The organism is Methanosarcina sp. (genome assembly GCF_028693135.1).
GTDB lineage: Archaea > Halobacteriota > Methanosarcinia > Methanosarcinales > Methanosarcinaceae > Methanosarcina.
In genome coordinates this window covers 1-57,671 of record NZ_JAQUVZ010000013.1, presented here as the reverse complement: position 1 = coordinate 57,671, position 57,671 = coordinate 1, and the positions used below count along the sequence as shown (strand labels likewise).

The window sequence follows — 57,671 nt, the reverse complement described above, 5'->3', positions numbered from 1 at the left end:
ATATCTAGGAGTTTTTGGCGAAGCTGCTTTCCTTTCTCATCTATTGCTGGATGATGCTTGTGGCGCCAATTGTACTTACTTCTATCCAATCTATAATGAAAAAATAAGCCTATTCCCATTGATGAAAGTAAATTTTCAGGAAACCGGATTTCTTCATAATCTTGTAATATCTTTTGTATCTGTTTCTTTCATTTGCTTTTTTATAATGATGGCATTATTCTTCTTGAATAAATTTGGCTTTGAGTTCAAATACAGATTCTAAGAATAATCTTTATATAAGGAAGCGTAAAACCCTTGAATCTTTGGCTCAGGGGCAGTTCACACCGATTCTACAAATCAATGTGGATAATTCCCCAAATATACAAATATCAGGTACATATGTAAATGAGTAAAAAATATATACTGAAATAAATTTTTATTGTGTTATAATTATTAAAGCTTCTTATGAACTCAAAAGCCTGAAAATAAAGTTTCAATTGACTGGAAAATTAATCTATAAGGAAAAATTATAAGAGCAGTCAAAAGTAAAGGGACACATACAAAATGATTCATAAGAGAGGTGCCTGAAAATATCTCATAGAAAATGGATTAAAAGGCACTATCTCTTGTATGTTCTTTCTCTTTTAACGAGAAGGCGGGAAGTCCCCTTCCTCGGAGCGAAGCGACAGGTGGGGGATGAAAGCCGTCAACTTCCCCATTAATATTCATCGTGATTAGTTAAATACATATATTCATAGTTTCATCTTTTTATTGATATTATATTCTATGCCAGTTGACTCTTTGAAAAAATATATGGAAAGTCGGGGTAACCATGCAGCTAACAAAAAAGATTAAGATATATCCTACAGATGAACAGGTTAATGTTCTCTGGGAATTATCCAATAAATGTAGATGTATCTATAATCTTGCTCTGGCTGATAGAAAAAACGCATGGCGTAATGAACAACGTAGTGTAGGGTATATAGAACAGCAGAACAAATTGCCTGAATTCAAGGAAAATAATCCTGAATATAAGGTGGTTTATTCAAAAGTTCTCCAGGGTGTACTTAAAAAACTTGATGCTAATTACAAGTCCTTTTTTGCACTCAGGAAAAACGGAGACCTGAAGGCAAGACCTCCTAAGTTCCGAAGTAGCAAATATTTCATGACGTTATGTTATAATCAGAGTGGATATAAAATTAACAATGAAAACATTAAATTTGCTCACTCTGTCAATAAAACGTCTCTTGAGTTTGAAATTGACCTCAAATTAGAAAATGTAAGACAGGTAGAGATCTACAATGATGATCCTTACAAAGGCAGAGGAGACTTTTACCTTTCCGTAATATATGATGTTTTTCCCAAAGTGTATACTGACAACGGATGTTATCAGGCGATTGATGCAGGCATAACCAAAATAGTAACCTGTATCAATCTCAAAGGAAAAATCCACGAAGTCAAAACTCCCAGACCTGATAAATATTGGCAAAAGAAAATGGATAGTATAAAATCAAAAAAAGATCACTGTATAAAAAACAGCAGGAAATACCTTAAACTACATAAAAATTATCGGGTGATGGAAACTAAAAAATCCAATCAGCTGAAGGATTTCCAGCATAAACTATCCAGGAAAATGATAGAAAATACCAGAGCCAATACAATTATTGTGGGAGATCTTAAAGTTAAGAAAATGGCTCAACCCAAAATAATCAATGGGGAAAAGCAGAAGAAAACTAAGAGGATAAGATCCAGAAATAGATCAACTCAAAATCAGGGTTATTTATCTCGCTTCATCGAATTCCTGACCTATAAAGCAGAGCTCAGAGGTAAAAGAGTAATAAGAATTGATGAAAGCTATACTTCCAAAGAATGCTACCTATGTGGAAAACGGCACGATATGCCTTTATGGAAGCGAACTATGGAATGCGATTGTGGAAATGTAATTGATAGGGATAGAAATAGTGCTATCAACATCATGGTACGTTTCCTATCACAGAATGCCTTGTGGATAGGCTATCTACAATTTGTAGATAATCTTCGACAAACAGGTTTACCGATGAGAATTAGATTCTTAGAATCTGATTTTCAAATGAAGTAAATACTCGAAGGAAGCCCCTTCCTCAGCAGGCGCTAGCCTGACAGGGAGGGGTAGTTCACGTTTATACATACAGATGGGTTGGGTCCTGAGCAAAATCTTTCCTTCCCAATCTTGCAAGGGCTTTTTCAAAGTCTTTACCGCTGACAATTTCCCTATCTTCGATGATTGCTTGATGAAGGGCGGTCTTAAGGATTTTTTCTACAATATCCCTGCCTGAAAGCCCTTTAGCTTTCTTTGCAAGTGTCTGGAAATCAAATTCCTCTGCCTTCAGAGGGAAAGTCTTCACATTTGATTCCAGTATATGAACAATTTCGTCTTCCTCAGGAAGGACAAACTCAATCTCTTCTTCGAACCTGCTTCTCACAGCAGAGTCCAGAGAATTGACACGGTTTGTTGAACAGATGGTACAGACTCCGTCGCGTTCAACTATCCCGTCCATTTCTGTAAGAAGGGCATTTACGATCTCGCTTACGTCTCCTCTGAGCTCCTGAAATCGCCTGTCCAGGGCAATGGCATCAAGTTCGTCAATGAAAATTATACAGGGGGACATCTCTTCTGCCTTGTCATAGAGCTGGTGGATCTGACGGGCTCCGTCCCCGACATATTCTCCTATTAGCTGGGTAGCCTTGACTGGAATGATCGGCACATCTGTCTTGCTTGCAAGGGCTTTTGCAAGCATGGTTTTTCCAGTTCCTGAGGGGCCAAAGAACAGAATGTTTCTTGGTGCCCATTTCCCGAAACGTTCGGGCTCTTCCAGAAAGCGCTCGATCAGCCTGCACTTCTGTTTTGCAAGTTCCTGCCCTATCACATCTTCAAATTTAACATCACTTTTTATCTCTTCAGAGGGAGATATTCCATTTTCCTCTTCAGTTACGATAATGGATGTTGAGTTTCCTATTATGGATTCTGCAGGTTCCACATCGATAATGCGGTATGCAAAGTCAGGGAACATTCTCTTGTCAAAGAGATAATCTCCTTTGCGGGCAACATTCCCGTTCCACTGTTCCCGTGCATAGAATTCAAAAACATCCCTGTTTTCAATAACAGGATATTCTTCCATCATGCCGCTCAGGGGATATCCTTCGGCCTTCAGGATAAGAAGTTCGGATGTGGATTTCCCGAGCTCGGTATTTTTCTCGTGAATTTTCTTAGCGTTCACTCTTTGTGAGATCGGTCGCACTTTGTTATCAACTCGAATACTTTTCTATACCTAATATCTTTCTATGTCTTATAGTAACCTGAAGAGCTAATAAAATTAACCCCCTGAACCAGTATGGATATTCGATTGCGAAAGCCTTATCCTGACTCCGCAAAACAGAAACCCGTTTACTGAAAATTATTCATGAAGGATATTATTTCCCTACCGTTTATCTGTATAATACTGCCTATGTACTTCAGGTAATCATTATATATTCATATATTTAATCTAATGTATAGATGTGCATGTCCTGAAGGAGATTCTATATATGTAAAATATTTATAGGAGTAAGAACTAAAAAGCTTATTGTTTAAAATTTACTTGAACAACTATTTATGCAGGCTTTGAGAAATTATTTCTTTGAATAAAGAGGCTTTTATAATGGATCATTTGGCAAACCCTCAGGTCTATTCATTTGAAATACAAATAAAAGTCATAAAAGGGAAATTTAATATATTAGAGTAATAATATAAATATATTATTCATTGAATTAAAACCACTTTCAAAAATAGTTCCGAGCTGGCAATTAATTACCAGCATGTTACCTGATTAATCAATTTTTATGATGATTAATCTATTTGTATGGTAATACTGTATATGTAATATAAAAATTTAAATAATGCAAAAAATCTTAAGCATTTAACAAAGTTAGTTCCAGAGTATGATTTATATGTTTACTATGGAGAATACGGAAGGTTTCGACCAGAAAACTCTTGATAAGATGAATGCTGAAGTCAAAAAGACTATGAGCAAGCACGACCCAAAGTCGAAAGATTATAAAAAAATCTACGAACAGGTTGAAGACCAGGTCTTCGACATGTACTGTACTGAGGTGTTCAGACCCTCTCTTAAACTTTAACTCTTGCCGCTGGATAAAACATATCCCGGTAAGTTTTTTATTTTTGGTTTTTTTGAGTTTAATTTTTTGCTTTTGACTTATTTTGAGCTTTTTTAGTTTTGATTTTTAGTTTTGATTTTTAGTTTTGATTTTTAGTTTTGATTTTTGGTTTAATCCTTTTCTTTATTTTTTTAATAATTTATCCGGAACTTGAAAATTGTTGGTTTATATTATTAGATAGATATATTAATTTCAAGGGGATAAAATCTCTCTACTAGATAATAAAAGGCTTATATAGCTCATTTCATGAAATCTACTGAACCATTATTTTTATTTAATATAAGTGCCGATATGCAACTATGGCTTTAAATAATTCAATAAAGTTTTTGATTTTATCTGTTATTTTTTCTTTGTTTTTGATGCCATTAGCGGCAGTTGCTGAAGATTCGACATATGGAAATAGCACTTCTCCTCAAGGAACTGGAGACCCGGGATCAGAACTGTTCGACCTGATAAATTATAATATTGGGATTTACAACCAGAACCTCAACCTTACCCCCGGTATTTTGAAAAGTCTCGTAGGGGACGAACAGATCCTTTTCGTCATAACCCTTGAGAATGGGGGAGAACTGTACGCCTGGGGTATCACGGAAGCTGCGGAATTTGTCGAATTTGAAAAACTTGAGGCATTATCTGATAAGGAGCCCTCAGTAACAGTCCGGAGCGATGAATCAACAGTTCGCTCAATTATTGACTCTTCTTCCCCGATGCAGGAATTCAATGAAGCCCTGAAATCCGGGAAAGTGACAGTTGAAGATGCAGGTTTACTGCAAAGGCTCATGCTATGGGCAATGAAAATAGGGCTTGCTGACCTGCTTATATAAGTCATGCAGTATTATATACTGCTAATTTTTATTAATTTATAATAATACCAGAGGGATTCAGTCCCTGGATATTTCAATTAACCGACTTCTCTCCCCTTTTTGGAGAATTTTACTTTCTATTGATAACTTTTTATATCTCTACTTCTTATTTTCAACTATGGTTTATAGCAAAAATAGGGTTATGGTTTCCTTTCTTGTTTTGCTTTTGCTTGCTTCGATAGCAGGGCCGGCTTCTGGTGTGGGTGACATTACAGCAGCTGAACTCTTTACAACCCCTATTAATTCCAGTCCGGAAAACGATCTTTTTTCTGAATTAAGTGCCCAGATGGAGTTTTATAACGATAACTTTGATAACGTGCCTTTACTTGTTAAAAGGCTGGTGGCAAGTGAAGAGGTTGCGGGGAAAATTGAACTCGAAAATGGTGAGATGCTCTACGTAACTGTACTTATGAGGGGTGGGGAAGTAGGAGATTTTTATAGGTATGACACCCCCAATGATCCTAATTCAAAGTTAGGCCCCTCCATCATTGTGAAATCCGACGAAAAGACTATAAGAGAGATACTTGACTCGGAAGACCCTTTAAGGAAAGCTGTAGAGAACATGAATGAAGGATCTCTCAATGTGGAAGTAAAAGGTTTCTTCCGAAACACAGTGTTCTGGAGCATAAAGCAGCTGTATTCCTGAACCCTTTAAAATAGATTCAAATAAAAAATAAGGATTCAAACAAAATATTCAGGGATTCCCCCTTCCGTCTCCCCGCATAAAGGAAAGGATCCCTGCTTCTTTTTATGACTTTATTGCCGGGTTCAGCGCCTGACCGGCTCAGTGCTTGACAACTTCTCCGGGAAGTGTGACTTTTCCTTTTTCCATTATCACGCCTATATTTATACTGGTATTGATGCCGGTATGCACATCATCCCCCATGATCACGCCGAGTTTTCTTCTGCCTGAGTCAAGAATCCTGCCTTTCAGTATTACCTTTATATTTTTCCCATCGTGGCGGAGATTTGCAACCTTCGTACCGGCTCCGAAATTACAACGGCGCCCGATGATGCTGTCTCCTACATAACTCAGGTGCCCTACATGAGTGCCTTCCATGACAATTGTGTTTTTTAACTCCACAGCGTTTCCTATCCTTACACGGTTGCCTATTGCAGTTGAAGGGCGGATAAAGCAGTTAGGCCCTATATCGCAGTTCTCACCTATTACTACAGGCCCTTCAATATAGGAACCGTTTCTGATGAGAGTACCTTTTCCGATTGCAACTTCCCCTTTTATGGTTGCATTTGGCTCCACGGTACCTTCGCAGCTGCCCTTGAGATCTTTTAAAAGGTGTTCGTTTGCTTTCAGGAGGTCCCAGGGATATCCTATGTCAATCCACCGGCCTGTGAGGGGGTGGTAGCCCACAGGCGCTCCGCTGTCGATCAGCATCTGAATGGAGTCTGTTATCTCAAGTTCTCTTCTTACGGAAAGCTGGGTTTTGTCAATGAAGTCAAACAGGGACTCTCTGAAAAGGTAAATCCCGGCATTTGCAAGGTTGGTTGGGGGGTTTTTTGGCTTTTCAATTATCCTGACCACTTTATTATTATCGGTCTCAAGCACCCCGAAATCCGAGGGGTTTTCCACCTCTTTTACGCAGATAACTGCTTCTTCTTTCCTTGAAACCAGAGATTTTAAGTCCTCCTGCCCGATTAGCATGTCCCCGTTAAGTACAAGGAATGCCCCTTCAACGTGTCCCCTGGCATAGCCAATAGCATTTGCAGTCCCTAGCTGTTCTTTTTGCTGCACATACTCAATGCTCACTCCCCATTTACTTCCGTCCCCGAAGTAATCTTTTATTTGCTCTTCCAGGTATCCCGTAATGAAGACAAAACCCTCAATACCAGCTTCTACGGCTGCGTTCAGGATATGTTCAAGTATAGGTCTGTTTGCAACCTCAAGCATTACTTTAGGGCAGTCGGAGGTGAGAGGTTCCATCCTTGTGCCTTTGCCTGCCACAAGGACAACTGCTTTCATTTAAGCGCCTCCTTCACTATTTTTTCTGCCATATCGTATATCTCATCTACGTTTTTCCGGGCTTCTGCCGTAATCCTTACCTTTGCTTCCGTGCCCGAGGGGCGGACAAGCACCCAGCCGTTTTCAAGTTCCACGCGGATGCCGTCAATATCAAGGACTTTTCCAAGGGGTTCAAGTTTTGTTTTTACCTTTTCCATGAACTCGGCTTTCTTTTCGTTTGCACATGGAAGAGCACCCCTTTTTGTGGCATAAACAGGAAGTTCCGCCCTGAGCTCGCTTAACTTCTTTTCCCTGACAATCTCAACAAGCTTAGCAGCTGCATAAATCCCATCAGGGCAGTAGGAAATCTTCGGGAAAATCCAGCTGCCTGAAGGCTCTCCACCGTAGACGGCTCCGTACTGCTTTATGCCCTCTGCAACATAGACGTCCCCTACTTTTGTCCTTATGATTTCAGAACCTTCAAGATAATCACCCACCATCATGGAGGTGTCCACAGGCACGACAACAGCTCCCTTCTGGTCCCCGCATTCAAAACGCCCGAATATTGCAAGCAGGTCGTCTCCGGATACGAAGTTGCCTTTTTCGTCGACTGCCATCATCCTGTCCGCATCTCCGTCATGGGCTATTCCGAGGTCGGCTTCGAAAGCCACAACTGCTTTTTTAAGCATTGAAAGGTTCTGGTCGTTAGGCTCAGGGTTCCTTGCCGGGAAGTGTCCATCAGGCTGGGAATTCAGGGTTATTACCTGACAGCCAAGTTCCTGCAGGAGATAAGGAGTGATTGTGCTTCCCGCTCCGCATCCACAGTCGAGAACCACGCGTAGCTTTGACTTCCCTACAAGCCCCTCGATCATATCCATGTGGTCCCGAATGGCGTTTCCGTCTTCAGCAATTTTCCCCATAAGGTCCCAGGTAGCCCGCGAAAAGTTTTCTTTCTCTATAGCTTCTTCAACCTCTTCCTGCTGGGCTGAGTCAAAAGCCATGCCGTCAGGGTTCCACAGCTTTATCCCCACATACTCTGAGGGGTTATGGGAGGCTGTAACCATTACTCCGCACTCATATTTTCTGGCCGCATATGCCAGGGTCGGGGTAGTTACCATGCCCACCTTTGTAACATCACAGCCCGCTGCAGTCAGCCCGGCGACCAGGGCGTGCTCTATCATAGGCGCAGAAGTTCTGGGGTCTCTCCCGATAACTGCGGTCTTTTTCCGGCTTCCCAGCACAAGCCCTACCTGCAGTGCAAGTTCGGGTGTAACTTCTTTATTAACTATGCCTCTAATTCCTGAAGATCCGAAGAGTTTCATAAATTCCACCCCATATTTCATGAAGTTCAGTTCAGTTCTGAATTCTCATATTCTGTTGTTAGATTGAAATTCTCAGCCATTATTCTGAGATTCTCAGCCATTATTCTGAGATTCTCAGCCTTTACAATCATTCGACAGTTACACTCTTTGCAAGGTTGCGGGGTTTGTCAATAGAGCATTTCCTGGCAAGAGCAGTGTAATAAGCAAGCAGCTGAAGCACGACAACATTAAGAAGGGGAGCCAGCAGTTCGCCGCTCTGGGGGACTCTGAGGACAATGTCTGCATACTTTCCTATTTCCGTGTCCTTAATGTCGGCAACTGCTATCACAATAGCGTCCCTGGCTTTCACTTCTTTAATATTGCTGAGCATCTTTTCATATGTCTGCCCTCTGGTGGCAATTGCAACTACAGGAGATCCCTCTTCAAGAAGGGCAATAGGTCCGTGTTTCAGTTCTCCTGCAGCAAAGCCTTCGGCGTGCACGTATGAGATCTCTTTGAGCTTAAGGGCTCCTTCAAGAGCTATAGGGTAGTTAAGGTGCCTGCCAAGGAAGAAGTAGCTCTTTGAACGGGCAAAGTTCTCAGCACATTCCTTTATCGCTTCCTTCTGGTTAAGGATCTGCTGGATCTCTCCCGGGACTTTCCGGATTTCCGTGATGAACCCCTTTACGTAATCAGGGCTGAGCTTGCCCCTTACAAGAGCAAACTTTACGGCGAGGAGATAAAGAAGGGTAAGTTGGGTACTGAAGGTCTTTGTGGCAGCAACTCCTATTTCGGGCCCTGCCCGTGTATAGAGCACACTGTTTGCCTCCCTTGTAATGGTGCTTCCAACAACATTCGTAATTGCAAGCGTGGGACAGTTGTAAGACATAATCTCCCGCACGGCTGCAAGGGTATCTGCAGTTTCTCCTGATTGAGTAATCGCAATGGCAAGGGTCCCTTCATTCATAACAGGATTTCTGTACCTGTATTCCGAACATATGTCAATGTCGCAGTGGATTCCTGCCAGCTGTTCAAACAGGTATTTTCCAAGCAAGCCTGCATGCCAGGAAGTTCCGCATGCCAGGATCTGAACCCTTGAAAGTTTCTTTATTTCATCCTCACTGAGGTTCAGTTCGTTTAAGTATATAGCTCCATCAAGTTCAGAGACTTTGCCTGCCAGGGTATTGTGGATTGCACTGACCTGTTCATGAATCTCTTTCAGCATGAAATGTTCATAACCTGCTTTTTCTGCAGCCTCAAAGTCCCACTCTATCTTTTCTATCTTCTTTTCCGTGAGATTTCCTTCCCTGTCAAATATCTCCACGCTTGTTGGAGTCAGCACTGCTGTCTCAAAGTCGTTTACAAAGATAACATCCCTGGTATAGTTCAGAAAAGCAGTTACATCAGATCCAGCAAAATTTTCCCCTTTCCCGAGCCCTATGACGAGAGGGCTGTCCTTGCGGGCAAGCACGAGTTTTCCGGGTTCGTCAGCAGAGATGATTCCAAGAGCATAGGACCCTTCAATCTCTTTTAAGGCCTCTCTGAGTCCCACAAGAAGTTCGCATTGAGCTTCTTTTCCATCCGGTTTCCCATAGATGTGTTTGTGCAGAAGATGTGCGATCACTTCGGTATCGGTTTCGGATTTGAATTCGTAACCCTCTCCAATAAGCCTCTCTTTCAATGACATGTAATTTTCGACAATCCCATTATGCACTATAGAGATTTTTTCCGGGTTTCTCCCCGAGTTATGAGGGTGGGCATTTACCGTATTTGGACGTCCATGGGTTGCCCAGCGGGTGTGTCCTATTCCGACAGCCCCTCCGAGGTTCTTCGGGAGTTCGGATTCGAGATTTACAATTTTTCCTACTGCCTTATATGTCTCAATTCCACTGCCAAGAACGGTGACCCCTGCGGAGTCATATCCTCTATATTCAAGTTTTTTAAGAGATTCTATAATAACTGGTGCAGCAGCACGTTGCCCTGCATATCCGACAATTCCACACATTTTTTATCTCCTTCTTAAGAGGTCAGAGTACCACCGAATCACGGGGAAGGTCTCTGTAAATGGTGTTTCCAGACTCTACCTGACAGTTGACAGCAATCATTACTCCGGCTTTCACGAGTACCCTGCTTCCTATCCGGTTATCGTCCCCAATTATAGTTCCGAGCTTTGGGGCTTTGTGGATCCTGCAGTTAATGTTTATCTCAAGGTTTTCTTTTTCCTCTGCAGTAAAACCCGGGCCAAGGGTATTGTTGCTTCCAATTATGCAATTGGAGATCTGCCCGTGGGAAGAAATCCTGCAATCATTCATTATGATGCTGTTCTGGATTTCGGTAAAGGACCTTATGGACACATTGTCTCCTATAGTAGTGGAGGGCAGAATTACTACATTAGGTCCTATATCACAGTTTTCCCCTATTACCACCGGACCTACAATATAGGTTCCGGCACGGATTCTTGTATTTTTCCCGATTGCAACCTTCCCGCGAATTATTACTCCTTCTTCAAGTTCTCCTTCTTGCTTCAGGTTTCTGGAGGAGTTTAATACAATTGAGTTTGCTTTCAGGAGATCCCAGGCATGGACTGCATCCAGCCACTTGGATTCAGTTGAGATTGGAGTGACTACTTTCCCTTCGTCAATCATAAGCTGTAGAGTATCGGTTATCGCATATTCTCCGTTTTCGGATATAGGAGTTTTTTCAATGGTTTCAAAGACCTGCGGCGTAAAAATATAAATTCCCGTGTTTACAATATGGCTTAAATCTCCGGGTCTTTTTTCCAGAATTTGGATAACTCTCTTCTTTTCTTTCAGTACCACTCCATAACCTGCTGTGTCCTCCATTCTTACGGTTAAAAGGCTCGCATCTCCCTCATAGTTGTTAAGAAGATCGGCTATGGTTTTTGGTTCTACCAGGTTGTCTCCGTTCAGGACAAGGAATTCGGAATCCTCGGGACTTATTAGTTTTTTTGCCTGTTCAATCGCATGCGCTGTCCCTAGCTGGGCTTTTTGCTCGACATATTTTATATTGACCCCGAAATTCAGCCCGTCTTCAAAATAGTTCATTATGCGTTCTTTTTCATACCCGACAACCAGGATGATCTCATTGATTCCATTTATTTCAAGTGAAGATATGACATGTTCCAGAATGGGCCTGTTGGCTACAGGAAGCATTACTTTGGAACGGGTAAGAGTAAGAGGTCTGCAGCGCAGTCCTTCTCCTGCTGCGAGGATAATAGCTTTCATAGAGTTAAAGAATATTTTTTTAGAATTTATACATTGCCTTCAGAAGAGATTCAATGAATATATAAAAACAATTCTATAAAAACTGAAGATTTACAAACATCCTATAAAATATAATAGTGAATGTAAGGTATATAACAAGAGAAAAATATATATATTAAGTAAAAAACTGGAATTTGGGGAATGAAAAAGTTTTAACTTTTTAGAAGTTGGGGTGCAGGTTTATCCATAGAGGATAAAAAGCCCTGCCACATAAACCAGATATGCCCCTAGAATTACGCCTCCTTCCCACCTTTCCAGCTTTTTTCCAGTGATCCCGAAGACTATAAGCGCGAGAGATATAAGGAACATAAATGGAAAATCGTATCCTGCAAGCTGTTCCGAAACAGGGAGCACGCGAATCTGGGATGATGCCCCGAGGATCATGGCAATGTCCATTGTGTTTGCCCCGAGGATGTTTCCTATGGAGAGGTCCTGGTGCCCTTTCTTGAGGGAGGTAATTGCAGTTGCAAGTTCGGGCAGGGATGTTCCTATTGCAACTGCTGTCAGGGCTATTATTACTTCAGGGATGCCCATCCATTCGGCTATTTTTATCCCTGAATCTACCAGGATCCTGCTTCCTATGACTACGGAAAGGGAGCCAAGGACAAAATAAGCTATATCTTTCCGGATATCTTTGATTTTCAGTTTTTGTCTACCTGTTTCATTATCTCCAAACAATACGCGTTGGGTCTTTGAAGCGTGGAAGAGGAAAGCAAAAAACACAAGCAGAAGTATAAGCCCATCAAGCCGGTTAACATTTCCGTCGCGGCTGAGTATGATAAGGACAATTCCTGAAAGGAGCATAAGCCCGCTTTTAATGGGAAACGTATCATCCTTCATAGGGATCGCTTTTACAGCTATAATCGAACCCAGTACAAGCCCGGTGTTGCATATGACTGAGCCCACTGCATTTCCTATTGTTACGTCTGTATGCCCGATATAAGCCGCTGTTGCAGAAACTGCAAACTCCGGAGCTGTGGTTGCAAAACTCACAATCGTAGCCCCTATAAGCATTTTCGGGATCCCGCTTTTGTTTGATATTGCAATCGCAGCTTCAATGAACCAGTCCGAACCCTTGCTTATCATAGCAAGGCTGAGCAGAAAAAGAAAGATCAAAAGCAAGTCCATGGGGTCCTTTAAAGAAGACAAAGAATATAACTCAAACGCTCTTTTTTTGCAGTACTTTATAACTTTTTTGGTCCTCCGAAGTTATAACTACTATTGACAGTAAATTTACAAAACAAATCCGTTTATTTATTAAAATGAATAATTTATTAAAGTGGATAAGGGTGCCTAACAAACTATAGGGTGTTGGGGGGAACTGAAATGAAATTTCGCTTTATTACAGTCTTGCTGCTCGTAGCCTCGCTTCTGGTCAGCGGCTGCACGGAGAATAGTTCGAATGAAGGGAATGGTACACAACCTGCCGAAAAAATTGTAATTGGGACAAAGCTTTTCCAGGAATCCTATATTACCGCTGAGATGGTCTCACTTTTGCTCGAAGAGCAGGGTTATGAAACCGAGGTCAAAAAAAATCTCGGGGGCACGCTTGTAAATTATGAGGCTCTGAAGAAAGGGGATATCCAGTCCTATACCGAATATACAGGGACAATTTATAGCCAGATTCTAAAAAAACCGCCTCTTGAGGAATGGGATCCAGCAGTAATATATGAGGAGTCCGAACAGGGCATGCTTGAAAGTGATGGGGTAGTTATTGCAGCCCGTCTGGGGTTTGAGGATGCCTATGCTATAGCTGTTAACAGGGAATGGGCTGAAAGCCGGAATGTGTCCACAATCAGTGAGCTTGAACCGTATGCCTCAGAAATGTCGATAGGTACGGACCCGGAATTTGCCACAAGGGAAGACGGGCTTCCGCAGATTGCCCGTATTTACAGGTTCTCATTCAAAAACTACAATTCAATGGCTCCGGGTATCATGTATGAGGCCATAAAGAACGATGAAGTCGATGCCATAAGTGCATATACCACGGATACCCGAAACGACGTCTACGGGCTAAAAGTGCTTGAAGATGATAAGGATGCTCTCCCTCCCTATGACGCAGTGATTCTTGTTACTGAGACCTTTTCACAGGAAAACCCTGGTGCAATGGAGGCAATTGCACAGCTTAATGGCAGAATTGACCAGGACACTATGAGAAGACTTAATGGAGAATATGATGTAGAGGGTAGGGAAGCGAGAGATATTGCCAGGGATTTCCTGAAAGAGGAAGGTTTGATTTCTGCCTGAATATGGTTGCCCATGACAATCAAAAAGCTTTTTGACCGGGTAGATTCAGTCCGGCTTGAAAATATTACTAAAAAGTACGGGGAGCAATTTGCCATCAAAAACCTGAACCTGGAGATTCAGGGCGGAGAACTCCTTATCCTTATAGGGAGAAGTGGCTCAGGGAAGACCACTGCTCTGCGGACTATAAATCGCCTGATAGAGCCTGATTCGGGCACGGTGTCCATAAACGGGGCTGATGTAAGGGAGTTTGACTCTGTCCGCCTCAGGCGGAATATTGGCTACGTGATCCAGAATATCGGGCTGCTCCCTCATCTCCGCATTTCGGAAAATGTCGGGCTGCTCCTTAAACTTGAGGGCTGGAACGAAGAGGAAATCAGGAAGAGGGTGAGGGATCTGCTAACCCTTGTCTCTCTCCCCCCCGAGCGTTTTATGGACCGGTACCCTCATGAACTGAGCGGAGGCCAGCAGCAGAGGGTCGGGCTTGCCAGAGCAATGGCAATGGACCCACCTCTTTTCCTTATGGATGAACCCTTCGGGGCGCTTGACCCTCTCCTTCGGACTCAGCTGCAGGACGAGTTTTTCAAGATTAAAAAAGAGCTTGGAAGAACCATTGTTTTCATTACGCACGACATCAATGAAGCTTTCCGACTTGGGGACCGGATTGCAATTATGAACAATGCTGAACTCATCCAGGTCGGAACCCCTGAAGAGTTAATTTTCTCGCCAGTCAGTGACCTTGTCTCCGAGATTGTGGACTCTAAAAGGAAGTACAGGCACATCGATACCCTGAAGGTCGGGGATATGATGCAGCCTCTTGCCAGAGAGGACACTCTGGACCCTGGCATGTCCGCAGAAAGCGCCCTTGACCTGATGGTAAGGAAAGGGCTTGAGTTTGCTTTTGTGATGGGAAAATCCGAAGTTTCAGGGCGCGTCTGCTTAAACGATGTACTGAAAGCCAGAACCAGAGGAATAGAACTTAAAGAAGTCACCAGGGCCCTGCCCCTTTTCTCCTCTGACACCACACTTATTGAAGCCCTTGCAAAGCTCAAGTCAGAGGGTGAATCTATGGGGCTCGTACTCGAAGATAACGAACCTGCCGGAGTCCTGTTTTCCGACAGGGTGCTCCAGAACCTGATTTAAGTTTACATTAGTTTACATTAGTTTTCATTAGTTTTCATTAGTTTACATTAGTTTACATTAAGTCTGGTCCGGAATCTGTTCAGGTTTAGCGAAAGGTGATTGTCTGATAATTGAGAGTCTTAATGAGCTCACTGTAGAAATTCTAAGAGTCTGGAACACTCAGCTGCTCTCTCTGCGCACATTTGAGCACCTCTACATGTTTTTAGTTGCTCTCTTCTTTTCTATTCTTATAGGTGTGTTTATTGGAATCTTTACCTACCGGAACCCGAAATTTGCAGCTCCTGTCCTGAATGGCTTAAACGTAGTAGAATCAGTTCCCGATGTGGCCCTGCTGGTCCTTCTGCTTCCCATATTCGGGATAGGCACAGAGCCAACAATCGTAGCTTCTATCCTTTATTCCCTCCTTCCGATTGCCAGAAATACCTACACCGGCCTTTCAAACGTGCCTAGGGTATACATAGAGATTGCCGAGGCACTGGGCCTGACACAGCGAGAAGTTCTCTTCCAGGTTCGTTTTCCCCTGTCCCTTCCCCTGATCGCAGGAGGCATCAGGATTGCAGTAGTGTTTACAATGGGAGTCGTAACCCTCGGGGGGCTGATCGCCGCAGGCGGGCTTGGGGCAGCTCTTCAGAACGGGATTCAGCTCTATGATATGGGCACGATTCTTGTCACCGGAGCCTGGGTAGGGTTTCTTGCTGTGCTCCTGGACGGAATTGCAGGTATAATAGAAAGCACTCTTAAAGCGAGGTATGGGACATGGTCATAACTGTGGAAATCCTGGAGGCTACGCTTGAGCACCTTTTTCTTGCTTATACCGCTCTGCTTATCGGGGCTCTTGTTTCCATCCCTCTGATACTCCTTTCCCTGTACAATGCAAAGCTGGCCTCCCTTATCATGAGGTTTTCCAACCTTGTTCAGGCAGTCCCCAGTTTTGCGGTTGTGGCTGTGGTTGTGCCCCTGATAGGAATTGGCTTTACACCTGCGGTTATAGCCATAATGTTGAGGGTACTGCTTCCGCTTATTAAAAACACCTATATAGGACTTTTTAATGTGGACCCTTCGCTGATCGAGTCCGCAAAAGGAATTGGATTGACAGAATTTCAGGTTATCAGGTATGTGAGGCTCCCGAATGCATACCCTGCCATATTTGCCGGAATAAAGTTTGCCGCCATCCTCGCCAACAGCATTGCAGTCCTGACGGCTCTTATAGGGGGAGGAGGCCTGGGGTCTATGATTTTTGAAGGGCTTACAAATTTCAATACTACTAAAATTCTGGCAGGAACCCTGCCGGTCATAGCCATAGCTCTTTTCCTGGATTTTTCTTTTTCGAAAATAGAACACTGGCTTACTCCGGTGTACCTTCAAAAGTAAGAAACCGTTCTTTATTTGGGAATTACCTCTCTCATTTATATATGATGAGAGCAATCGTGCAGAATGTAGCCAGAGGGTTGAAATTACAGCCCCAATTTGTATAAAGTATATTATATAATCAGAGTTCCCGAGAGGGACGTTTTCAGAGGGTAATGCTTTTTTGGCAATACAACCTTGACATATCTTTCAATTCAATTTATCTGGAATGGGTACTAATAATTTTTAGTAAGATTACGCATCATTACAGGGAATCTCATGCTTGATCCGATACTTCTACTTGGGCTGGTAGTTGCCGTACTTATCATGTCCCTTGTTGCGCAGGCACTCAGTTGCTATTTCCGGATTCCTTTTATCATTTTCCTGTTGATCGAAGGAGTCATCGTAGGGCCCGAGGTCCTTAACCTGCTGGATCCTGCTCTCTATATCGAGGGGTTAAGCGCTATAGTGGCAATCTCTATATCCGTGATTGTTTTTGACGGTGGGCTTCACATTGACCTGAAGCATATAAGGATGGTTCAGGATAGTGTTCTGAAGCTGACAACAATAGGGGTCTTTGTAACCTTCCTGGGGACCACGGTTCTGACCAACCTCTTGATAGGGGTCCCTCTCGAACTAGCCGCCCTTTTCGGAGCCCTTGTCACGGCAACAGGTCCGACAGTGATAACTCCTATTGTAAGGAATATCCAGATTAGCCACAGGCTTGGCAAGATCCTGGAACTTGAGGGGGTCCTGAATGACGCTGCCAGTGTGATCCTTGCAGCCATGGTCTTCGAATGGGTCGCAGCAGAACTTTCCGGGATTGATGCTGTGATCTTTATCCTTTACAGATTGGGGATCGGAATTGTACTGGGTTCTTTGAGCGGGTTTTCTCTCCGCTGGTTTTATACACGGGGGATAGCGATCAGCAATCGGACCGCAAGGCTGGTTTCCCTGACTGCAGTATTTGCCTGCTTCGTCCTTTCAGAATCCCTGGGCAACGAGTCTGGGATTCTGGCGGTAGCCGTTTTCGGGATCATCCTTGGGACTTCGGAATTCCCTTACAAGGATACTATCAAGGAATTCAAGAGCGACATTGTGATTGTGATGCTCTCTTTGCTTTTCATCCTGCTTGCGGCAATGCTTAAATTCGAAGATATCCAGAGAATAGGGGTAAGCGGGATAGTCCTTGTACTGCTTCTCATATTCCTTATCCGCCCGGTGGCGGTCTTTGTTTCTATGTGGAACTCGCAGATCAGCAGGAATGAGAAACTTTTCATTTCCTTTGTTGGGCCCAGGGGCGTTGTGCCGACGTCGGTTGCGACCTATTTTGCAATCAAGCTCGATTCGATGGGCATTCCGGGAGGGCAGACCCTTGTGGGGCTTGTCTTCCTTACGGTTATCATCACGGTCTTCATGAGTGGCAGCTTGTCAAAAAAAGTGGCAGAGGTGCTGGAGGTAATCCCTATGGAAATCCTTATTATTGGTGGAGGAAAGGTAGGCAGGATTCTTGCCGAACGTTTTGACAAAAGAGGAGAAAATGTAGTTGTTGTGGACATTTCCGAGGACAACTGCAAGAAATGCATGGAACTCGGGATACGGATTGTCCAGGGGGATGGAGGGGATGTAAATGTCCTGAAAAAGGCAGGAATAGAGAATGCCAAATATGTGGTTGCAACAACCAATCAGGATAACACGAACCTTCTCTTCTGTCAGATTGCTAAAGCTTCTTTCGGATTCAGGGGTGACCAGCTGGTAGCCAGGGTAAACGAGATAGAAAACCTTCAGGCTTTCTGGAATATGGGCATCCGTGCCATGAGCCCGGCCACGACCACTGCCGTGGTGCTTGACAACATGATCGGAAGGCCTCATCTATTTTCTATGTGCGAGGTAGGAGGCGAGGGGGACATGATGGAAGTCAAGGTCACGAACCCCAGGGTAATCGGGAAAGCCATTAAGGATATCCAGTTCCCTGAAAAGAGCCTTCTGGTTATGGTCCAGCGGGGAAGTGATTCGATTATCGCCAATGGGAGCCTTGTGCTTGAATATGAAGATATCGTAACCGTTATTGGGGAAGGAGACGCCGCCAAGCGGACCGCGAGTATACTCCACAAATAATTACAATGGGTAACTGCCGAACAAACTTTGCACAGGTTTCGATTGGATGCCTTGATTTTCAAGATCATTTTCACCAATTGAATATAAAATTTATAAAAAATCGGCCTGATTTATTTTGGGACAGTTACTAAGTACTTAAGTACTTTGTGGATGACATTTCCTGATAAGGTTGTACAGCCTATGCGGAAAGGGAAAAAGCTGAAGATGCCAGTTTCGGACATTCTGAATACCGCCCGATTGATCAGGAGCCGTCGTATAGACAGCCGTACAATATGCTTCCTTCCACTTCCGGGAAAAACTCGAATAAATATAAAACATTTAATTTTGAAGGTTCAAACATTGAATATGATAAAATCCTTTTTATATGTTTTTTCAGTTATTAGAAGATGTTCGACATCCCAAAATATATCAATATTAAAAAACAATCTATTCTAAAGTTACTAAGAAAAATTTTATAGGGAGTTTCTGGTGTTATGAATAGTTCGATCAACACTACAAAAACTTCTTATTACAAAGTGCCTTGTGGACAGATTATTGGATGGTTATTGGTAATCTAAAATAACAGGTCTACTGATGAATAATTGTATAATTAAAACAACTATCCGGTTACATAACCAATTAACAAACAAGATATAATAAAATTTGAGGCTAATCCGAAACAGAGATGAGGGGAATACAAGTGAATTTTCTTTGAGGAGAAGTGGGACTGTCTTAAAAAGGATAGATCCGTTCCTCAAAATTGGGTTGAGGGTGTGAAGCAAGTATTTTTTCGGGCTTTGCAATTCACCAGGGAAGAGCTCTTTCAGGGGCAGCCGCTTCCTGCTTGTTTAATACTTTCACCCCGCTTCACTTAGCTTTATATTCTCTGTCGTTGTACTTTAGAATGCCTCTCAATAAGATAACTAACCATGAGGCTTGAGGTAGAATTAAGATGAAACAGATTGCAGAATCCATTAGAGACCGGTTTATGAAACTTGGCATCGATGTGCCTGTTGAGGACGTCGAAAGCAGACTTGACGAGTTGATTACGAAGTTCAAAGTGCCTTCAAACGAGGCGCAACGCAGCGTAACAAACTATTTTTTGAAGAAATATTCCATTCCTAAAAATGAGTTTTATGTCAGGCAGGCCGAACCCCAGCTCACCAAAATTATGGATATTACGGAGAATGGGCAGTGGGCAAACCTTAAGGCAAAGGTTATTCAGCTCTGGGAAAATACTCATGAATCCATATCTCAGGTTGGACTCCTTGGAGATGAGACTGGAATCATAAAGTTCACCATCTGGAAAAATGCCGAACTTCCTCCCCTCGAGCAGGGTGAGAGCTACCTTCTCCGGAGCGTCGTTGTCGGAGAATACAATGAAAGGTTTCAGGTCCAGGTTAACAAAAACAGTTCCATAGAGAAGCTCTCCGAGCCCGTTGAAGTAGGTGGCGGCGATTTCGTTCCTTCAGCAAGAGAAGCTGAGCTCCGAAACATTGTTGACCTTGTGGGGGGCCAGTGGGCTACGGTAAGAGGGAAAGTGGTCCAGCTTTGGGAAAACTCCCATGAGTCGATAGAACAGGCAGGGCTTATAGGAGATGAAACCGGTGTTATTAAATTCACTAACTGGGCAAGCTCCGAACTTCCTGATATGGAGGAAGGAAAAAGTTACATGCTGAAAAATGTGGTCGTTAACGAGTGGAACGGCAAGTTCCAGATTCAGCTTAACAGGTCAAGCTCCATAGAAACACTCGATGAAGATATCGAAGTGGGGACTTCTGCTTTTACATATTTCGGGGCAATGATTGACATTCAGACAGGCTCCGGACTTATAAAGCGGTGCCCTGAGTGCAAACGGGCCCTGGTTAAAGGCGCCTGTGCAGAGCACGGGAAAGTGAAAGGAGAATATGACCTCAGGATAAAGGCAGTCCTTGACTCGGGAACTTCCACCCAGGACGCCCTGATTAACCGGGGGCTTACCGAAGAGCTTTCCGGAGTATCTCTTGACAGCGCCATTGCAATGGCTGCAGATGCCCTTGATCCCGGAGTTGTACTTGATAAATTAAAACACGAGCTTGTCGGCAGGTATTATACTATTAGCGGACACAGGCTTGACCGCTATATCCTTGTGGATTCAATTATTCCAAGGACTTTCCTGGATAGGGAACTCCTTGATGAAGTGCTTGCTGAACTGGAGGTGGAGTAAATGACAGGCTTCTTTAGAGAAGTATCGCGCAGGGTTTTTTCCCAGGAACTGAGAGACTCAAACCTCACATCCAGGGACGAAAGTGACCAGTATGCCCCTCAGTATCTCCTTACTCCAACAGGGGCGAAGGTGAACCGTATCTTCATTGTTGGGACTCTTATAGAAAAGGAGGATATCGGTACTGACTCCGAATACTGGAGAGGCAGGGTTTCCGACCCAACAGGTTCCTTCCTTGTCTATGCAGGGCAGTACCAGCCCGAAGCCGCTCAGTTCCTTGAAGAGTGCGAACTGCCTGCTTTCGTAGCGGTCGTCGGCAAAACCAGCACCTATACCACAGACGATGGAAATGTCCTGACCTCTATCCGCCCTGAATCTATCCAGCAGGTAGACGAACTGACAAGAAATCTGTGGGTACTCGATACTGCAAAGCAGACTCTTGAGAGAATAAGGGCAGTTGAGGCACAGGAAGACCCAAACTCAAAGCTTGCAAAGGAGCACTATTCCACTGATACTGAGATTTACCGTGAAATGGTTAAAAAAGCCCTTGAGTCTCTTAAAGATAATGCCTGATAATTGTAAAAAGTATCCGTAATCAAATTAGGAAGCTCTTTGCTTCTTAATTATTTCTCTTTTTGTTTGTTCTCTTTATTTCTTTTCTCTTTTTGTTTGTTCTCTTTATTTCTTTTCTCTTTTTGTCTGTTCTTATTTCTTATTTTTTACCAGATCGTTCACTCTAAACTTTCATTCACTGACTACGTTTTTTCGTTTTTTCCTGGAATTCGGGCAATAAGAGGCAAAATATAGATAAATAAACGAAACATGATATAAAATGAGCAATGAGTAATTGAATAAGAGTCAACGCTAAAATAAGTTAATTAATTGGTATATGGGATGATCCTGTGAAAACCTATCTTGTGGTCTGGTTCAGTAGTGAAGGAGTTCGCCCGTCTGAAGTCAACCGGAGGCTTTTGTCTCTGGGTTTCGAACCCATGCAAGGCAGTTACGATTTTATATATAACTGGAACAGCAATGTTGGTGTCGAGAAGATTCTCGAGTTTGGAGACAAAGTCTACCTGAGCCTTCAGGGAACAGGTGTAATGTTCAAACTGGAGACTACGTGAACTGACGGGGATTTGCCAAATACATAGTTCCAGAGACCTCGCTTAGCGAGGCATTTGCCTGAATTCTGGCAATAAAACCCCTGGCAGGTTCCTGTTTATAACTTTTTCAGGATTTGTGAGTCGGTTTCAGGCACTCAGGCTCCTTTTATTTTTGATTCTCTTCCTGTTTTTGTTTTTTCAGGGTATCCCGGAATTTGATATACTCACAACTATCTCCTTCAAGAGTAAGTATCCTGCCTTTAATACTTCCTTTTTCAATTATTAGTTCCACAACACTTGGATTTGACATCCTGGGTTTTGTCGGAGAACCCGGACAGACAAGCATAACATCTTTCTGTTCAATCAAAGGGCGGTGAAGGTGCCCGAAAATCAGGACATCTACTCCCATTTCTTTTGCGAGGTAACCCTGGGCAGTTGTATCCATTACTGAAAGCCCTCCTTCATGTATCACCCCGATTTTCACTCCTTCAACTTCAAATTTTAGCCTTTCGGGAAGGAGCTTCCTGAGCTCGAAGGTATCGTCATTTCCGGAAACGGCTTTTAGCTTGCCGCTGGCATTGAATGCCTTATAAGCTTCTACAGTACTGAAGTCCCCTGCATGGACAATCAGGTCACAGTCTTCGAGAATGCTTTGAAGTTTCGGGGGGATTTCTCCTGTTTTAAGATGGGTATCGGAAAGTACGATCAGTTTCATGGAAAAACACCATATTATCAGATGGTTCTGTAGTATTAATATATTAAGGTATTAAAATAAAAGTGTGCAGCATAATTATAGATGGTTATTGCAGTTAAACCTGAAAAATTACAGTTAACCTGAATAACAAAAAAACCGATACTAGTGTCGCATCAGCAGTAAAATGTCTTATAAACTCGATTGCAATTATTCAGAATCTTTCAATCATTGAGGATTGACGCGACACTAGTGTATCGATTCCAGATTACATCCATAAACCTAAAATTCAAAATCCATCTCGTGATCAACAAATCCCTCACCAAATAATGGATTTATTTGGGAATCGAAGCACTAGTTATGGAAAAACAAAAGGTTCGAATTCCAAACCTGTGAGTAAGGAATGCCTCGAACCGGAAGCTAAATTTCAGGAAAGTTACTCGGTTGTCAGGTCAACAAGTTCGTACTCAAGGTTCTCGGTTTCTAACCTGTTCAGGAGAGCAGCGACCTGTTCATCCACTGAAACTACCAGGGATGAAAGTCCGTGGTATGCAGCCTCGATAACGGATTCGTTTGTCCCGAACATGACATTGGGGCTTATGCCGATCTTGCGAAGAGCAATTAACGACTCCACACCGATTGCTGCTATATAGGGTTTTGAGTTTGCCAGCGTCTTCAGACGCTCGAGATCCACTTTTCTTGAACCTCCGCGCTCAACCCTGGGAACCTTGCAGACCGTGATGGTTGCGTTTTCCAGGTCTATAAGGCCCCTGAGGTTGGTTACTCCCACCTCGTCCCCCAGGGCGGCATCGGATATGGCAGTGCCTGATGCACCTGTCATTTCCGTGCTGCTTACATAGAGGAGCCCATGATCCATTTTCAGGTAAACCTGCTGGCCTTCTTTGACTTCTTCTTTTGTGATGGCTGTCCAGGTCGAGACATGGCTGATTATGTCCTCCATGACAAAGCGGGCATACCGCTTCATTTCGGCTGCGTTTTCAAGGACCCACTCTACGCCTTCTTTTGTTATCCTGTACCTGACGCGGCCCTCTGTTATAATAAGCCCATCATTTACAAGCTCCTTGATGTATTCGGAAACAGCCTGGGGGGTTATTCCTATCTTTCCGGCAATCTCTTTTTGCCTGACATTGGGCTGATGGGCAGCAACCTCAATAAGGACCTGAAATTTGGTGACTCCACTCTTTGTCTGGAGTATCTTAATCATCAATCGTAATTCTCCTCAACATCTTCAATTATTTTTAACCTCTGCCCCATTACTGAAAGCCTTTCGGACCTGCGGGCAACGGCGCAAATATAAAATGGGTTCCTGTTAAGAGTCCGTGTAAGGTTGCTCATTGATGTATTGCCCTCTTCAACCAGTTTTTCCAGTTCCTCCATGGCATCCTTCACCTCTTCATATGGCTTGAAGGTAAGCATAATAATGTCACTGAGGTCTTCAAAGGAACACTGAAAGTTTACCTGAACCTTTGAATAAGAACTGTGGTATTCTTTAGAGGGTTTTTGTCCTGATTCAGGGATTCTCCACTGACTTTCAAGGAGTCCTGCCTTTTTCAATATATGAAGGTTTTTTGATGAGTCTGTGCCTATGAACTCATCGATTTCTGTTCTGGTCATCCATTTGTTAGAAAGTGCATCGAATATTTTTTTATGGGTTCTTGATCCAAAAGTCCTGAGTAATGGTACTAAATAGGAAGGATCGTTAATTATTCGAGTTCGTTTGCCCATTTATGTCTTCTCCATCTCGCCTTATGTTATCGGCTTTCAATATAATAAAGATTTGTTATTTGATCATTCGCTATAAACGATATCAAGCCCTTCGGGCTCATTCCAGTTAAAAACAGGAGCTGCACGCTTCATATCACGTGTTTTTTCACGCAGAGCATGGATAACAATTGGAAGGGCGATAGTAGCATCCACAAAAACCTGTACTTTTTTTGCCTGAGGTGCGATCTTTCCCCATGAAACTGCTTCGTCAAAAGTGCATCCTGAGAGTCCTCCCCAGTGAGGAGAATCGGAAGTATACTGGATTGCATAGTCATGCCCGCCAATATCCATTCCAAGAATCGAAGCTATTACCTCGGTCTGCTGGATGAAATTCTTCGGGACTCCACCTCCTACATAGACAACGCCTGTACGTCCTGATTTTTCCACAATCTGTGTGATCTCGTCAACGTCTTTTATCTGGTCGATTTCAAGTTTCAGCCCTCTTCTCCTTGCAATGGTGAGCCCTATCCCTATGGAACTGTCCGACAGAGCAGGTACAAAAATAGGGATATTGTGCCTGTATGCGCTTACAACTATCGAGTCTTCAGCGGCTCCTCTCTTTACAAGTTCCTTTCCAAGAAGGTACATGAACTCTCTTGAGGAACAGGTAATTTCTCCGATCTCCTCTGCAAAATCTGCAATCAGGTTGTCTGCGGTCCTGAATTCTTCTTCCACTGCAAAGACGTCATAAATCCTGTCCACACCGTGTTCAAAGAGTTTTTCATCATTAGCCAGATGTGAGCCCACATAGTGTTTTCTGCCGAGAGCTTCGTGACAGTCATGGAACAGGTTTGCCCCTGTGCTTACAAGGCAATCAATCATTCTTTCCCGGATCATATAGGAAAGAACCCTGCGCATTCCGGCAGGGACCATGGCCCCGGATAAGCCCATAAGCACTGTTGTGTTCTCTTCTTTGAGCATGTTATGCCAGGCCTGGACTGACTCAGCCAGCTTCCTGCCCTGAAAGCCGGTCTTGAGCATTCCGTCCATCAATTCACTTACGGACCTGTCTTTCACATCAATTGGAACGGTTGGGTTATTTGTAAATACATTGTGATGCATGCCATTCTCCATAATAAGCAGATACTGATAGTTTGCCTGTGACCCTAATACCCTGTCTTGCAGATACCCGGCAATAGACTATAAGAGACGCAAATAACGTTAAAGGATTATATATTTTTTATTAAATATCAATATATGCAGACTATCTCACCTGAGGACTCTTTACAGGCTTCTCCAAAGGAAGACCGATTTGCCCTGTTTAAGAGTTATGAGTTGAAGTGAAAGGTGTGTAATAGATCGTTTATAGATCGTTTATAGATCATTTATAGATAATTTATAGATCGTTTATAGATAATTTATAGATCGTTTATAGATCATTTATAGATAATTCATAAACCCTCAGCAGGAAACCCCTGAGTCTTTACAGGCTGTCCGACAATTACTATCAGTAATATACAAAATCCTTCTTTTTCGATTTAAAGGCTTTATATGCCTTATTTTTTGCATGTTTTTGCCCTGAAATTGAATTGTCGGACAGCCTCTTTAGCTCAGGGGTAGTTGACAATAATGGCTGAATAGCTTTCAATGATGATCAGGGACTGGATAATTGCGGTCTGGTGCGCGGTACGGGGGACAGTATCGATAAACAGGCGATGTTGTGAATAGAAAATATTAGTAAATAGGTAATATCTGTAAATGAGTACTGTCTGTAAATAATACGATTATGTATATGAAGCAACAGTATTACTTGAGTTCCTGTACGAAATTCCTCTTTATTTGTATAATAAATTTATATAATAAAAACTGCTGCGGATATTACAGTCATCCAGTCTCCGCTTTCGTGTACGAGTGATGATCTGGGGAAGCTGAAGGTTTTTAGAGGTAATTCATTTGCCCAGGTGCTGTACATGCTTCCTGCAAGTCTTACGGCATGTTCTCCTACATCCTGTGCGTTTTCTCCGTAAGCATGATACTCGGAAATATAGCCGTGCTTGCTTATATCCCTGGGAAGTGCGCATCCGACGGAAGTACTTAACGTTCTTCCTGGATCATTGGAAGATATTCTGGACATCACACAGAAAACTACCTCTCCGGGGCTCAGTTCTTTCAAACCTTCTTCCTTTGTCACAATTTCACATTTTGGAGGCAGGATCGAACTTACAGTTACAAGGTTATATTTTTCAATTCCTGCGTCCCGGAGTGAAACCTCAAATGATTCAAGTTGTTCGTGGTGTGTACCAACTCCACTTGTAAAGAATACTTTTCTAGGAATTAACTTCGTGATCATCTTTGCATCCTTGAGATGTCATCAATTTGAACTTAATTGAAATAGCAATTATCATTTTTAAGCGTTGCCCTTCGATTTTGCTGGAAAAAGTTTAATTTCTGTTTTTTCAGGCATTGGTGGATTGTAGAAGTTCATCTCTATACTTTTATATTTAAATACGTTTTTCAGGAGATTTTTACCTACATTTTTTCAATCTGAACTCCTTTTACTTTTATTCAATTGGTTCTATAATATACTCTCCTAAATATTAATATGTTACTTATATGATTCTTTTACGTTTACATTCTCTTACTGAAATTCTTCCATTTACCGGTCCTTTTGCAAAATCTCTCATAAGCTTTATATCATGCAGGATAATTACATCGTGTGTTACTCCTTGCAATTTTCCTGTCCATAGCCTTTTAATGATAGGAAAAAATTCAGTTTATTCCGGAAGCTTTCGGAAATGCGGACCTGATTATATGTTTTATTGTAGCAGGAGAGTATGTTTTTCTGGCTTCAGGCCTGAAGACTGAACTACCATTAATTAACCCGGATGTTGATATAAAGGCAGAGAAAATGGCAGAGAAACTCAACCTTAAAGTTATGGAAATACTTGACGGCAAACAGCTCTCAATCAGCGGGCTCTCGCGGGAACTGAAAGCCGGAGGTATAGAAGAACACCGGTTGGTTCTGACCGGCTACCTCAGGGCACTCAGGGATCTTGAACTTCTGGAGGAAACCGAAGTTCCCCCTTCCAAAATCTATTCTTTGCCTGAAAAAGGCAGAGAACCCAGTCCGGCAGATCCTTCCAGTTCTGAAGACATTTACCTCATTTTCAGGGTCCAGCTCCTGAAAATCGATCTGGACTTCCGGATTCCTGTTGGCGTTTATGTAATTTCCAGGCTGTTTGAAAGGCCCTGTTTCCGCAGGGAGTTAAAACTTGCAGGAATCACCCAGAAGCACCTTGACCGATACATGGAAAAACCCGGAATGGTTTGTGAAGTCTCTGACTCATCCCTGAAAAAAGCCCGAGCCGACATTACAAAAATTGAGTTGCCTCCAGATGACCCCGCATACGAACTCCGGGAAAACAGGGAAGAGGTAACCAGGCTTGCAAACGAAGTGCTTGCAGGGATGATAAAACACAGGATGGACCTCGAAGGGCTGGTAGCAAAAAGCAAGCAAACTACCCTGTTACCCTAAATAATTTTTATTCCCGTTCCTGATAAACCATTCCGCAAATCTGAATTACAACCAGAGCTCAAATAGCCAGATACGTTGGTCCAATTATGAAAGTAGCCTGTATCCAGATGGACGTGCTTCACTGCAAGAAGCAGGAAAACCTTGAAAAAGCCCTTTACATGGCTCTCAAAGCCGTTGAGAAAGGAGCCGAGTTAATTGTTTTTCCGGAGGTCTTTTCCACAGGTTTTTGCTATGAAAACCTTAGCCATGCAGCAGAAAACCTCCCGTCCCCTACTCTTGAGAACCTGGCATGCTTTTCCGAAGCAAATGACTGCATTATGCTGGGTTCAATTATTCAAAAGGATAGTGGAGAAGACTATAGAGAAGAGTATGGAGAAGGCGGTATTGAAAATGAGGGGGGACCTGGCGGAGAAAAAGTTTTTAAGAAAGGAGAAAAGGGTTTTTCCGGGAAAGAAAAGGAGATTTCGGGAAGTAAGAATCTTACGGGAAGTAAAAGTTCTGCTCTCTACTACAACCTTGGCTTCTGTTTTGAGTCCGGAACCCTTGCAGGCACCTACCGGAAGACCCATCCCTTCAAAGCCGAAAACAGTTATTTTTCAAAAGGCAGTTCGCTAGAGCCCATTTCCCTTAAAAAACAAAGTCTGAAAATCGGTTTTGAAATCTGCTACGAGCTCCGCTTTCCCGAGGTTGCAAGAAAACTTTCCCTTGCGGGGGCTGACCTGCTTGTGACAACAGCCGCTTTCCCTAACCCCCGGTCTGAGCACTGGAAAACTCTTGCAAAGGCAAGAGCAATCGAAAATCAGATCCCTCACATAGCCTGCAACAGGACAGGCTCTGCTCCTGACTGTACTTACTTCGGAAACTCGATGGTTATTGATGCCTGGGGTGAGGTAAAAGCTGACGCAGGCAGCAAAGAGTGCGTGATTGTCTGTGACCTTGACCTTGAAGGAAAAGAAGAGATTCGAAAGGCTATTCCTGTTTTTGAAGACCGGAGAATTGAGCTTTATTCTGACAGTTAACATATTGTTTTAGAACTCTTTTACAATATCAGATATTTATTTTATCCCAACTCTGCTCTCTTCCAATGAAGCAGGAAATTAAGAAAGGTTTGATCCTTTCTTTTACGTTCCTCTCTTTCCGGTTATTCTTACCATAATTTTACGTTCCTCTCTTTCCGGTTATTCGTACCTTAATGCATCTACTGGCTTTAATTTCGAAGCCCTGTACGCAGGGACCACTCCTGAGATTACTCCTATAATAATTGCAAGGGTGAGTCCTTCAATCATCAGAGAAATGCTTACTCCGCCTCCTGCTGTCATATCGCCTCCCATCATAGATTGGAGGCCATATGAAACAATCCATCCCAGCATAATTCCAAGGATACCACCAACAAAGCCTACCATTGCGGAATTAAAGAGGAAAATCATAAGGATATCCCTATTTTTCGCCCCAATGGCTTTCATAGTCCCTATCTCTTTTGTTTTTTCCAGGACCGAGGTAAACATAGTGTTAGCAATGCCCACAGATCCTACCAGCAGAGACACGGCTGCAATCGCTCCAAGGAAGAGGGTCATCGAACTCAGCATTTCGGTAACAGATTCAGCCATGGACTTTGAGGCTGTCACGGAAAAGTCCCTGTCATCTTCCTGGATAATGTGTCTTGAGACCATGAGCTTCTTTACGATATCATCCATAAGTGAGTCCACCAGATCTTCACTCCTGGCTTTTACCGTGATAGTATCATAAACATCTTTTTTTGCATCTGTAATCAGATTTAATGCTCCATCGATTGGCATGTAAATCTTTGAGTCATCCCCCTCTCCTTTTTCTTCCAGGACTCCCACAACACGCACGGATTTGTTGTTTATTGTTATTACCTGATTGACTCCAATGTCATGGTCATAAGTTTCGCTGGCAATGCTGCTCCCAATGACTGCTACATACTTGTCAGCTGGCTCGAGCAATCTTCCGGATTGCGTCTTCAGCGTTGTCATGTACTTCCACACCTGGGGGTCCACACCAGTGATTGAAAGAGTTGCAGTTTGTCCTGCGTATTTTACCTTTTCACTGCCGGAAATCTCGCCGGATATATATTGTATGCTATCCAATCCTCGGAGTGCCGCAATATCGTCCTTCGTTAGTTCCGAATCTGTTGATGCACCACTCTCCCTCATTCCAGGAGGTCCATGCATGTTGGAGGAGGCTTGAGTATAGCCCGGACTTATGGTTATTTTTGTCAGATCCAGATCAGATAGGCTGCTCTGCACACTTGCCTGCATAGCATCCCCTAAAGAGACAATGCCAATTACAGACCCAACTCCTATAACTATCCCGATAATGGTCAACCAGCTTCTTAGTTTGCTGTGGAGAAGCATGTTCAGGGCCATCTTCAGGTAGGTTGAGTTTCTCATCTTGCACCCTTCCGTTTTCTATTGATGCTGCTCTTTTCAGTTATCCCGGTTTTCGGGCTTTTTACTACCTGATTGTTTCTCTTTTCGTGCCTGTATTTTTTCCTGTATTTTCTTGCGGTACACGAATGCACCTCCTGCAAGCACTATTAACACGATGTAGAGCAGGTATGAACTGAGACCGCCATTGTTGCCTGTCGCTCCCTGTGCAGTCATATTTCCGGAAGTCGTCTCGAGTTCTACTTCCTTATCTACAGTTATTCTTTCTCCTTTTGCATCCGTATACTCAATCTGGATTTTGAGTGGATTAGAATTCATGGAAGCAGAAGCTATATTTTCTCCGGCACCTGTTTTTGCGGTGCCTGGTTTTGCTTCTGCACTCCCGCCTGCAGCCTGTGTACTCGCAACATTAAATGAAGCGATTGTGTAATCTCCTTTCTCAAGGTTTCCTACAATAGTTGACGAACTTCCTGATACCCTGTACCCGTCCTGTTTTGGAACAGATACTTTCACCGAATATGCCATATTGTTTCCCACGTTTGCAACTGAAAGAGAAATCTCTCCTGCATCGCTTTCCGAGAAGGCTACATCGAAGTCAGTCTCTCCCCCAACGAAAAGTCCTGCTGTGGTCTGGATATTTTTTTCATTGGATTCATAGTCTTCAAAGCTGAGGTTTACATCCAGAGTATAGAGTCCAGGGGCTGCGTTTACGTCTGCCATTACTGAGTAAGCAACATTTACGGATTGATCGGCTTTCAGATACTTGATGTACCTGGTATTATCCGAGTATACCGGTAGAATAACCCCTTTTGGCTCTTTCCAGGAAACGACCATATTTTTCAGAGGGGAAGTTCCGGTATTCGTTATGATGAACTCGAGCGTTTCTTCCTTTGCTATGTCAATGTTCGCCTTGTTTATGGTCACGATCTGAGCATATTCTTTACCCCTGACCTCGAGCTGGATGGTTTTTGTAGTGGTGTATGTAGTTGCTGAGGACCCGGACCCGCTTTTTGAAGTGGTGGTGATGTCTATATCATATGTGCCTTCGGAAGAATTGGAATCTGTCATTAGCTTGAATTTAAGGACAGCTCCATCGTTGTCATCCTGCCGTGCGTTCAGATAGGAAACTGTCTTTTTAAGTGATTCTCCAGAAATCCCGGTAAAGGGGTACTCAGGTTCAACTGTAACAATGATGTCTTTTAGATCCTTATTTCCTACATTTTGCACACTTAAAGTAAGCTCTACAGGTTCTCCCGGACGAGCAGCATCAGGGTTCTGGTTTGTCAGGTTCACCCGCAAGGATGAGGAATCTATATTTCCGTTTGAACCAAGGGCTGTCCCCGCTCCCAGGGATATAACTGATAATAATATCAGTAAAATCATTAGTAAAGAAAACCTTCTCATTTTTATTTCTCCGATTTGTTTTTCGTGCGTTCTTCTATTTTTTCGATTTCCCCATCTCTGATGTACACAACCCTTGTCGCATGTTTTACAATGTCCAGATCGTGGGTGACAATGATAATTGTCTTGCCTTCCTTTTCATGTAATTTTGACAGAAAGTCCAGAATGTAGTCTCCAGTTTTCGTGTCCAGGTTTCCAGTCGGCTCATCTGCCAGGATTATGGGTGGGTTCACAGCCAGGGAGCGGGCTATAGCAACCCTTTGCCTCTGTCCGCCTGAAAGCTGAGAAGGAAGGTTGAATTTTTTGTCCGAGAGCCCCACGATTTCGAGCAGGTATTCCCCCCTTTGCCTTGCTTTTTCAGGTTCTTCTTCCTGGAATTCCAGAGGCAGGATGACATTTCCCATAGTGTTCAGGGTAGGAATAAGGTTAAAACTCTGGAAAATAAAGCCGATCATCTGTCCCCGGATGCGGGCAAGTTCGGATTCAGCAAGTTCTGAGATATCCCTTGAGTTCAGGAAAACCGTGCCTTTTGAAGGCAGGTCCAGGCATCCCAGCAGGTTCATAAGTGTGCTTTTACCACTTCCGCTGGGGCCCAGAACAACCAGGAACTCCCCTTCGTAGATCTCCAGATCTATTCCTTTGAGAGCCGCAAACTCGACCTCCCCCATCTGGTAAATTTTCCAGACATCAGTCAGTTTGATAAGTGGTTCTTTTTCGTTCAGAGTGATTCTGGTAGCTTCAGAGCTTTTGACAGCCACGGTGGCTGAATTGCTGTAAGGGTTGCTTTTTAGATCCTCCCCTGAATCACTTTCCCCTGAACCATTCTCGGATTCATCGTAGAAATTAGCTGTTCTTTCGAGTGAATCCATAGTTTTTGAAGGATTTAACTTCGTTTTAAATGTCTCTATAATTTCAGTAAGTGTCATAAATTACCTCTAAAAAGCTAGTCATATCTGAGCTGAAACTTTTTAAGGGATCTTGATTGCGATCTTCTTTTTGTTCATGGTTTCCCTCGTTCCCATAATCCCGGTTTTGTGATGTGGGCTGAGGATTCTTAAATGAACTGTCATATGTGAAACATCTTATCTGCCATCTCGGACATTGCCCTACTTTTTTAAGACACTGTACGTTCTTTATAAGTCCTGTATACTCGGAAAAGCAGTAGCATGGGGAGCAGAAATGACCGACGGTCTGAAACCGGAAAAGCTACCCAAACTCCAAACATACCTTATAAATGTGACAGGGTGGTAATAAGAGGGACTTTCTCTTAAGAGTGGCCTTCTCTTTTTTATTTCATGTCCCCCGACCCGTCAGGACGCGGATGTTCGAACCCGGGTTCAAGAAGTTTAAATGCAGCCTTCTGGACCAGTTGCCTGAAAATTTCTTTTTCTTCCGGGGTGAAATCCGAAAGGAGGGTATCGACAAATGAAATCAGCTTTTCAAGGACAACATCTCTTATTTCCTTTCCTTTTTCAGTCAGGTAAACTTTGTAAGCCCGGTGATCATTTTCGTCCCTCTGTCTGTACACATACCCCTCTTTTTCCAGACTCTGGAGTGCTCTGGTACTTGTTGCTTTGCTAACTTTCAGGATCTTTGCAAGGCTTTCCTGAGAGATGCCGTCTTTATGGTACAAAACCATTAAAAAATCAAATTGTCCACTTCCTATCCTGTAAGTTTCCAGTTCCTTTACCATGTATGCCAGATTGCTCCGGTATATGTGGGCAATAGGGCCACATATTTCTCTTGGGTCTTTCATAATATTATTTTCCTTTTTTATGCAGCATGGATGCCTGTTTTGGAATTCAAGTTATTTGTGATGCCGTTACTTATGAAATTATTATGGGGCTTCATAGGTTCATTGTGTATATAATCGTTACGTATGAAACTATCTCGGGACCGCAATTAGCAAGTTTCCATCTAACAACACAAATTATGGAAATTAATGTGTTTCAAAAAACTATACAGAGCCTATTGATCACAATAATGTTCCCAGAACCCAAATTTTTTAAAGATAATTCTTGCTAATTCTGGCGCTCATCAGATATATTACAAAGCTTTATTTTCTGTCTTATTGGAATAATGTTTGGTATGGTGGACAATATATTTTCCAGCAATAATAATATTCAAATAACTATTAAGAATTTTCAAATGTTTAATGATGGACTCAGGCAGAGTTATTCTTGAAAAAAGAGGGATGTCCGGATGATATTCCGGGCATATCCTTGAAATATTTTTATATGCCCTGAAGTAGCTACAGCTTGCTTTACGCAAATGGATGTTTTGCTGAGTCTTTTTTGGCCAGTGCCTCTTTAACTGTTGGACTGCTCTCCATCGCCCTGGCTATTGCAAGCTTTGTAGCTTCATAGTTGTATTCATAGACTTTATCTTTGTCTTTTGCATCCCATTCGATAAAGACAGAAACAATGATAAAAATATCATCTGCTTGCTCTTCAGGGAGCACTCCTGCAGCTACCGAGTCCATAACCGCTTTTGCAACCGCAGCCTGAGCCGGCCCGAACATCAGGGCAGCCTGTGCCACATTCTTTATCGTTACCTTGTTTACGAGCAGGGTAACAGGTTTTGGCTGGAGATTCGGTTCAAGGACAGCGAGGAGCGGGGTATGGCCCTGCCTGGGCATCGCAAGGGAATTCATAAATGCTGCCTCTACAGGTCCCCCTCTTGGCCCGATTATAAGGTCTATGTGTGCGATTTCCGGGCCTGAACCAATGAGAGCTTCTCCTATCATGCTTTTTAAAACAGTTTTTACCAAGTTTAACACCTCAAGTCTATTTCTACAAAGGAAAAGTCATACCAAACTCCTCTCCAAAAAGAGAAATTTATTGATATTTTGATGATGTTAAGATAATGGGGGAGGTAGAGAATAAGACAATTTCCATATGTATCGAATAAATTAACCTGTAATTTTTTTAAATGTACATAAATAATTTGTCAATTCTCAGTCTTGCCAATAGAATTATTTTGCCCGGAGAAACTTTGCCCTGCAACAGGATGGCTTTATAAAAATACGATCCCGTAGAAGAGTGATCCGGATTTCAAAGTTAACTTTCGGGGAACAGGAATGCAGAACTTTCCCAAAAAAATTGATGAATTTAAAATTGTCTCTCACACGGAAATTCCTGAAATAACCTCAAGCCTTTTGTTCCAGTGGTCTAATCCCCTTTTTGCCGCATACCAGTCGAAGAAATCACTTTCATCTCCCATGTTGCCGGCTTCAAACTTCGCCCTGAGTTCACTTGAGCTGTACCCGAACTTTGTTTCGAAATCCTCACAGATTATGGAATACCGCTTGACCTTGTATTTTGCAACATGCTTTTCATGTTCCAGAGCCGAACGGATAGCCTCACATACATCCTGAGGTGAGAAATCAGTTTCTATGTTAAGTGTGACACTCATGTCTATCCCTATAAAGAATAGTCACCTATTTCATATAAAGTAATTATGAAAAAAAACAATTGGACAGGTTTATTACCTTAAAAAAATCTCTTTTTCAGACCTTCCATTTTATGATCTAATTCTCATAACTGCTTTATTCATTTCCTATTTCTAAATTTATTTTTATTTTTTACATCTAATGTGAATTTATAGCTTAAAGAAAAGGGAAAGTGAGAAGGAGCGCCAACAGGGATTAATAAAGAGAATTGCAAAGGAAAAATTGGTGAGAATAACTGATAATAGAAACCTATGAAATTCAAACATCCTTTACCTGAATTGCTTCTTTTAACATGTGTGAGAAAAGGACGGTACCCCACTTAAGGGCTTCAGGTTCGAAACTGAGCAGACTTTCGTGTTCAAAGAATTTTTCCCTGGGGAAAAGGGTGACCAGAAAAAACCTATTTGTTACTGTCAAGTCTGCAATTTTGGGGTCGTGCGGAAAAATAAACACCCTGACGTTTTCAAAATTCAGGAAAGTGCACAGTTCTTCTCTGTAATCCTTTTTGAACCTCTGGAGCACTGGCTCCGTAAATATCAAAGAAATTTTCACCCCTTTTTTTGCAAGTTCCGGGTAGAGTGTGGTAAAAGAAGGGTGGAAATAGGAAGCAAATCCGAGAACATGCGTGGAAAGATTAAGTTCTTCTACAAATTCAGGATTAAGTTCGAACATATAGCTCATCTTTGGACGAATGAGTTTGCAGTTCTTCAGTTCAAAAAGTCTTTTTCGTAAAAAAGGAGGGATTCCTTCAAGGTTCCTTTTCGTCCAGTAATCGAAGTTTTCTTCCAGGACTTCCAGGGTATCCAGAAAAGGCAGCATTTTGTCTGTTATTATACCCCCCATTAGAGAAAGTTCATATATATGCCCCTTCTGTACAACTAGATTACCTTCTTTCAATTTTTTGAGCTGAGGGAGAATTGAAACAGGAGTTGCTGAAAGGTGTTCCTGAATCTCAGCCATACTCCCGGGCTTATCTTTCAGAAAAAGAAGGAGTTTCTTCCTTTTATCAGATAGAAAAACCAGTTCTATTAATTTGACTTGCTCCCTCATCATCACACCATGAAAAAAACACTGATGATAAAAATACGGCAGACCAGCTATTTAAACATTGTCATAAAATTTATACACTTGGGGGCTGTACAAAAAAACCGAATGGAAAAAGGAAGGAAAATGAAAGAAGGAAAATGAAAGAAGGAAAATTGACAAAAGTATTCTACAGGTTCGGAAAAAAGGCTGCCTGAAAGGGTACGGTTCTTGTCTCTGGTGGTATTCTGCCAGTTAGAACCTGATAGCATCAAGGACAGCCAGCTTTTGCTTCCAGTGGTCAAGCCCTCTTTTTGCGGCATACCAGTCAAAATATTTGTCGCCGTCTATGTATTCGCCGGCTTCGAATTTTTGTATAAACTCCGTGGAGATCAGGTCGTACTGGTCTTCATATTCATCGCAGATCATGGAATAGCGGTATACCTTGTATTTTGCAAGATGTTTCTCATGTTCCAGAGCCGAGCGAATAACCTCGCTTACTTCCTGCAGCGAGTAATCGGTATCAATCTGCAATGTGTGGTCCATGTTTATCCCATATAAGAATTGTTAATGGTAATAAAAATATTGGTAATAAAAATATTGGTAATAAAAATATTATGGTACTAAAAATTGATCCCATATCTCTTTTTCTATTTATTAATGAGCTTTATCATCTGGAATCCAGAAATACAGGCAACATAAGGCTAAGATTCAAATATATAAGTATTTTATTGCGATCACATAACTTGATAATTTATCAGACAGACTTTCTTCCGTTGTCTCAGGGTTCACAATCTTCAGAATACTCTTTTTAGATTGGTGCAGGATTCAGGTCCACCTGCAAATAGACAACAAAAAAGCCAGAATTATTTGATTGATTGATTGATTGATTGAATGAATGAATGAATGAATGAATGAATGAATGAATGAATGAATGAATGAATGAATGAAGAGTAAAAATAAAAAGAAGGGGAATAAGAAAAAATAAAAAAATTCAGAACAGATAGGGGTAGAAAGTGTGGATTTGGAAATTAAACCTACACCGTCATCAGTTCCGGGCTACAAGACGAATTATCCCGGAGTTCTCCATGTTCTTATAAATGAACGCTGAAGAGTATGCAAGCAGCATGAACTTAAAGCCCTGGGCAAAGTCCATCTCCATGAACATTAAAATCATGTACATAAAGAAGGCAAACTGTATTACACACAGGATCATTCCGGCTGCTGTGAACATTTTCTGACGACTGCTACTATCACTACTGTCTGGATCATCTGATTCTTCTGACATTTTGTTTCGGACCTCGCAAATAAAAGTGCTAAAGGTTTTTTTTTATATATAGTTTGTTTTTATTTTGGTTTGCGTTTTTTACTTGATTATGTTTTACTGAAGGCGGTTTTCAACCAGCTCAAAAATTAAATAGTCTCCCCGGTTTTATAGCGTGGAAACTAGCTTCTCTGAAGCTTTTAAAACAAGACAAAAAGCTGAAAACTTCAACAGATGCATCTGAAGGTTCACTAAAATTGATCCCTGGGTGCAACATTATCTGAAAAAACACTCTCCAATTTAGAGACTTTTATACAATATTATCATTTGTTAGGGATGGTATATATAACTTGCGAGGTACAGGGATATTATCGAGCTTGCGCCTGTATTTCATTTTGAGGTTTTGAGATTCCCACCTCAATTCCATAGATAATTTTTAGCCTTTTATCCCGGATTTCTGGGTCTCTTTTTACCGCATACCACTCAAAAAAGTTATCCGAATCCCCGGGTTCTCAGGCATCGAATATAAGCCCCTTCAACTGGTAATCCAATATCTTAAGGAGCTTTGTTGGCAGGGAAACTTTCCATGCGGCGGGAGATTTTTAAGGTCTCCGTTGCTATCCGGAAACGGATTTGGAAGCTCTTTAATTGCAGATTTTATATTCTTTTTATTCTGCAAAAACCTTAACAAAAAGAGAAGGATACACAAAAACTTTAACTTGGGGAACGCGGAGGCACAGCGAGAATTCCCCTTCCTCGTCTTCATCAAAAGGCAGGTGGGGGCAGTTCACTACATTCTTAGGCAGTTCACTACATTCTTAAATACTGCCTATGTTAGTACTACCGATGTTATTTTACCCCCGGTCCTGAGATCTAAATATTTAAATATTTCCCATATTTTCAACAAAATAAAAAAATGTAGTTTATATACTCTTTATAGAATAATGGGGATTTCTTATAAACCAATAACTATAGGCAACATCCAAAGAAAAATTTTATATACATAAACGCTTAATCAATATCTAGCAACTAATTTGCGTGGTGATCTTTATAACAGACATGAGAAATTTTGTTTTGAGAGACGAAGAAGGAAATGAGCACGGCGTTTTCACTGGAAAACAGCCTCGTCAGGCGGCTCTGAAAGCTGCAAACCGGAGCAAAGGGACAAAATCCAAACCGGAGATTATCCGCCTCAGGGAACGCGGGACAAAGAAGGTGCACGTTTTCAAGGCATGGAAACAGGTTGTCAAAGCCCCCGAAAATAGGCCTGCCTGGATGCCAGAGAAAATCAGCAAGCCCTTTGTCAAGAAAGAGAAAATTGAAAAAATCGAATAAATATAAAGAAAGCAAAAGGAAAATAGGTTTTTAGTAAAACTTATTTTACCTTATTTTCAGACAGCAACCTTTTTGTCCTAAAAATGTTGCTATTTCTTTGGTTTTTTGCTTGTTTCATCAAAATAAAGTACAAAAAAGAGAGTCAGCTACCCTCTAAATCTAAAGATTTAACGGGTTTCCTGCTGAGATTTTATGAAGCTTGCAAATTTAATTTACTTTTTATATCCAATTTTTTTTTTCATATATTCGACAGAAGTGAGATCTAAAATAACTAAAAAAGCCTGCGTGAGGACCGTATTTATAAGTCCTCAACTGCACTGCCGCATGAAATCTGCCAGTTTTTAATCTTCTTTACGGTGACCTTTATGGTTTTCGCAAGCTCAATTGCATCGGCTTTCATCAGGGCTTCTATGCTTTTTATTCCTGCATCCTCGAGTTTTCCTGCCGTGGCTTTTCCAACGCCTTCGATATCCTTTATGGATTTCGGCCTTTCCTTTTTCGGCTGCTTGGCCTGCTCTTCCTGCTGGGTTTTCTGCCATTCGATGAAATTGCAATGAGGGCAGCCAAGGTCCCAGGCTCGTTTTCCCTGATTGATTATGCGGATATGGTGCAGCCCGTGCGCCTCACAGGACTTGTCGGTGACAATGATCTGCCCGCTCTTTGGCAGGGGCAGGGAGAAAGTGCAGTCAGGGTAGTTGCTGCAGCCTATGAAACGGCTTCCCCTCTTCGAACGGCGGATCAGCAGGTCGTTTCCACATAAGGAGCAGGTGCCTATGATTTTGTCTTCCCTGAGGCCTGCCTGGAGGGACTCTATGATATTATCCTTGTTTTTGTCAAGTTCCGAGAAGACCTGGGTCAGCATCTCCCGGGACTCTTCAAGTACGGAATCCTCATGGATTTTGCCTTCTGCAATTTTATCCATATTTTCTTCAAGCAGCTTTGTCATGTCCGGTTTTGTAATCGTAGGGGAATACTTCTCAAGGGTATCCATTACGGCAAAAGAAGTGTTTGTGGGCTGTACCGGGTTTCCATGGATATAAGCCCTGGAATAGAGCTTGCTGATTATCTCGTGGCGGGTAGCTTTTGTGCCGAGCCCCAGCTCTTCCATAATATTAATCAGCCTTCCCTGTCCGTAGCGTCCCGGAGGCTGGGTTTCCTTGTCCAGCATCTCTTTCTTTACTACTTTAAGGGGATCTCCTTCCCTGAGTTCCGGAAATAGCCTGTCTTCAGGGGCATTGTAGGGATAATACCAGCGCCAGCCTTGTTCCAGTAGCCTTGCTCCGTTTGCCCTGAACTCTTCCTCATTGATATCGAGTCTCAAGCGCATGGTCTCCCAGGTGCTAGGCCCGGCAAAGGTTGCAAAAAAGCGCCTGACTACAAGCTCGTAGACCTTCCATTCCTCTTCTTTCATGTCGGTCTTCTTTGCAAGGGAAGCCGGATAGATAGGAGGGTGGTCTGTTGTTTCTTTTTTCCCGCGAGTGGGGACAAGTTCGGTTTTCTCAAGCAGGGCGTTTGCATATTCCTTAAAATATCCTTCCTTAAAAATCTCAATTTGAGCCTTCAATTCCAGAGTCTCAGGATAAACCGTATTATCTGTCCTGGGGTATGAAATGTATCCATTAGTATAAAGGGATTCAGCTAAGCGCATGGCATTTGAAGGACTGAGCCCTATTGAATTTGCCGCGTTGATAAAACCTGTAGTATTAAATGGGGTAGGGGGCTGGTCGCTCTTTGTCCCCTTTTCTATTTCCTTTACTTCCGCTTTTTTCCCCAGTTTTTTGAACACCTTTGCAGCTTCCTCTTTGTCCAGGAAGCGGCGAGTTGAGTGCTGGGCAGAAAAGGTTTCTTTTGATGCTGTTTCAAGTTCAGCATGGATCTCCCAGTAAGGGGTCGGGACAAATAGATTCCTTTCCTTTTCCCTGTCTACAATAAGTGATAGTGTCGGTGACTGCACCCTTCCTACCGAGAGGAACATTTTCCCAAGCCTGCCAGCTGACAGGGAAATATAACGGGTAAGGGCTGCACCCCATACCAGGTCAATGACCTGCCTTGAATGTCCGGCGTCTGCAAGATTAAAGTCAACGTTTGTGGGATTTGCGAATGCTACTTCAATTGCTTTAGGGGTTATTGCACTGTAGCGGACTCTATCAAAAGGGATATCCGGGTTTACCTTTTGTATGATATTGAGGGCTTCGACTCCTATCAGTTCTCCTTCCCGGTCGTAGTCAGTTCCAATCGTGACCCTATCTGCTTCTTTTCCCAGGCTCCTTAAAGCAGTCACTATCTTCCGGTTGATTGGAGTTGTTGTAATCTCGGCGTCTACCAGGGCTCTGGCATCAACCTTCTGCCAGTTGTTGTACTCTTTTGGAAAATCTATCCCGACAATATGGCCGGAAAGCCCTACCACTGCAGTCTCCTGCCTGTTTTCGCCGGATCCGATCTCGTACCGGTATACGTCTACTCCGCTGACTCTTTCCTTCTTAGGACTTTTTGGAGCCAGAATCGCAGCTATCCTCCTTGCTGCTATATTTTTTTCCGTTACGATAAGGTGCATTTAAAACTCCGGTATAATTTTTCTTATAAGTAAAGCTTTCATTACATTTTGTGGAGGAATGCTGGCATACCCCTAAATTCCTGCCAGTCTGAGTCGAAGCCTACCTCCTAATTCTTGAAGTTGCCTTTTGCAATATAAATTTATGGATCAAATATCAAAATATTTTACTACCGTAACTCTAATAAGGTTCAGATATTCCTTATTTACCTGTTTTTTCCTTTTTTTATGGCTCTTTTTATTCAGAAATTTTACTTAAGGTTTTAACACCTCGTCTCTATACCTCGTCTCTATTTTTCTTTTTATCCCGTCTTCAATGAGTCTGAAAGCAAGCTCTACAGCCTCCTGCGGGCTTTTTGTGCTCTCCGTACCCTCGATTTTCCATCTGGACTCCAGCAATACCACAGGCTTTCCCATCTTCAGCCCAAGAGCTATTTCTGAAAGTGTCCCATATTCCCCGGAAACCGCAATAAGAGCATCTGAGGACTGGGATATAAGTGCATTTCTGGCATGCCCCATTCCACTGAGAACGGCTATATCTATCCAGGGATTTGCTTCCTCCCGCAGGGCTCCGGGTAAAATTCCCAGGGTTATTCCTCCTTCAAGTTTTGCTCCATAAGCTGCTGCTTCCATTACTCCTCCCAGGCCTCCACAGAGAAGAATAGCTCCCTTTTTTGCAATCTCTTTTCCCACAGCTTCTGCAAGGGCTCTGGTCTCAATGCTGCAGGTCCCGGCTCCTATAACCCCAATCTGTTTTCTTAATAACGGTTCCACTGTACATAACTCCTTTACCCTTTTAGCTCTTTCAGCCTTTCAGAACTTTCAGCCTTTTCAGAACTTTCAGCCTTTTCAGAACTTTCAGCCTTTTCAGAACTTCAGACCTTTTATTAGAGATTCGGTCAGGTTGCGCCCCTTTCTTCTAGAGGCTCCGAAACAATTGATTTTCTCTGGATAATTGATTTTCTCTGAATGTAGCCGCCTTCAGATGTAATGGCTCTGCATTTCCACAATTTCAGTGCTGTTTTTTGCGGTTGCATATTCTTCAAGCGGTTCCCTGTTCAGTTCAAGGAAGCTGTGCCCCCAGTTAAACTTGGACATGACTTTTTCAGCCTGCTCTTTATACCCAAAAATATACAGGGCTGCTGCAAACGCCTCTGCAGAGTTGAGTTTAAAAGGCTTTCCGAAGTTCACAGGATTGCCTGCAAGCATGTAAGGAAGGGCCCTGTGTTCCAGGTTCAGCTGTTCCAGTTCAGGAAAAATCCTTTCCACTTCTTCCCAGGAACAGTCAAGCACAATAATTCCTTTCTTAGGGTTATCGGCTGGTGAGAGGGCTTTTTCTGCCATAGGGTCAAGCAAAATCGCTGAGTGGGGCAGCCTTGAGATCCTGTCGTAAAGATGGGCAAGCTCAAAGCGTGCCATTTTTTTTCCTGTGCACTTTTTAGGGTCACACTGCCCGGCATGGTAGATATATAGGGGAATGTCCCGGCTCTTTGTCGGATTCATCATTGATCCTCTGGAATGTGGGATTCATATGTTTTACATCTTTGCTTCGTCGCTCTTTTATTCACAAATCCACAAGGACCGTTCCATGCCAGTTCAAGAGCCTCGGCATACAACCAATAATTTCTGGAGTTTAGAGCCTTTTCTTAGGAGCCTTTTCTTCGCTGGATCTTTCTGGAAACGCTGCGCAAAAATTTCGGAATATATTTATACACCTCATCGTGTATTTCTTTAAAATATTTTATATGTTAGTCTGTTAGTCTCTTAAATTCAATTTTCAAGCTGATTTCAAACCAGTATGCTCAGGTTTTGCACCCGTGTCCAGATATGGTGATTTTTTTCTTAAACACCTGAGCCTTTTCATTTCATCTAACAGAGAGGTACCTGTAAAAAACGCCGGTAGATTGTGAAAACATGTCAGCCGATTAACTACTTGAGGGAGATTTTTCATGAGAAATATGAAAATTATTATTAGGCTATTGCTTTTTGTCATCCTTATTTCGGGACTTGCGGCAGTGAGTTCAGGTGTGGCTAATGAAAGTGAAAACATTGCACAGTTGACTTTGATCTCAGACCCGGTTGTCGAAGGAAGTTCCGGGGAAGAATATTCTTTTGCTCCTCTTAATCCCGACTTTTTGAAATTTCAGGAACAAATGGAGAAAAAAGAAAACACTGAAATATTGCTTTTTTCCTCTCGGAATGCGTTGACATCCGAATCGGAGGCTGAAGCTGAATCGGAAGCTGAATCGGAGACTGAAGCTTATGCTACAGGACTGAAGCCTGCTCCTGTAGATTTCTCGCATCTTCAAGCGGTTGAGAATGGGGAAGATTCAGGCTCTTTTGAATCTTTCTACGACCTTCGGGCTCTTGGGAAAGTCAGCCCTGTAAAAGACCAGAAAGATTCGGGGAGCTGCTGGGCTTATGGTTCCTATTCTTCGCTTGAGTCCTATCTGCTTCCCTCAGAAACCTGGGATTTCTCGGAAAACAATATGAAAAACCTGCTCTCACCCTATTATCCCGAGAGTTTTGATTCTTATGAAGGCGGCTTCACACTGATGTCTGCAGCTTACCTTGCCCGCTGGAGTGGCCCTGTCATTGAAACGGATGATCCCTATGATCCCCATTCCAGTGTTTCTCCTGAAGGGCTTCCGACAGCAAAACATGTGCAGGAAGTTCTGTTTATTCCAAACCGGCAGGAGCCTCTGGACAACGAAAACATCAAATGGGCTTTGCAGGAATACGGAGCAGTTGCCTCTACAATCTGTGTGGATTTTTCCTCTTTTGATCTTGTTAACAACAGTTATTATTACGCCGGCCAGGATTTCTCCAATCACCTGATTGCTATTGTCGGCTGGGACGATTCCTTTGATAAAAACAAATTCCGTCCGGCTGCTCCGGGAGATGGCGCCTTTATCGTAAAGAACTCCTGGGGACCTGACTGGGGAGAAGAAGGTTATTTCTATGTCTCCTATTATGATTCGAAAATAGGCACAGATAATGCCATTTACACCGCAGAGAACCTCAGTGACTATGATTCCATATACCAGTATGACCCCCTGGGCTGGGTCAACAGTTTCGGGTATGCCCAAAAAACATCTGCCTGGGCTGCCAATCTTTTCACAGCCAGGGAGAATGAGACGCTCAATGCTGTCAGTTTCTATACCACGGATTCCGGGGCAGATTATGAGGTCTATATTTATACCGATCCGGTTTCCGGACCTGTAAACCCTGAGGGCCTGAAGGCATCCGGAAACGGGACATTTACTTACGCAGGGTATCATACCGTCCGGCTGAACCAGGGAGTTCCCCTTGTCGAAGGGCAGAATTTCTCAGTGGTGCTCAGGTTAAGTGCTCCTGAATACGGATATCCCGTTGCTCTGGAGTGCCCGGTGGAGGATTACAGCAGTCAGGCTTCTTCCAATGCCGGGGAAAGCTATGTCAGTTCTGACGGCATGAGCTGGGTGGACCTCTCTTCTGTCCTTGAGAATTCAAATGCCTGCATAAAAGCGTTTACTGACAGGGACGCAGCTCCGGAAGCTTATTTTGTACGAGATGTTACTTCGGGAGCTTCCCCACTTGCGGTTAGTTTCTTTGATGCTAGCAGGAATTCCCCGACAGGTTGGGTCTGGGACTTTGGGGACGGAGCGAGTTCAACCGAACAAAACCCTGTGCATACATACGCTGATCAAGGGCTTTACACGGTAACCCTTTCCGTGGGAAACGAATTTGGAGCTAACAGTACTTCCAGGAAGGACTGTGTTTCCGTGGGTAAGCAGGCTGCGATTCTTTATGTTGACAATGACAATGTAGACGGTGCACCCGATACTTATTCTTCTATTCAGGAAGCAGTGGACAGGGCAGCCGCCGGTTCAACGATCATTGTCCGCGAGGGTTGGTACAGTGAAACTGTGAATGTTGACAAAACGCTGACAATCTGCTCCGAGTGCGGATATCAAAATACAGTGGTCCAGTCAGATAACCCGGAAGATTGTGTATTTTATGTTACCGCAGATTCCGTAAATATCAGCGGATTTACCATAGTCGGGACAGGCGATTACTCAAACAGTATGTTCTCCAATTGTGGGATCCTTCTTTACAATGCCAAGGGAAACACCATTAGCAACAATATTCTCATAGATAATCTGCTCGGGATTTGCATGTACGGCTCGTCTAACAATACGGTGCAGGCAAACAATGCAATTTCAAACATCCATACAGGGATCTATCTGTATAATTCCCCTAACAATACCCTCTACCGGAACAGAGCTATTTCAAACAGTTACGGGATCTGTCTCAGAGCGTCGGGGGATAACAGACTCTGCGGTAATAAGATGGGAAACAATGAATATAATTTGATAATTACAGACTTTACTTCCTTAAACGATATCGATAAGAGCAATACCGTTGACGGTAAGCCTGTATATCACGTTGTTGGGGAAAGCGATCTGGAAATAAATGCTTCATCCAGAGCAGGGACGGTTTTCTGTATTAACTGCCAGAATGTTACTGTCCGGGACCTGGATCTCAAAAACAACTATTGTGGAGTTGTCCTATGCAATACAAGCAATTTCCTGCTTGAAAACAACACACTTGCAAATAACGACGTGGGAATGTATCTCCTGGATTCCGGGGACGGGAAAATCGAAAACAACAGCGTGGTTTCAAACAATGAATTCGGTTTTCTGTTTGAAAACGCCTGTGGAAATGCCGTTGAGAACAACACCGCAGATTCCAATATGCTTTGCGGGCTCTACCTGATCAGTTCCTGGGGGAATACGCTCAAATACAATACGATGTCAGACAATTATCTTAACTTTGGAGCCGAAGGGGTACTTGAACCGAACCAGATAGAAACAAACAACCTTGTGGACGGCAAGCCGATATATTTCTTTGTAAATGGCGACGGAATCGAACTTGATTCCAGCTCAAATGCAGGCACCGCTTATTTCGTTTCCTGCCAGAACGTTTCGGTCAGGGACCTTTCCCTGGAATATAACGTATGCGGGATTTATCTCTCCAATACAAGCGAGGCAAGGCTTGAAAATAACAGCGTATCGGACAACCTTTATGGGATCTATCTCGAAAGTACCGAGGGCGGTACGCTTGCTAACAATAGTGCCTCGTACAACGATGCCGGCATTTTTGTTTTAAGTTCGGAAAATACCACAGTTGCAGACAACATCCTTTCAGGAAACGGGTACGGCATATGTTTGGACAGTTCAGAGCACAACAGCCTGCTTAATAACAGTGCCTCAGACAATTACAACGGACTTTATGCCTATGGGTCCGAAAACAATACGTTTGCAGGAAACCTGGCAAATTACAATTTTGAAGGCATCTATCTGGAGTCTTCAGACAATAATAAATTAATTAATAACAACGCCTCTGAAAATATTTACGGCATCGATCTGACATTTTCAAATAATAACACTCTGGACGTCAATAATGCAAACTTAAACAATTACGGGCTTTCGATGTGGGTTTCCAGAAACAACACAGCTATTTACAATGATGCCAGTTCAAACTTAATAGGCATTTTACTATGGATGTCTGAAAACAACAATTTAACCAACAACACTGTCCTGGAAAATCTATATGGTGTCTGCCTCACAGATGACAGCAAAGGCAGCGGAGACAAAATAAGGCCAAATGGCAATACCCTGATGTCAAATATCGTTTCAAACAACTTTGATACGGGCATCCTGATTGATGGGAGTTATGGCAACCTCATTTACAACAATTATTTTAACAACACAAAGAATGTTGAAGATGAAGACCTTAATACCTGGAACAGTTCCGAAATAGGGAACTACTGGAGTGATTATGAGGGACAGGATGCTGACGGGGACGGAATAGGAGATACACCCTATGAGATTAATTCTTACACCGGCAGCCTGGATTATCTGCCAGTAATCTGTCTTTTCGATTGTCTGGCTCTATCTGAAGATAATATTTCTGAAAGGCAGGACACCCGGGATCATACGGACATTTCGGGAGAGTTCACAGAAAACTTATGGACAGTTGAAGCCTCGCAACAGGGTGTTTCCGCAGAATCAAAAACCGAGTTCAGCTTGAACAGTCCTGAAACTGGCGTTTCCGGAATCAGCTTTGAACCCTGGAAGTATTCTACAATGGCTGCTTCCGGGGACGAGGGACTCAAAGAGGATTCTTCAGATGATGATCGGGAACTGGACGGGAAGCAGGACACTGATTTCTTCAAGGGTTTTGGGGTCTACCAAGGTATGAGTCTCCTGGCAGGCAGCGAAGAATTTGAAAACTCTGAGGGTATCAATAAGGTAGTTATAGAATTCAGAGTTTCAAAAGCCTGGATTGAAGAAAATAACATCGATATCTCCACAATCATCCTAAAAAGGTCCAATGATGGAGCCTGGACTTCCTTTTCAACGATGATGGCCGGGGAAAACGAGGATTACTTCTTCTTTGGGGCTGAAGCTCGGAATTCTCCCGGTATTCAATTATGGGAACAAAAATGACCCTGGAGCTTATCCCGAAAAAAAGAATTCTATACGGAGCTCGAGAAGAGGTTTAAGTTTAAGAAGTCCTTAAACCTCAAATTTTTTTATTTTTTCTTCGGAACTAGGAATAATTGCTTTTACTCAAGGCTATGGCTGAATAGTTACATACAATTTGAAGAGGATACAGAAAACTTTGAAAATAAATTGAATAAAAGATGAACTTTATATAGTACATTACTGTTTTATAATTATTAATTTGTAAATAAGACTTCAAGAGGTTTATAATTTGGCAACAAAGAAGCAAAAGGCAGCAAAACGCGATAAAATAGATAAGGAAACGAACGGTAAAATAAAAACACCAGTTGAGGCAGTTAAGGAATCAAAAGACAACATAAAAGTACCAGATAAGAATCAAGATAAGAAACAAGATAAGAAACAAGATAAGAAACAAGATAAGAAAGGAAAAGGAAAATAAAAAGAGGATATTTAAATAAGGCTTTCTTTTCTCATCTTATCTATAATCCATTTTTTGCATTATCGAATATCCGAAGATTAAAAAATAGTTTCCTGTGTATTTCAATCTATGGTATTATTTTTAAGTCCCCGACTAACTAAAAAAGAATTTTCTCGTTTTTTAGCTATGTTTTTAGTTTCCGGAGTATCAGGACAATGTGAAGTGTGTTTTCAAAAGTTTTTTAAATGATTGGAAAAATAACTATTTGATGAGAACATAGAAAATTTATCCCCTCCATGTTCTCTTTTTTTCTCCTGCTTCTATATTACCTATCCTATAATATAATACCTTATTTTTTATATTTGTTCACCATATGTTGCACTATGTCTAAAGGTGGAGCGACATTTTGGTTTAAGGTGGCAATTGTTATTGCTGTTTTTTCAGGTATAGCGAGTGCTGTTCTTAAAGTGGTTGGTAGTTGGAAAACTGATAAGGGATAATAAATATATAATACCGAGTATTTTTATTCCTAATATATAATTCTGGTTCAACTCGATTACAAATGAAAATGGAAATTGAATTTGATGCTGCGCACAAAATATTCGGAAGAAATTGAAAAGCAAATGAAAGCATTTTATGATTCATTGAACGAGAAAGATAGAAGAAGATATGCAGCTATAGAAGCAATGAAATTAGGTCATGGGGGACAAAAATACATAAGTAATGTGCTGGGCTGCCATTTTCAGACTGTCATGGCTGGAATTGCTGAACTCACTAATGGTACAGAAACACCAGAGGACAGGATTCGAAAGCCTGGAGGGGGCAAAAAGAAAATCATTGACACGGTGGAAAATCTCGATGAAATTTTCTTTGAGATCTTAAAAGACCATACTGCTGGAAGTCCTATGGATGAAAAAATCAAATGGACAAACCTGAATCACAAAGAAATTTCAAATGCTTTTAAATTGAGGGATATGAATGTAACACCTCATGTAGTAAAGCAGCTTTTGAAGAAACATGGTTTTGTAAAGAGAAAAATGCAAAAAACCGTCGCAATGAAAGATTGTGAAGACAGAAATAAGCAATTTGAGAGGATTAACGAGTTGAAAGAAGAGTACTCTGAAATCGAGAATCCGATTATCAGTATAGATGTGAAAAAAAAGAATTCATAGGAAATTTCTACCGGGATGGAAAAGGATATTGTACCCAGGCAGTAACGGTATATGACCACGACTTCAATACATTTTCAGATGGTATTGTAATTACACATGGCATATACGACTTGAAACGTAACGAAGGATACATCACCCTGGAATAAGTAAGGATACGAGCGAATTTTGTTGTGACTGCATTAAATACTGGTGGGAAAAATACGGTAAGGAAGATTACCACCAGGCAAGTAGTATTTTAGTCTTAGCAGATGGCGGTGGAAGCAACTCAAGCAGGCATTATATTTTCAAGGAAGACCTGCAAAAGCTATCAAATGAAATTGGGATTGAAATCAGAATGGCTCACTATCCACCATATACTTCTAAATACAATCCAATAGAACACAGGTTATTCTGCCATGTTACGAGTGCCTGTAAAGGTACTGTTTTCAGCAGTATTGAGGTGTTAAAAGCTTTGTTGATAAAACTTCTACATCAACAGGACTAAAAGTTTTATCAACTATCAAAAATAAAGTTTATGCAACGGGAAGAAAAGTAACTGAAAACGTCAAGGAAAAAATAAAAATTGTCTTTAATGATTATTTGGGAAAATGGAATTATAGAGCAATTCCAGAAGTAAAAACGTGAAGTTATTTTTCAAGAATTCCTAAATCGTGTGCTGTTGTAGTTGACAGAAAGTTTCAGCTTTGTTTACCAGTCCGTACGACCATGACAGGGACTTTTGAACCTCTTACTACTTTTTCTGCAACACTTCCCATCAGAAATTTTTCGAGCCCGGTTTTTCCGAGTGTACCCATAACTATCAGGTCCACGTTGTTATTTTCTGCAAAATGGATAATTTCATCACTCGGGCACCCATCTAAAAGAACCTCTCTTATCTCCACCCCCGAGTCCTCTCCAAGCTGCTTAAGTTTAGATACTACTTTCTCCCCATCACACCTCATTATTTTGTAGATTTCTTCTTTGCCAGCAGTCCAACTTTCTGAAATTGTTGATTGTGTATTTACTACGTGAAGAGCGTGGACAGTAGCTCCACTAAGTTTTGCCATCTCAATCCCGTAAGAAATAGCTCTCCGGGTATTCTCAGATCCGTCTGTTGCAATCACTATATTTCGGTATAAATCGCTTGTCATGTATTGTTCTCCATTACAGATTTTAACTCACATCAAATTCCCATTAAAAATTACTGTAAAATACAAGCATAAAAGACTAAAAACATTTATAAAGGCCTATAACTCTATTATTTTTTCTACAAAATTATATACATAATTGTGTAAGCTCTAAATGCCCTATAATATATTCACCTCACATTAAATATAAGTGTGTTAGACAGCAGGAAAGTGAGTGACTCTTTCCAGAGTTACTCACAACTCCCATGATTGATTTTCGAAGCAGAGCCAGATTAATCTCCCATAAGAGAGATTTTAAAAGTATCTTAGATGGCCCTAAAGTCAGATTTTGAAGAAAGCTCGACGCAGGAGAGCGGCCTTTCAAACAAATAAGAAGAATAGAAAAGGCAAATAATAATCTACGTCTGCTTTTTACTGCTTTTTTCTTCTGCTTTTATTGCTTTTTGTTGCTTTTTATTGCATATGTAAGGTTCTTCCTTCTACCTCTTTCTTCTTTTTGAAAAAGGCCGCCAGACAAGCTGGCGGGGGCGCTTATATACCCTGTGAAATAAAAAATGGTTTCCGGGGTCAAGAAAATTATTTCTTATGCAAGGTGGGGAGTCTCTCCATAGTATTCGGTTTCCTTTAGTTGTGTTACATGTTACTATTGTTTTTTTCTTAGCCAATGGCGGGCCTGCTAAAATCCTGCGCGGCTTGGGAGTCTAAAACCAAAAAATGCCAGTTTTGAGTCTGCTGGACAATATCAATCAATTGATCAGGATCCACTCAATTTTCATCACTGAATATTAATATTTTATCAGTAGTTTTAAGTTCCTGTACCTTTAAACTTTTAGCTATCGGATCATAACTTATAAGGGCTTTAAAACCAGATTTATTTCATAAGGCTTTTTGATAAAGCTTATTCGAGAAATTAAATATAAAAATGACTTTCAAGGAGTGTTTGTTCTGGAGCTTAGTTTTAAAGGCGGATGCAGAGAAGTAGGACGTTCGGGTTTGCTTGTTAACGGGGAAGTTCTGCTCGATTATGGGATAAAGGCTGGAAATATTCCCGAATATCCCGGAAACGGCATGGAGCCAAAAGCTGTACTGATATCCCACGGGCATCTGGACCACTGCGGAGCGGTTCCTAACCTGATGTACCTGAACCCGGAAGTCTACATGACTCCGCCAACAGCAGAGTTTACCAACCTTTTAGGAAGAGATACCCTCAAGCTTGCAGAAACCACCCTTTCAGGCGTGGCTCCCTTTGACCCTAATGACCTTCAAAGGCTTAACCGGCTGGCCCAGAGAAAAGACTACGGGGAAACTTTCAAAACTCACGGCTACAGTGCCTGCTTCTACAACGCAGGCCATATCCCGGGCGCTTCGGGAATCCACCTAGAATCCGAATCCGGAGAGAGCCTTTTTTATACAGGGGACCTCAACCTGCAGGAGACAAGGCTTGTGCCCGGTGCAGAAAAGTTTCCTGAGGCTGATACACTTGTTCTTGAAAGTACATACTTCGGGGAAGAACATATCCCGCGAAAAGAAACCGAAGAGAGGTTTATTGAATCCGTTCTGGAAACCCAGGAAAGGGGAGGAACTGCCATTATCCCAGCTTTTGCAATAGGCAGGACTCAGGAGATACTCATGCTGCTTGACGCCCACGGTATAAGGGCTTACGTGGACGGTATGGGCAGAGATGTGTACAAAATCCTCAAAAAATTTCCTGAGTATCTGAGAGATCCGGACCTCCTTGACAGGGCGTTCGGACGTGCGATTTCCGTAAGAAACAAACAGCGGGAGTCAATCCTTAAAGAGCCTTCAGTCATTGTTACTACAGCCGGGATGCTGAACGGGGGACCGGTACTGTATTATCTGAGCCGCCTTTACAAAGACCCGAAATCAAAAATTCTGCTCACAGGCTATCAGGTTGAAGGTACAAACGGCCGGCTGGCCTTAAAACACGGAGTCATTGAAACCGATGGATCTGTCCTTGCCCTCAAGCCCAAAATCGAGCAGTACGACTTTTCTGCCCACTGCGGAGATCAGGAGCTGAAACAGGTCGTAAAGGACTTCTGCAAAAAGGGCACTGAAAGGGTTTTTGCCATGCACGGAGAACGAACAGAAGCCTTTGCACAGTGGATTTCAGAGGAAATCGGCGTAGAAGCTTATGCACCCGCAAACGGGGAATCTTTCAGTTTTTAAAGGGGAAAAAGAAAATAGATTATAAGGCATGGATAAGGCATGGGCATGGATAAGGCTTGAATAAGATCTGAATAAGGTTTGAATAAGATCTGAATAAGGCTTGAATAAGATCTGAATAAGGCTTGAATAAGACCTGGATAAGACCTGGATAAGGTTTCTTACGAAGCCTGCGAAATGCTTAAGCCTCGCGAGTTCCAATTACCTGAACATGATCCTCAATCCTGAATCCGAAGTTCTTGAGACACTTGCAAAGAGCATCCTCCTGGCTGCACGGACTGCCCCGAAAACCAAAGGAGTAGACGACATAATAACTGCCCTTGTGGAAAAAGAGGATATTGAAAACCTTGCCTCGGCAATGGAAAAGCTGGCATATGAAAAAGGCGAAGGCTTTTCTTTCCTCAAAAGAGATGCCGGAAACCTCATAAACGCAGGGGCTGTTGTCCTCATAGGAGTCAAAACCAGCGGGGTAGCAGGCTTAAATTGCGGAGCCTGCGGGTTTAAAACCTGTGCAGAAATGCTGGGCCAGCAGAAGGTAGAAGCAGATTTTAAGGGTCCAAACTGTATGCTCAAGTATGTAGACCTGGGAATTGCTGTAGGCGCAGCTGCTGCAAAAGCCAAAGATTTCTGTATTGACAACAGGGTCATGTATTCAATCGGTGCAGCAGCAAGGGTTTCCGGGTTGCTGGATGTAGATGTTGCTTTTGGAATTCCGCTGAGTGTGACCGGGAAGAATATCTTCTTTGACAGGAAATAAGCCCTGGATAGATAAGGACAGGTAAGAGGAATAAAGGATCGATATGAAGAGCCTTAAACCAGGCCCCTCCTCCTCTCACTTTTGTACTCTTCAAAAAGGCTCTGAAGTTCATCTTCCTTGGCTTTGTGGCGTTTTGACCCGGCCTCTTTTTCCCAGGCATCAATTGCAGCTTTAAGCCCTTCCGGCTCAGCCATTGCAAAGTCTTCAGCTCTTTCAAGCGGGAGACCCTTTAATACCGGCACGTCTCCTTTAAAGAAAGTCTCTTCTGCTGCATGTGAAATATCCTCAGGAATAAGTACTGCTCTAATTTTGGCTTCTACAAGGATCTGGGCTGTTGCAGCACCGCCTCCGCTTGGATTTTCCAGAAAAACCACATCTCCTGGCTTGAGCCCGTACTTTTCCTGTGTTTCGGCAATTGATTCCTTTGTAAAAGCTGCAATAACCTTTACAGGGATACCTTCTCCGCGAATTTCCATTTTCCGGATTTTACGCAGTTTGTTGCTCCTGCGCCTGAGTTCTTTTACGGTTTTATTTTTATTGCTGAGCTCTTTTTTCAGGTTTTCTATGGTGCTGTCCCTTATCCGGACCTCTTTAGATTTCCGGACTTCGCTGTAAGCTTCCTTTTTAAAGCCTTTTAACCTTGACTCAAGCTTTGAGATTTTCCTGTCTCTTGCAATAAGTGACTGTTTTAATTCTTCTACATAATCCTGCAGGTTCTGAATCTGTTCTCCCTGCCTCTGGACAGTCTCTCTCACTTTCAGGAGAGATTCGTCAACTACCCTTTCCTCGGGTTTTTCAGGAGCAGCCCTTGCCCCTGGTTTTTCAGGAGCACTCGATGCAGCCTTTACTTTTTCGATTGCAGCTTCTATTGAGTCTCCGCGGATTACATGAAGCTTTATCAGTTCAAGATCCGCATTTTCCGGAGCTTTCTTTTCAATCCGTATAAAGACGTTCTTGTAGCTCCTGTAGGTGAGAAGAGCTGCAGTTAATGCATCCCTTTCGTGGTCATTGGAATAGCCGAAGGTTTTTCCAAGCGCAATTTTTTCTTCGGCAGAGACCTCAATTCCAGGGCTTGCAGGGACTGCGTTAAAGCTCCTCCGGATTTTTTCAACCGAGCCTGGCATTGGAGTGACATCGCTTGCAATTACTGCAGGTTTTCCATATTCGGCAATAAGCTTGACAACTTCATCAGGAGCTATTCCCCTGAAGCTTTTCAAATAGAGGAGGTCTCCATCGAGAGAAAGAATAGCTATGCCCACGTTTGTTCCGGGATCGAGCCCCACTATTGTGAATTTACGCCTGGGGTTCTTTGGTTTCAGAGGGACATAACGGATTTTATCACGTTCGACACTTCTCACATTTACCTGCGCATCGCTGCTTGTCATAGAATGTATTGGAATCTCTCCGCGCTTTGCATAGACTGTAAATTCGGACCTCACATAGCCCCCGAACCCCTTTACATTTATGGTTTCGAACCTGATTCCTTTTTCCCGTGAAAGGTCCCTGAGGGTATTTTCAATCTCCCGACTCTTCTGAAGCACGGCTCCGTGCACTTTTCTTCTGTACCGGTTCTGGCTCCAGCCTCCCCGTCCAAGGGAACGGGCTCTGCTGACCTTAATTCTAGTAATATCTTCAAAAAGAGAAACCTCATGCCCGACCCCCAGGTCTGCAAGCCGGGCACAGGCTTCAGCTTCATCATTAGGGTTTTTGGGGTCAAAGAAAAACCCGTGCTTCCGTGCAATCCTGACCAGAGGTTCCTGGTGAAGCCCGCCAGTGACCTGAACGAGTTTTACCTCATCAGGCAGGCGTTCCATAAGAGAAAGGAGCTCGTTTCTATCAGCCGCAAGCTCGAAAATGTTGTCAACGGCTATTATCTCCGGCTTCTCCCTCTGGATCAGATTAAAGATCTTCTGGCGGCGGAGCATACTCTGATGGGAAACTTCTCCGTCCTTCAGGATAGCCAGAGCATAGCGAGGAAGTTCCTTTGCCCTTGGAGAACCCCGGGCGATATCAATTCCATAGATGATTCTGTTTTGCATGAACACCTATATTTTATCTCTGGTTGAATATATATTTAACTGATTTCTACTTTTATTTTGCAAAATTGACATAGTCTATAAGGTCCTGCTCTTTCGCCTCAACTAACTTCAATTTTCAAAATTTTAATCCGTATTTGAATTTTCCCTGGAAAAAATATACCCTTCAATTAGCCGTTTCCCACAATTAACCTTTTCATTGAGGTGAAATTGCAACTAAAAACTTTAAATAGAGTCTATTTAAGGAATATATCTCGAAAACCGGCCCCAATAGATTTTAGAATCATTTTTGAGAGCGTGTATACTGTTTAATTATATTCAATTGGGAATCTCAAATTGCGTGCATCCACCCCACCCTTAAGAGGCTGTCCGACAATTCAATTTCAGGGTAAAAACGTGTAAAAAAGGTGGTTAAAGCCTTTAAATCAAAAAAGAAGGGATTTAATTCTTACTAATAGTAATTATCGGACAGCCTGTAAAGCACAGGGGCTTCCTTCCTTATAAACCGTGACATTATTGTAGCTCGTTCAGAGGAGAATCAAGTTCTAAAATACTAATATTTATCGCAATAAAAAATTTTTACGATAAAGAACTTTTATTTTCTTTATCCGATCTGAGTTCACTTATCTTTCATCTGTTTCTTTTAATTCCTCTCTTCTCCGAATTCTTTTTCTTCGCTATCATTTTCTTTATCTTTATTTTCTTCGCTGATCCTCTCATTTAGACCTTCCCTCCTTTACCTGTTCCTTCTATAAGTGCTTCGTCCATGATTGCTTCGTCCATGATTGCTTCTTCATTACCTTCTTCGTCTCTGCTTTCTTCGTCTCTGCTTTCTTCGTCTATGATTGCTTCTTCTTTACTTGCTTCGCTCAGGTTTGCTGCACTTTTAATTTCACCAATTACTTCTTCCAGATCCCTTTTAACCCCATACTTCCTATTAAAATGAACCAGTACATTTGAAACATCCCTTTCGAGAATTTCGTCAGCCTGGGGATGGGCGGGAGTGATATACTGAGGCCAGTCGATGAGCTGGACGCCGTCTTCGGATACAAAGATGTTATATTCACTTAAATCGGCGTGGATGATTCCAAGCGAGTAGGTTATCTTTACCTGCCTGAGAATCTCATCGAGATACCACTCAGCGTTAAGGAGCTTTGTTTTTGAGAGCAGGCTGCCTTTTGCAATCTCCATAACAATTGCATGCCTGTTCTGATCCAGGGGTTTTGGGATCGACACTTGCGGATATACCTTTGTCATGATCTCATACTCCCTCTGGGCGGCAAGCCGAGCAGCATAAATCCATGAAAAGTGCTCTCTTTCCCCAATGTGTTCACGTACTCTTTTTATTTGCTTGAAGCTGGTCCTGCCTTCCCTGTGGAATTTGATAATGACCGGAGAAGGCTTCCCTATTGCAAGCTCAGGCTGCCGGATCGCCTCCAAAATGACGGACTCTTTGCCTACCCCTACTTCATCCCCTATGGCGCTGATGGTTTTTCTTTTCACAAAGGTATTGAGAGCAAGGGCATCATAGCCCTCAAAATAAATCTGGTAACCTTCATAAGGCTGGGTGGTTCCGACCACAAGCTTATCCCGAACAAGCTTTCTTAGTCTGTATTCCAGCTTATCAAAAGGCATTTTAGTGTACTTATTCAATTCTTCTATTGGCACCCACTCAAAATGTTTCATCCCTGTCTCGATGCCTGTAAGTATCCTGAAATCTTTTGCATCGATCTTTTTGAAAACCTTTAGCACTTCGTCGATCATCCTATCCTGTTATACATATCATCCTCGATATTTAAATGATCGCCTGAATTGTGCCACCCGAGTTTCGCCACCCGAATTGCGATTCGGGATCTCAGGAAATCGGAGATTTTCTGGGAGTTGCACTGCAAGTGCAACAGCCTGCGGTCCTTTTCGCTGCGCTCAAGAGGACTACTTAAAAGAAGGGCATCCAGAAAAGCTTACGGTGGCACTTTATAGCTTGTTGATTGAAATATAGTTTTCGTGGTCATGAGACGCATTTTACAGGTTAAGTGAGGGTATTTATCCATAGAATTTGGTTTCTCTAAATGGTAGGGCAGGTTTGCTTGTTGTTATTTCTTAGTTGATGGTGGGTCGGCTAAGTCCTGCGCGGAAGGGAGAATACTAAAAGATTCCATTTTCGGGCACTCTGGAATAATATCAACTGATTAAAGATGGACCCGGAGAAACAGAAAACAAAAATTCCGGTTCCATCTTGGTCGAATAAGTCAGGGAGATTACTCTCCCTTTCTCTTCTAAGAACGGTACATGACATTTTCATGTCATACCGCTCAAGCATTTTCAAACCCTTTATGTATTGGGCGACAGTTATCCTTTTATTGCCT

The 57,671-nt window shown here is 42.5% G+C and carries 47 protein-coding genes and 1 pseudogene (1 of these 48 running past the window's edge); 22 read left to right on the top strand and 26 right to left on the bottom strand.

Features of this window, described 5'->3' with window-relative positions:
* Positions 1-262, top strand: the 3' portion of a protein-coding gene (locus tag PHF18_RS08440; RefSeq protein WP_300101095.1) for a metal-dependent hydrolase. 197 nt of this gene lie to the left of the window's left edge; only the last 262 of its 459 coding nucleotides appear in the window; the start codon falls outside the window, past its left edge; it ends in the stop codon at positions 260-262.
* A gap of 549 nt (positions 263-811) precedes the next feature.
* Entirely contained in the window at positions 812-2,077 is a 1,266-nt protein-coding gene (locus tag PHF18_RS08435) for a transposase (RefSeq protein WP_300101093.1), read from the top strand.
* 61 nt (positions 2,078-2,138) lie between these two features.
* Here PHF18_RS08435 and PHF18_RS08430 read toward each other — a convergent pair whose 3' ends face one another.
* Positions 2,139-3,257, bottom strand: a complete 1,119-nt coding sequence (locus tag PHF18_RS08430; protein WP_300101090.1) for an AAA family ATPase — start codon at positions 3,255-3,257, stop codon at positions 2,139-2,141.
* 697 nt (positions 3,258-3,954) lie between these two features.
* Here PHF18_RS08430 and PHF18_RS08425 point away from each other — a divergent pair.
* The 3 genes from PHF18_RS08425 to PHF18_RS08415 all read left to right on the top strand — a co-directional run bounded on the left by PHF18_RS08425 (position 3,955) and on the right by PHF18_RS08415 (position 5,682).
* Positions 3,955-4,134 carry a hypothetical protein gene (locus tag PHF18_RS08425; RefSeq protein WP_300101086.1) on the top strand — a complete coding sequence of 60 codons (180 nt, stop codon included), beginning with the start codon at positions 3,955-3,957 and terminating at the stop codon, positions 4,132-4,134.
* Positions 4,135-4,529: 395 nt separating this feature from the next.
* Positions 4,530-4,997, top strand: coding sequence for a hypothetical protein (locus PHF18_RS08420; protein ID WP_300101084.1), 468 nt, complete (start codon positions 4,530-4,532; stop codon positions 4,995-4,997).
* Between the two features lie 157 nt (positions 4,998-5,154).
* Positions 5,155-5,682, top strand: coding sequence for a hypothetical protein (locus tag PHF18_RS08415; RefSeq protein WP_300101082.1), 528 nt, complete (start codon positions 5,155-5,157; stop codon positions 5,680-5,682).
* 138 nt (positions 5,683-5,820) lie between these two features.
* Here PHF18_RS08415 and glmU (PHF18_RS08410) read toward each other — a convergent pair whose 3' ends face one another.
* The 5 genes from glmU (PHF18_RS08410) to PHF18_RS08390 form a co-directional block, all read right to left on the bottom strand.
* Positions 5,821-7,014 carry a bifunctional sugar-1-phosphate nucleotidylyltransferase/acetyltransferase gene (gene glmU, locus PHF18_RS08410; RefSeq protein WP_300101080.1) on the bottom strand — a complete coding sequence of 398 codons (1,194 nt, stop codon included), beginning with the start codon at positions 7,012-7,014 and terminating at the stop codon, positions 5,821-5,823.
* The gene (glmM, locus tag PHF18_RS08405; RefSeq protein WP_300101077.1) at positions 7,011-8,315 is read right to left on the bottom strand and encodes a phosphoglucosamine mutase; all 1,305 of its coding nucleotides are present in this window, start codon (positions 8,313-8,315) and stop codon (positions 7,011-7,013) included. Before glmM ends, glmU (PHF18_RS08410) begins: the two co-directional genes overlap by 4 nt.
* Before the next feature lie 127 nt (positions 8,316-8,442).
* Complete coding sequence (gene glmS, locus PHF18_RS08400; protein ID WP_300101074.1) at positions 8,443-10,299, bottom strand: glutamine--fructose-6-phosphate transaminase (isomerizing); 1,857 nt, start codon at positions 10,297-10,299, stop codon at positions 8,443-8,445.
* A gap of 22 nt (positions 10,300-10,321) precedes the next feature.
* A complete protein-coding gene (gene glmU / locus PHF18_RS08395; RefSeq protein ID WP_300101071.1) occupies positions 10,322-11,539 on the bottom strand; it encodes a bifunctional sugar-1-phosphate nucleotidylyltransferase/acetyltransferase in 1,218 nt (405 codons plus the stop codon).
* Positions 11,540-11,758: 219 nt separating this feature from the next.
* The gene (locus PHF18_RS08390) at positions 11,759-12,727 is read right to left on the bottom strand and encodes a calcium/sodium antiporter (protein WP_367279172.1); all 969 of its coding nucleotides are present in this window, start codon (positions 12,725-12,727) and stop codon (positions 11,759-11,761) included.
* Positions 12,728-12,904: 177 nt separating this feature from the next.
* Here PHF18_RS08390 and PHF18_RS08385 point away from each other — a divergent pair, with 177 nt between their 5' ends.
* From PHF18_RS08385 to PHF18_RS08350, 8 genes are all read left to right on the top strand, one after another.
* A complete protein-coding gene (locus tag PHF18_RS08385) occupies positions 12,905-13,825 on the top strand; it encodes a glycine betaine ABC transporter substrate-binding protein (RefSeq protein WP_300101068.1) in 921 nt (306 codons plus the stop codon).
* Positions 13,826-13,837: 12 nt separating this feature from the next.
* On the top strand, positions 13,838-14,965 hold the full coding sequence (locus PHF18_RS08380; protein ID WP_300101065.1) for an ABC transporter ATP-binding protein: 1,128 nt from the start codon (positions 13,838-13,840) through the stop codon (positions 14,963-14,965).
* A 196-nt stretch (positions 14,966-15,161) separates the two neighbouring features.
* The gene (locus PHF18_RS08375) at positions 15,162-15,731 is read left to right on the top strand and encodes an ABC transporter permease (RefSeq protein WP_300101062.1); all 570 of its coding nucleotides are present in this window, start codon (positions 15,162-15,164) and stop codon (positions 15,729-15,731) included.
* Positions 15,722-16,336 carry an ABC transporter permease gene (locus PHF18_RS08370; protein WP_300101059.1) on the top strand — a complete coding sequence of 205 codons (615 nt, stop codon included), beginning with the start codon at positions 15,722-15,724 and terminating at the stop codon, positions 16,334-16,336. Before PHF18_RS08375 ends, PHF18_RS08370 begins: the two co-directional genes overlap by 10 nt.
* A 255-nt stretch (positions 16,337-16,591) precedes the next feature.
* Positions 16,592-18,430, top strand: a complete 1,839-nt coding sequence (locus tag PHF18_RS08365) for a cation:proton antiporter (RefSeq protein WP_300101056.1) — start codon at positions 16,592-16,594, stop codon at positions 18,428-18,430.
* Between the two features lie 931 nt (positions 18,431-19,361).
* Positions 19,362-20,615 (top strand): replication protein A, encoded by a 1,254-nt coding sequence (locus PHF18_RS08360; protein WP_300101053.1) that lies wholly within the window; start codon positions 19,362-19,364, stop codon positions 20,613-20,615.
* Complete coding sequence (locus PHF18_RS08355) at positions 20,616-21,185, top strand: RPA family protein (RefSeq protein ID WP_300101050.1); 570 nt, start codon at positions 20,616-20,618, stop codon at positions 21,183-21,185.
* Positions 21,186-21,514: 329 nt separating this feature from the next.
* A complete protein-coding gene (locus tag PHF18_RS08350; protein ID WP_300101047.1) occupies positions 21,515-21,736 on the top strand; it encodes a hypothetical protein in 222 nt (73 codons plus the stop codon).
* Between the two features lie 145 nt (positions 21,737-21,881).
* Here the strand turns inward: PHF18_RS08350 and PHF18_RS08345 are convergent, their stop codons facing one another.
* The 5 genes from PHF18_RS08345 to PHF18_RS08325 form a co-directional block, all read right to left on the bottom strand.
* Complete coding sequence (locus tag PHF18_RS08345; protein ID WP_300101044.1) at positions 21,882-22,430, bottom strand: metallophosphoesterase; 549 nt, start codon at positions 22,428-22,430, stop codon at positions 21,882-21,884.
* A gap of 412 nt (positions 22,431-22,842) precedes the next feature.
* Positions 22,843-23,631 carry a winged helix-turn-helix transcriptional regulator gene (locus PHF18_RS08340; protein WP_300101040.1) on the bottom strand — a complete coding sequence of 263 codons (789 nt, stop codon included), beginning with the start codon at positions 23,629-23,631 and terminating at the stop codon, positions 22,843-22,845.
* Entirely contained in the window at positions 23,631-24,152 is a 522-nt protein-coding gene (locus tag PHF18_RS08335; protein ID WP_300101037.1) for an ArsR family transcriptional regulator, read from the bottom strand. Before PHF18_RS08335 ends, PHF18_RS08340 begins: the two co-directional genes overlap by 1 nt.
* Before the next feature lie 63 nt (positions 24,153-24,215).
* Entirely contained in the window at positions 24,216-25,253 is a 1,038-nt protein-coding gene (locus PHF18_RS08330; RefSeq protein WP_300101034.1) for a deoxyhypusine synthase, read from the bottom strand.
* Positions 25,254-25,983: 730 nt separating this feature from the next.
* On the bottom strand, positions 25,984-26,481 hold the full coding sequence (locus PHF18_RS08325; protein WP_300101032.1) for a pyruvoyl-dependent arginine decarboxylase: 498 nt from the start codon (positions 26,479-26,481) through the stop codon (positions 25,984-25,986).
* 558 nt (positions 26,482-27,039) lie between these two features.
* Between PHF18_RS08325 and PHF18_RS08320 the strand changes: the two genes are divergently transcribed.
* Together PHF18_RS08320 and PHF18_RS08315 are read left to right on the top strand one after the other, a co-directional pair.
* On the top strand, positions 27,040-27,666 hold the full coding sequence (locus PHF18_RS08320; RefSeq protein WP_300101029.1) for a hypothetical protein: 627 nt from the start codon (positions 27,040-27,042) through the stop codon (positions 27,664-27,666).
* An 86-nt stretch (positions 27,667-27,752) separates the two neighbouring features.
* On the top strand, positions 27,753-28,685 hold the full coding sequence (locus PHF18_RS08315; RefSeq protein ID WP_300101026.1) for a nitrilase-related carbon-nitrogen hydrolase: 933 nt from the start codon (positions 27,753-27,755) through the stop codon (positions 28,683-28,685).
* 159 nt (positions 28,686-28,844) lie between these two features.
* Here PHF18_RS08315 and PHF18_RS08310 read toward each other — a convergent pair whose 3' ends face one another.
* The 9 genes from PHF18_RS08310 to PHF18_RS08270 all read right to left on the bottom strand — a co-directional run bounded on the left by PHF18_RS08310 (position 28,845) and on the right by PHF18_RS08270 (position 37,237).
* Entirely contained in the window at positions 28,845-30,077 is a 1,233-nt protein-coding gene (locus PHF18_RS08310; protein WP_300101023.1) for an ABC transporter permease, read from the bottom strand.
* Positions 30,078-30,113: 36 nt separating this feature from the next.
* The gene (locus PHF18_RS08305; protein ID WP_367279171.1) at positions 30,114-31,457 is read right to left on the bottom strand and encodes a COG1361 S-layer family protein; all 1,344 of its coding nucleotides are present in this window, start codon (positions 31,455-31,457) and stop codon (positions 30,114-30,116) included.
* A gap of 23 nt (positions 31,458-31,480) precedes the next feature.
* Positions 31,481-32,401 carry an ABC transporter ATP-binding protein gene (locus PHF18_RS08300; RefSeq protein WP_300101017.1) on the bottom strand — a complete coding sequence of 307 codons (921 nt, stop codon included), beginning with the start codon at positions 32,399-32,401 and terminating at the stop codon, positions 31,481-31,483.
* Between the two features lie 362 nt (positions 32,402-32,763).
* A complete protein-coding gene (locus PHF18_RS08295; protein WP_300101014.1) occupies positions 32,764-33,231 on the bottom strand; it encodes a MarR family winged helix-turn-helix transcriptional regulator in 468 nt (155 codons plus the stop codon).
* A gap of 507 nt (positions 33,232-33,738) precedes the next feature.
* Positions 33,739-34,221, bottom strand: a complete 483-nt coding sequence (fae, locus tag PHF18_RS08290; protein WP_367279174.1) for a formaldehyde-activating enzyme — start codon at positions 34,219-34,221, stop codon at positions 33,739-33,741.
* 377 nt (positions 34,222-34,598) lie between these two features.
* Positions 34,599-34,889 carry a hypothetical protein gene (locus PHF18_RS08285; RefSeq protein ID WP_300101007.1) on the bottom strand — a complete coding sequence of 97 codons (291 nt, stop codon included), beginning with the start codon at positions 34,887-34,889 and terminating at the stop codon, positions 34,599-34,601.
* A 295-nt stretch (positions 34,890-35,184) separates the two neighbouring features.
* On the bottom strand, positions 35,185-35,886 hold the full coding sequence (locus PHF18_RS08280) for a winged helix-turn-helix domain-containing protein (RefSeq protein WP_300101004.1): 702 nt from the start codon (positions 35,884-35,886) through the stop codon (positions 35,185-35,187).
* Positions 35,887-36,204: 318 nt separating this feature from the next.
* Positions 36,205-36,495, bottom strand: a complete 291-nt coding sequence (locus PHF18_RS08275) for a hypothetical protein (RefSeq protein ID WP_300101001.1) — start codon at positions 36,493-36,495, stop codon at positions 36,205-36,207.
* A 502-nt stretch (positions 36,496-36,997) separates the two neighbouring features.
* A complete protein-coding gene (locus PHF18_RS08270) occupies positions 36,998-37,237 on the bottom strand; it encodes a hypothetical protein (protein WP_300100998.1) in 240 nt (79 codons plus the stop codon).
* Between the two features lie 590 nt (positions 37,238-37,827).
* Here PHF18_RS08270 and PHF18_RS08265 point away from each other — a divergent pair.
* Both PHF18_RS08265 and PHF18_RS08260 read left to right on the top strand, forming a co-directional pair.
* Entirely contained in the window at positions 37,828-38,220 is a 393-nt protein-coding gene (locus PHF18_RS08265) for a hypothetical protein (protein ID WP_300100995.1), read from the top strand.
* Positions 38,221-38,263: 43 nt separating this feature from the next.
* Positions 38,264-38,548 carry a non-histone chromosomal MC1 family protein gene (locus PHF18_RS08260; protein WP_300101192.1) on the top strand — a complete coding sequence of 95 codons (285 nt, stop codon included), beginning with the start codon at positions 38,264-38,266 and terminating at the stop codon, positions 38,546-38,548.
* Positions 38,549-38,846: 298 nt separating this feature from the next.
* Here PHF18_RS08260 and PHF18_RS08255 read toward each other — a convergent pair whose 3' ends face one another.
* The 3 genes from PHF18_RS08255 to PHF18_RS08245 all read right to left on the bottom strand — a co-directional run bounded on the left by PHF18_RS08255 (position 38,847) and on the right by PHF18_RS08245 (position 42,602).
* Complete coding sequence (locus PHF18_RS08255) at positions 38,847-41,102, bottom strand: DNA topoisomerase I (RefSeq protein ID WP_300100992.1); 2,256 nt, start codon at positions 41,100-41,102, stop codon at positions 38,847-38,849.
* Between the two features lie 252 nt (positions 41,103-41,354).
* Positions 41,355-41,873 carry a TIGR00725 family protein gene (locus tag PHF18_RS08250; RefSeq protein ID WP_300100989.1) on the bottom strand — a complete coding sequence of 173 codons (519 nt, stop codon included), beginning with the start codon at positions 41,871-41,873 and terminating at the stop codon, positions 41,355-41,357.
* A gap of 207 nt (positions 41,874-42,080) precedes the next feature.
* Positions 42,081-42,602: a DUF367 family protein gene (locus PHF18_RS08245; RefSeq protein WP_300101189.1), complete on the bottom strand. Its 522-nt coding sequence runs from the start codon at positions 42,600-42,602 to the stop codon at positions 42,081-42,083.
* 446 nt (positions 42,603-43,048) lie between these two features.
* Between PHF18_RS08245 and PHF18_RS08240 the strand changes: the two genes are divergently transcribed.
* The 3 genes and pseudogenes from PHF18_RS08240 to PHF18_RS18070 all read left to right on the top strand — a co-directional run bounded on the left by PHF18_RS08240 (position 43,049) and on the right by PHF18_RS18070 (position 49,825).
* On the top strand, positions 43,049-47,593 hold the full coding sequence (locus PHF18_RS08240) for a NosD domain-containing protein (RefSeq protein WP_300100986.1): 4,545 nt from the start codon (positions 43,049-43,051) through the stop codon (positions 47,591-47,593).
* 268 nt (positions 47,594-47,861) lie between these two features.
* A complete protein-coding gene (locus PHF18_RS08235; protein WP_300100984.1) occupies positions 47,862-48,050 on the top strand; it encodes a hypothetical protein in 189 nt (62 codons plus the stop codon).
* Positions 48,051-48,613: 563 nt separating this feature from the next.
* Positions 48,614-49,825 (top strand): annotated as a pseudogene (locus tag PHF18_RS18070) (ISAzo13 family transposase).
* Positions 49,826-49,878: 53 nt separating this feature from the next.
* Here the strand turns inward: PHF18_RS18070 and PHF18_RS08225 are convergent.
* On the bottom strand, positions 49,879-50,331 hold the full coding sequence (locus PHF18_RS08225) for a universal stress protein (RefSeq protein ID WP_300100979.1): 453 nt from the start codon (positions 50,329-50,331) through the stop codon (positions 49,879-49,881).
* 933 nt (positions 50,332-51,264) lie between these two features.
* Here PHF18_RS08225 and PHF18_RS08220 point away from each other — a divergent pair.
* Positions 51,265-52,515 carry an MBL fold metallo-hydrolase gene (locus PHF18_RS08220; protein ID WP_300100976.1) on the top strand — a complete coding sequence of 417 codons (1,251 nt, stop codon included), beginning with the start codon at positions 51,265-51,267 and terminating at the stop codon, positions 52,513-52,515.
* A gap of 208 nt (positions 52,516-52,723) precedes the next feature.
* Entirely contained in the window at positions 52,724-53,269 is a 546-nt protein-coding gene (locus tag PHF18_RS08215) for a ferredoxin domain-containing protein (RefSeq protein ID WP_300100973.1), read from the top strand.
* A 53-nt stretch (positions 53,270-53,322) separates the two neighbouring features.
* Here the strand turns inward: PHF18_RS08215 and PHF18_RS08210 are convergent, their stop codons facing one another.
* Both PHF18_RS08210 and PHF18_RS08205 read right to left on the bottom strand, forming a co-directional pair.
* Positions 53,323-55,314 (bottom strand): DUF460 domain-containing protein, encoded by a 1,992-nt coding sequence (locus PHF18_RS08210; RefSeq protein WP_300100970.1) that lies wholly within the window; start codon positions 55,312-55,314, stop codon positions 53,323-53,325.
* Positions 55,315-56,025: 711 nt separating this feature from the next.
* Positions 56,026-57,069 carry a serine/threonine-protein kinase RIO2 gene (locus PHF18_RS08205; RefSeq protein ID WP_300100967.1) on the bottom strand — a complete coding sequence of 348 codons (1,044 nt, stop codon included), beginning with the start codon at positions 57,067-57,069 and terminating at the stop codon, positions 56,026-56,028.
* Positions 57,070-57,671 lie beyond the last annotated feature (602 nt).

Coding starts and splice junctions, on each gene's coding strand:
- PHF18_RS08340 (WP_300101040.1), bottom strand. CDS start 23,631: ATGATTAAGATACTCCAGACAAAGAGTGGAGTCACCAAATTTCAGGTC.
- PHF18_RS08360 (WP_300101053.1), top strand. CDS start 19,362: ATGAAACAGATTGCAGAATCCATTAGAGACCGGTTTATGAAACTTGGC.
- PHF18_RS08435 (WP_300101093.1), top strand. CDS start 812: ATGCAGCTAACAAAAAAGATTAAGATATATCCTACAGATGAACAGGTT.
- PHF18_RS08335 (WP_300101037.1), bottom strand. CDS start 24,152: ATGGGCAAACGAACTCGAATAATTAACGATCCTTCCTATTTAGTACCA.
- PHF18_RS08310 (WP_300101023.1), bottom strand. CDS start 30,077: ATGAGAAACTCAACCTACCTGAAGATGGCCCTGAACATGCTTCTCCAC.
- PHF18_RS08215 (WP_300100973.1), top strand. CDS start 52,724: ATGATCCTCAATCCTGAATCCGAAGTTCTTGAGACACTTGCAAAGAGC.
- PHF18_RS08320 (WP_300101029.1), top strand. CDS start 27,040: ATGGCAGAGAAACTCAACCTTAAAGTTATGGAAATACTTGACGGCAAA.
- PHF18_RS08380 (WP_300101065.1), top strand. CDS start 13,838: ATGACAATCAAAAAGCTTTTTGACCGGGTAGATTCAGTCCGGCTTGAA.
- PHF18_RS08415 (WP_300101082.1), top strand. CDS start 5,155: ATGGTTTATAGCAAAAATAGGGTTATGGTTTCCTTTCTTGTTTTGCTT.
- PHF18_RS08370 (WP_300101059.1), top strand. CDS start 15,722: ATGGTCATAACTGTGGAAATCCTGGAGGCTACGCTTGAGCACCTTTTT.
- PHF18_RS08225 (WP_300100979.1), bottom strand. CDS start 50,331: ATGACAAGCGATTTATACCGAAATATAGTGATTGCAACAGACGGATCT.
- PHF18_RS08425 (WP_300101086.1), top strand. CDS start 3,955: ATGGAGAATACGGAAGGTTTCGACCAGAAAACTCTTGATAAGATGAAT.
- PHF18_RS08240 (WP_300100986.1), top strand. CDS start 43,049: ATGAGAAATATGAAAATTATTATTAGGCTATTGCTTTTTGTCATCCTT.
- PHF18_RS08295 (WP_300101014.1), bottom strand. CDS start 33,231: ATGAAAGACCCAAGAGAAATATGTGGCCCTATTGCCCACATATACCGG.
- PHF18_RS08325 (WP_300101032.1), bottom strand. CDS start 26,481: ATGATCACGAAGTTAATTCCTAGAAAAGTATTCTTTACAAGTGGAGTT.
- PHF18_RS08275 (WP_300101001.1), bottom strand. CDS start 36,495: ATGGACCACACATTGCAGATTGATACCGATTACTCGCTGCAGGAAGTA.
- glmU (WP_300101071.1), bottom strand. CDS start 11,539: ATGAAAGCTATTATCCTCGCAGCAGGAGAAGGACTGCGCTGCAGACCT.
- PHF18_RS08375 (WP_300101062.1), top strand. CDS start 15,162: ATGTTTTTAGTTGCTCTCTTCTTTTCTATTCTTATAGGTGTGTTTATT.
- PHF18_RS08315 (WP_300101026.1), top strand. CDS start 27,753: ATGAAAGTAGCCTGTATCCAGATGGACGTGCTTCACTGCAAGAAGCAG.
- PHF18_RS08305 (WP_367279171.1), bottom strand. CDS start 31,457: ATGATTTTACTGATATTATTATCAGTTATATCCCTGGGAGCGGGGACA.
- PHF18_RS08205 (WP_300100967.1), bottom strand. CDS start 57,069: ATGATCGACGAAGTGCTAAAGGTTTTCAAAAAGATCGATGCAAAAGAT.
- PHF18_RS08255 (WP_300100992.1), bottom strand. CDS start 41,102: ATGCACCTTATCGTAACGGAAAAAAATATAGCAGCAAGGAGGATAGCT.
- PHF18_RS08245 (WP_300101189.1), bottom strand. CDS start 42,602: ATGAATCCGACAAAGAGCCGGGACATTCCCCTATATATCTACCATGCC.
- PHF18_RS08270 (WP_300100998.1), bottom strand. CDS start 37,237: ATGTCAGAAGAATCAGATGATCCAGACAGTAGTGATAGTAGCAGTCGT.
- glmU (WP_300101080.1), bottom strand. CDS start 7,014: ATGAAAGCAGTTGTCCTTGTGGCAGGCAAAGGCACAAGGATGGAACCT.
- glmS (WP_300101074.1), bottom strand. CDS start 10,299: ATGTGTGGAATTGTCGGATATGCAGGGCAACGTGCTGCTGCACCAGTT.
- PHF18_RS08345 (WP_300101044.1), bottom strand. CDS start 22,430: ATGAAACTGATCGTACTTTCCGATACCCATCTTAAAACAGGAGAAATC.
- PHF18_RS08385 (WP_300101068.1), top strand. CDS start 12,905: ATGAAATTTCGCTTTATTACAGTCTTGCTGCTCGTAGCCTCGCTTCTG.
- PHF18_RS08300 (WP_300101017.1), bottom strand. CDS start 32,401: ATGACACTTACTGAAATTATAGAGACATTTAAAACGAAGTTAAATCCT.
- PHF18_RS08355 (WP_300101050.1), top strand. CDS start 20,616: ATGACAGGCTTCTTTAGAGAAGTATCGCGCAGGGTTTTTTCCCAGGAA.
- fae (WP_367279174.1), bottom strand. CDS start 34,221: ATGATAGGAGAAGCTCTCATTGGTTCAGGCCCGGAAATCGCACACATA.
- PHF18_RS08330 (WP_300101034.1), bottom strand. CDS start 25,253: ATGCATCACAATGTATTTACAAATAACCCAACCGTTCCAATTGATGTG.
- PHF18_RS08285 (WP_300101007.1), bottom strand. CDS start 34,889: ATGAGTGTCACACTTAACATAGAAACTGATTTCTCACCTCAGGATGTA.
- PHF18_RS08280 (WP_300101004.1), bottom strand. CDS start 35,886: ATGGCTGAGATTCAGGAACACCTTTCAGCAACTCCTGTTTCAATTCTC.
- glmM (WP_300101077.1), bottom strand. CDS start 8,315: ATGAAACTCTTCGGATCTTCAGGAATTAGAGGCATAGTTAATAAAGAA.
- PHF18_RS08365 (WP_300101056.1), top strand. CDS start 16,592: ATGCTTGATCCGATACTTCTACTTGGGCTGGTAGTTGCCGTACTTATC.